General features: G+C 53.3%; 65 protein-coding genes (3 of these 65 cut by a window edge). 27 read left to right on the forward strand and 38 right to left on the reverse strand.

Annotated elements, in window-relative coordinates; all coding sequences use genetic code 11:
* Positions 1–4: the 5' portion of an SUMF1/EgtB/PvdO family nonheme iron enzyme gene (locus RHI63_RS03995; protein WP_310821881.1), read on the reverse strand. The gene continues 1130 nt to the left of window position 1, outside the view; 4 of the gene's 1134 nt are visible here — the first part of the coding sequence; it begins with the start codon at positions 2–4; its stop codon lies off the left edge, out of view.
* On the reverse strand, positions 1–761 hold the 5' portion of the coding sequence (gene egtC / locus RHI63_RS04000; protein WP_310438484.1) for an ergothioneine biosynthesis protein EgtC. It extends 22 nt beyond the left edge of the window; the window shows 761 of its 783 coding nt (coding positions 1–761); the start codon lies at positions 759–761; the stop codon falls past the left edge of the window. Before egtC ends, RHI63_RS03995 begins: the two co-directional genes overlap by 26 nt.
* Positions 762–901: 140 nt before the next feature.
* On the opposite strand from egtC, the gene RHI63_RS04005 reads away from it, so the two are divergent.
* A complete protein-coding gene (locus RHI63_RS04005; protein WP_310453307.1) occupies positions 902–1612 on the forward strand; it encodes a DUF2232 domain-containing protein in 711 nt (236 codons plus the stop codon).
* On the opposite strand, the gene fni is transcribed toward RHI63_RS04005, so the two are convergent.
* From fni to RHI63_RS04050, 9 genes are all read right to left on the reverse strand, one after another.
* Positions 1609–2637, reverse strand: coding sequence for a type 2 isopentenyl-diphosphate Delta-isomerase (gene fni / locus RHI63_RS04010; protein WP_310821883.1), 1029 nt, complete (start codon positions 2635–2637; stop codon positions 1609–1611). The two genes, RHI63_RS04005 and fni, sit on opposite strands and share 4 nt — an antisense overlap.
* A 69-nt stretch (positions 2638–2706) precedes the next feature.
* On the reverse strand, positions 2707–3843 hold the full coding sequence (locus tag RHI63_RS04015; protein ID WP_206201606.1) for a geranylgeranyl reductase family protein: 1137 nt from the start codon (positions 3841–3843) through the stop codon (positions 2707–2709).
* Positions 3844–3899: 56 nt separating this feature from the next.
* Complete coding sequence (locus RHI63_RS04020) at positions 3900–4790, reverse strand: cation diffusion facilitator family transporter (protein WP_310801518.1); 891 nt, start codon at positions 4788–4790, stop codon at positions 3900–3902.
* Between the two features lie 23 nt (positions 4791–4813).
* The gene (gene ctpC, locus RHI63_RS04025) at positions 4814–6115 is read right to left on the reverse strand and encodes a carboxyl-terminal processing protease CtpC (protein WP_302676731.1); all 1302 of its coding nucleotides are present in this window, start codon (positions 6113–6115) and stop codon (positions 4814–4816) included.
* A gap of 117 nt (positions 6116–6232) precedes the next feature.
* Positions 6233–6523: a hypothetical protein gene (locus RHI63_RS04030; protein WP_310453305.1), complete on the reverse strand. Its 291-nt coding sequence runs from the start codon at positions 6521–6523 to the stop codon at positions 6233–6235.
* 116 nt (positions 6524–6639) lie between these two features.
* Complete coding sequence (gene argB / locus RHI63_RS04035; RefSeq protein ID WP_310821884.1) at positions 6640–7527, reverse strand: acetylglutamate kinase; 888 nt, start codon at positions 7525–7527, stop codon at positions 6640–6642.
* Between the two features lie 19 nt (positions 7528–7546).
* Positions 7547–8017 (reverse strand): SRPBCC family protein, encoded by a 471-nt coding sequence (locus RHI63_RS04040; protein ID WP_315862992.1) that lies wholly within the window; start codon positions 8015–8017, stop codon positions 7547–7549.
* Positions 8018–8196: 179 nt separating this feature from the next.
* Entirely contained in the window at positions 8197–8442 is a 246-nt protein-coding gene (locus RHI63_RS04045) for a chlororespiratory reduction protein 7 (protein WP_302678923.1), read from the reverse strand.
* Positions 8443–8505: 63 nt separating this feature from the next.
* Positions 8506–9105: a CAP domain-containing protein gene (locus RHI63_RS04050; RefSeq protein ID WP_206201181.1), complete on the reverse strand. Its 600-nt coding sequence runs from the start codon at positions 9103–9105 to the stop codon at positions 8506–8508.
* Between the two features lie 184 nt (positions 9106–9289).
* Between RHI63_RS04050 and groL the strand changes: the two genes are divergently transcribed.
* Positions 9290–10921, forward strand: coding sequence for a chaperonin GroEL (groL, locus tag RHI63_RS04055; RefSeq protein WP_310453303.1), 1632 nt, complete (start codon positions 9290–9292; stop codon positions 10919–10921).
* A gap of 67 nt (positions 10922–10988) precedes the next feature.
* Here groL and bchD read toward each other — a convergent pair whose 3' ends face one another.
* A complete protein-coding gene (bchD, locus tag RHI63_RS04060; RefSeq protein WP_310744859.1) occupies positions 10989–13001 on the reverse strand; it encodes a magnesium chelatase ATPase subunit D in 2013 nt (670 codons plus the stop codon).
* Between the two features lie 104 nt (positions 13002–13105).
* On the opposite strand from bchD, the gene RHI63_RS04065 reads away from it, so the two are divergent.
* Both RHI63_RS04065 and petM read left to right on the forward strand, forming a co-directional pair.
* Positions 13106–13474 (forward strand): hypothetical protein, encoded by a 369-nt coding sequence (locus RHI63_RS04065; protein WP_206201184.1) that lies wholly within the window; start codon positions 13106–13108, stop codon positions 13472–13474.
* A 51-nt stretch (positions 13475–13525) separates the two neighbouring features.
* On the forward strand, positions 13526–13627 hold the full coding sequence (petM, locus tag RHI63_RS04070; protein ID WP_011057256.1) for a cytochrome b6-f complex subunit PetM: 102 nt from the start codon (positions 13526–13528) through the stop codon (positions 13625–13627).
* Between the two features lie 13 nt (positions 13628–13640).
* Here the strand turns inward: petM and RHI63_RS04075 are convergent, their stop codons facing one another.
* Genes RHI63_RS04075 through RHI63_RS04090 form a run of 4 tightly spaced genes read right to left on the reverse strand, consistent with a single transcriptional unit; the run spans position 13641 to position 16462 of the window.
* A complete protein-coding gene (locus RHI63_RS04075; protein WP_310821888.1) occupies positions 13641–14570 on the reverse strand; it encodes an AEC family transporter in 930 nt (309 codons plus the stop codon).
* Positions 14533–15264 (reverse strand): cobalt transporter CbiM, encoded by a 732-nt coding sequence (gene cbiM, locus RHI63_RS04080; RefSeq protein ID WP_310821889.1) that lies wholly within the window; start codon positions 15262–15264, stop codon positions 14533–14535. Before cbiM ends, RHI63_RS04075 begins: the two co-directional genes overlap by 38 nt.
* On the reverse strand, positions 15222–15704 hold the full coding sequence (locus RHI63_RS04085) for a carboxypeptidase regulatory-like domain-containing protein (protein ID WP_206201186.1): 483 nt from the start codon (positions 15702–15704) through the stop codon (positions 15222–15224). The genes cbiM and RHI63_RS04085 overlap by 43 nt, the downstream gene beginning before the upstream one ends.
* Positions 15701–16462 (reverse strand): DUF4382 domain-containing protein, encoded by a 762-nt coding sequence (locus tag RHI63_RS04090; RefSeq protein ID WP_310821891.1) that lies wholly within the window; start codon positions 16460–16462, stop codon positions 15701–15703. Before RHI63_RS04090 ends, RHI63_RS04085 begins: the two co-directional genes overlap by 4 nt.
* A gap of 178 nt (positions 16463–16640) precedes the next feature.
* Between RHI63_RS04090 and RHI63_RS04095 the strand changes: the two genes are divergently transcribed.
* The 7 genes from RHI63_RS04095 to RHI63_RS04125 all read left to right on the forward strand — a co-directional run bounded on the left by RHI63_RS04095 (position 16641) and on the right by RHI63_RS04125 (position 21207).
* Positions 16641–17225 carry a thylakoid membrane photosystem I accumulation factor gene (locus RHI63_RS04095; RefSeq protein WP_286649554.1) on the forward strand — a complete coding sequence of 195 codons (585 nt, stop codon included), beginning with the start codon at positions 16641–16643 and terminating at the stop codon, positions 17223–17225.
* Between the two features lie 41 nt (positions 17226–17266).
* Complete coding sequence (locus tag RHI63_RS04100) at positions 17267–17452, forward strand: hypothetical protein (protein ID WP_310801525.1); 186 nt, start codon at positions 17267–17269, stop codon at positions 17450–17452.
* Positions 17453–17462: 10 nt separating this feature from the next.
* Positions 17463–18230: a dienelactone hydrolase family protein gene (locus RHI63_RS04105; RefSeq protein WP_310821893.1), complete on the forward strand. Its 768-nt coding sequence runs from the start codon at positions 17463–17465 to the stop codon at positions 18228–18230.
* Positions 18231–18402: 172 nt separating this feature from the next.
* Complete coding sequence (locus RHI63_RS04110; protein ID WP_310821895.1) at positions 18403–19077, forward strand: hypothetical protein; 675 nt, start codon at positions 18403–18405, stop codon at positions 19075–19077.
* A gap of 11 nt (positions 19078–19088) precedes the next feature.
* Positions 19089–19457 carry an Npun_F0494 family protein gene (locus RHI63_RS04115; protein WP_302678931.1) on the forward strand — a complete coding sequence of 123 codons (369 nt, stop codon included), beginning with the start codon at positions 19089–19091 and terminating at the stop codon, positions 19455–19457.
* A gap of 86 nt (positions 19458–19543) precedes the next feature.
* The gene (gene acsF, locus RHI63_RS04120) at positions 19544–20686 is read left to right on the forward strand and encodes a magnesium-protoporphyrin IX monomethyl ester (oxidative) cyclase (RefSeq protein ID WP_149820092.1); all 1143 of its coding nucleotides are present in this window, start codon (positions 19544–19546) and stop codon (positions 20684–20686) included.
* A 272-nt stretch (positions 20687–20958) separates the two neighbouring features.
* Complete coding sequence (locus RHI63_RS04125; protein WP_190278043.1) at positions 20959–21207, forward strand: hypothetical protein; 249 nt, start codon at positions 20959–20961, stop codon at positions 21205–21207.
* On the opposite strand, the gene RHI63_RS04130 is transcribed toward RHI63_RS04125, so the two are convergent.
* Positions 21149–22138 carry a carbohydrate kinase gene (locus RHI63_RS04130; RefSeq protein ID WP_310821898.1) on the reverse strand — a complete coding sequence of 330 codons (990 nt, stop codon included), beginning with the start codon at positions 22136–22138 and terminating at the stop codon, positions 21149–21151. The two genes, RHI63_RS04125 and RHI63_RS04130, sit on opposite strands and share 59 nt — an antisense overlap.
* A gap of 114 nt (positions 22139–22252) precedes the next feature.
* Between RHI63_RS04130 and ndhC the strand changes: the two genes are divergently transcribed.
* Genes ndhC through RHI63_RS04150 form a run of 4 tightly spaced genes read left to right on the forward strand, consistent with a single transcriptional unit; the run spans position 22253 to position 24601 of the window.
* Entirely contained in the window at positions 22253–22615 is a 363-nt protein-coding gene (ndhC, locus tag RHI63_RS04135; protein WP_149820086.1) for a photosynthetic/respiratory NAD(P)H-quinone oxidoreductase subunit C, read from the forward strand.
* Positions 22616–22649: 34 nt separating this feature from the next.
* Entirely contained in the window at positions 22650–23156 is a 507-nt protein-coding gene (locus RHI63_RS04140) for an NAD(P)H-quinone oxidoreductase subunit J (RefSeq protein ID WP_206201193.1), read from the forward strand.
* Positions 23157–23162: 6 nt separating this feature from the next.
* Positions 23163–24287 carry a DNA-processing protein DprA gene (dprA, locus tag RHI63_RS04145; protein ID WP_310744864.1) on the forward strand — a complete coding sequence of 375 codons (1125 nt, stop codon included), beginning with the start codon at positions 23163–23165 and terminating at the stop codon, positions 24285–24287.
* A 29-nt stretch (positions 24288–24316) separates the two neighbouring features.
* Entirely contained in the window at positions 24317–24601 is a 285-nt protein-coding gene (locus RHI63_RS04150) for a DUF3288 family protein (RefSeq protein ID WP_206201194.1), read from the forward strand.
* On the opposite strand, the gene RHI63_RS04155 is transcribed toward RHI63_RS04150, so the two are convergent.
* Entirely contained in the window at positions 24598–25164 is a 567-nt protein-coding gene (locus RHI63_RS04155) for a J domain-containing protein (RefSeq protein ID WP_225901650.1), read from the reverse strand. The two genes, RHI63_RS04150 and RHI63_RS04155, sit on opposite strands and share 4 nt — an antisense overlap.
* Before the next feature lie 108 nt (positions 25165–25272).
* On the opposite strand from RHI63_RS04155, the gene RHI63_RS04160 reads away from it, so the two are divergent.
* Positions 25273–26046 (forward strand): WecB/TagA/CpsF family glycosyltransferase, encoded by a 774-nt coding sequence (locus tag RHI63_RS04160; RefSeq protein ID WP_310821899.1) that lies wholly within the window; start codon positions 25273–25275, stop codon positions 26044–26046.
* Here RHI63_RS04160 and RHI63_RS04165 read toward each other — a convergent pair.
* Positions 26014–27261 (reverse strand): YcjF family protein, encoded by a 1248-nt coding sequence (locus tag RHI63_RS04165; RefSeq protein ID WP_310821901.1) that lies wholly within the window; start codon positions 27259–27261, stop codon positions 26014–26016. The genes RHI63_RS04160 and RHI63_RS04165 overlap by 33 nt on opposite strands.
* 360 nt (positions 27262–27621) lie before the next feature.
* On the opposite strand from RHI63_RS04165, the gene hisA reads away from it, so the two are divergent.
* Both hisA and RHI63_RS04175 read left to right on the forward strand, forming a co-directional pair.
* On the forward strand, positions 27622–28395 hold the full coding sequence (gene hisA, locus RHI63_RS04170) for a 1-(5-phosphoribosyl)-5-[(5-phosphoribosylamino)methylideneamino]imidazole-4-carboxamide isomerase (RefSeq protein WP_310821904.1): 774 nt from the start codon (positions 27622–27624) through the stop codon (positions 28393–28395).
* A 38-nt stretch (positions 28396–28433) separates the two neighbouring features.
* On the forward strand, positions 28434–30248 hold the full coding sequence (locus RHI63_RS04175; protein ID WP_310821905.1) for an ABC transporter ATP-binding protein: 1815 nt from the start codon (positions 28434–28436) through the stop codon (positions 30246–30248).
* Here RHI63_RS04175 and ppk1 read toward each other — a convergent pair.
* Entirely contained in the window at positions 30245–32443 is a 2199-nt protein-coding gene (ppk1, locus tag RHI63_RS04180) for a polyphosphate kinase 1 (RefSeq protein ID WP_310822014.1), read from the reverse strand. The genes RHI63_RS04175 and ppk1 overlap by 4 nt on opposite strands.
* 132 nt (positions 32444–32575) lie before the next feature.
* On the opposite strand from ppk1, the gene lysS reads away from it, so the two are divergent.
* From lysS to RHI63_RS04195, 3 genes are all read left to right on the forward strand, one after another.
* Positions 32576–34096, forward strand: coding sequence for a lysine--tRNA ligase (gene lysS / locus RHI63_RS04185; protein ID WP_310801533.1), 1521 nt, complete (start codon positions 32576–32578; stop codon positions 34094–34096).
* A 76-nt stretch (positions 34097–34172) separates the two neighbouring features.
* The gene (gene clpS, locus RHI63_RS04190; RefSeq protein WP_024123996.1) at positions 34173–34454 is read left to right on the forward strand and encodes an ATP-dependent Clp protease adapter ClpS; all 282 of its coding nucleotides are present in this window, start codon (positions 34173–34175) and stop codon (positions 34452–34454) included.
* Positions 34455–34482: 28 nt separating this feature from the next.
* Positions 34483–35289 (forward strand): CPBP family intramembrane glutamic endopeptidase, encoded by an 807-nt coding sequence (locus tag RHI63_RS04195; RefSeq protein WP_206201202.1) that lies wholly within the window; start codon positions 34483–34485, stop codon positions 35287–35289.
* Here RHI63_RS04195 and RHI63_RS04200 read toward each other — a convergent pair.
* The 5 genes from RHI63_RS04200 to RHI63_RS04220 all read right to left on the reverse strand — a co-directional run bounded on the left by RHI63_RS04200 (position 35261) and on the right by RHI63_RS04220 (position 39066).
* Positions 35261–36589, reverse strand: coding sequence for a 16S rRNA (cytosine(967)-C(5))-methyltransferase (locus tag RHI63_RS04200; protein ID WP_310743431.1), 1329 nt, complete (start codon positions 36587–36589; stop codon positions 35261–35263). The two genes, RHI63_RS04195 and RHI63_RS04200, sit on opposite strands and share 29 nt — an antisense overlap.
* Entirely contained in the window at positions 36580–37038 is a 459-nt protein-coding gene (locus RHI63_RS04205; RefSeq protein ID WP_149820062.1) for a DUF3531 family protein, read from the reverse strand. The genes RHI63_RS04200 and RHI63_RS04205 overlap by 10 nt, the downstream gene beginning before the upstream one ends.
* A complete protein-coding gene (locus RHI63_RS04210) occupies positions 37035–37595 on the reverse strand; it encodes a glutathione S-transferase family protein (RefSeq protein WP_310744866.1) in 561 nt (186 codons plus the stop codon). Before RHI63_RS04210 ends, RHI63_RS04205 begins: the two co-directional genes overlap by 4 nt.
* A gap of 93 nt (positions 37596–37688) precedes the next feature.
* Positions 37689–38348, reverse strand: a complete 660-nt coding sequence (gene bioD, locus RHI63_RS04215; RefSeq protein WP_310800493.1) for a dethiobiotin synthase — start codon at positions 38346–38348, stop codon at positions 37689–37691.
* Positions 38349–38424: 76 nt separating this feature from the next.
* Positions 38425–39066: an L-threonylcarbamoyladenylate synthase gene (locus RHI63_RS04220; protein ID WP_302678944.1), complete on the reverse strand. Its 642-nt coding sequence runs from the start codon at positions 39064–39066 to the stop codon at positions 38425–38427.
* Positions 39067–39249: 183 nt separating this feature from the next.
* On the opposite strand from RHI63_RS04220, the gene RHI63_RS04225 reads away from it, so the two are divergent.
* Genes RHI63_RS04225 through RHI63_RS04250 form a run of 6 tightly spaced genes read left to right on the forward strand, consistent with a single transcriptional unit; the run spans position 39250 to position 44889 of the window.
* The gene (locus tag RHI63_RS04225) at positions 39250–40233 is read left to right on the forward strand and encodes an alpha-ketoacid dehydrogenase subunit beta (RefSeq protein ID WP_206201610.1); all 984 of its coding nucleotides are present in this window, start codon (positions 39250–39252) and stop codon (positions 40231–40233) included.
* 2 nt (positions 40234–40235) lie between these two features.
* Positions 40236–41666, forward strand: coding sequence for a protein translocase subunit SecD (gene secD, locus RHI63_RS04230; protein WP_206201206.1), 1431 nt, complete (start codon positions 40236–40238; stop codon positions 41664–41666).
* A complete protein-coding gene (secF, locus tag RHI63_RS04235) occupies positions 41663–42616 on the forward strand; it encodes a protein translocase subunit SecF (protein ID WP_206201207.1) in 954 nt (317 codons plus the stop codon). Before secD ends, secF begins: the two co-directional genes overlap by 4 nt.
* A 6-nt stretch (positions 42617–42622) precedes the next feature.
* On the forward strand, positions 42623–43309 hold the full coding sequence (locus tag RHI63_RS04240) for a phosphate ABC transporter permease (protein ID WP_310821906.1): 687 nt from the start codon (positions 42623–42625) through the stop codon (positions 43307–43309).
* Positions 43310–43354: 45 nt separating this feature from the next.
* Positions 43355–44077: a DUF3120 domain-containing protein gene (locus RHI63_RS04245; RefSeq protein ID WP_310821907.1), complete on the forward strand. Its 723-nt coding sequence runs from the start codon at positions 43355–43357 to the stop codon at positions 44075–44077.
* Between the two features lie 44 nt (positions 44078–44121).
* Positions 44122–44889: an E3 ubiquitin ligase family protein gene (locus tag RHI63_RS04250; protein ID WP_206201209.1), complete on the forward strand. Its 768-nt coding sequence runs from the start codon at positions 44122–44124 to the stop codon at positions 44887–44889.
* A 7-nt stretch (positions 44890–44896) separates the two neighbouring features.
* Here RHI63_RS04250 and RHI63_RS04255 read toward each other — a convergent pair whose 3' ends face one another.
* The 13 genes from RHI63_RS04255 to RHI63_RS04310 form a co-directional block, all read right to left on the reverse strand.
* Complete coding sequence (locus tag RHI63_RS04255) at positions 44897–45223, reverse strand: hypothetical protein (RefSeq protein WP_149820046.1); 327 nt, start codon at positions 45221–45223, stop codon at positions 44897–44899.
* A 144-nt stretch (positions 45224–45367) separates the two neighbouring features.
* Positions 45368–45463, reverse strand: a complete 96-nt coding sequence (psaM, locus tag RHI63_RS04260; protein WP_011056052.1) for a photosystem I reaction center subunit XII — start codon at positions 45461–45463, stop codon at positions 45368–45370.
* A 105-nt stretch (positions 45464–45568) separates the two neighbouring features.
* On the reverse strand, positions 45569–46159 hold the full coding sequence (locus tag RHI63_RS04265) for a PepSY domain-containing protein (RefSeq protein WP_206201210.1): 591 nt from the start codon (positions 46157–46159) through the stop codon (positions 45569–45571).
* Positions 46156–47313, reverse strand: a complete 1158-nt coding sequence (locus RHI63_RS04270; protein WP_206201211.1) for a HAMP domain-containing sensor histidine kinase — start codon at positions 47311–47313, stop codon at positions 46156–46158. Before RHI63_RS04270 ends, RHI63_RS04265 begins: the two co-directional genes overlap by 4 nt.
* Positions 47314–47763 carry a hypothetical protein gene (locus RHI63_RS04275; RefSeq protein ID WP_206201212.1) on the reverse strand — a complete coding sequence of 150 codons (450 nt, stop codon included), beginning with the start codon at positions 47761–47763 and terminating at the stop codon, positions 47314–47316.
* A 209-nt stretch (positions 47764–47972) separates the two neighbouring features.
* Positions 47973–48188 (reverse strand): hypothetical protein, encoded by a 216-nt coding sequence (locus RHI63_RS04280; RefSeq protein WP_206201213.1) that lies wholly within the window; start codon positions 48186–48188, stop codon positions 47973–47975.
* A gap of 972 nt (positions 48189–49160) precedes the next feature.
* Positions 49161–49487 carry a glycosyltransferase family 2 protein gene (locus tag RHI63_RS13060; RefSeq protein ID WP_206201612.1) on the reverse strand — a complete coding sequence of 109 codons (327 nt, stop codon included), beginning with the start codon at positions 49485–49487 and terminating at the stop codon, positions 49161–49163.
* A gap of 166 nt (positions 49488–49653) precedes the next feature.
* Positions 49654–50538 carry a PD-(D/E)XK nuclease family protein gene (locus RHI63_RS04285; protein ID WP_206201214.1) on the reverse strand — a complete coding sequence of 295 codons (885 nt, stop codon included), beginning with the start codon at positions 50536–50538 and terminating at the stop codon, positions 49654–49656.
* A 187-nt stretch (positions 50539–50725) separates the two neighbouring features.
* Complete coding sequence (locus RHI63_RS04290; RefSeq protein WP_310821908.1) at positions 50726–51364, reverse strand: Sua5/YciO/YrdC/YwlC family protein; 639 nt, start codon at positions 51362–51364, stop codon at positions 50726–50728.
* Between the two features lie 181 nt (positions 51365–51545).
* Positions 51546–53903 carry a GH116 family glycosyl hydrolase gene (locus RHI63_RS04295; protein WP_310821909.1) on the reverse strand — a complete coding sequence of 786 codons (2358 nt, stop codon included), beginning with the start codon at positions 53901–53903 and terminating at the stop codon, positions 51546–51548.
* Between the two features lie 37 nt (positions 53904–53940).
* Positions 53941–54333: a Fur family transcriptional regulator gene (locus tag RHI63_RS04300; protein WP_206201216.1), complete on the reverse strand. Its 393-nt coding sequence runs from the start codon at positions 54331–54333 to the stop codon at positions 53941–53943.
* A gap of 175 nt (positions 54334–54508) precedes the next feature.
* Positions 54509–54607, reverse strand: a complete 99-nt coding sequence (locus RHI63_RS04305; protein WP_225901654.1) for a hypothetical protein — start codon at positions 54605–54607, stop codon at positions 54509–54511.
* 141 nt (positions 54608–54748) lie between these two features.
* On the reverse strand, positions 54749–55249 hold the final stretch of the coding sequence (locus RHI63_RS04310) for a folylpolyglutamate synthase/dihydrofolate synthase family protein (RefSeq protein ID WP_315863473.1). Its footprint extends 810 nt past the window's final position; the window shows 501 of its 1311 coding nt (coding positions 811–1311); its start codon lies beyond the right edge, outside the window — the gene reads right to left on this strand; it ends in the stop codon at positions 54749–54751.

The raw sequence follows: 55249 nt of genomic DNA on the forward strand, positions 1-55249 counted from the left end.
TCACTCTGCAAACTCATCAACAGCAGTTTATTTTCGGGTAAAGGATACCACTCCGTTTGCTGATCTACCGGCTCTGAGGTGAGTTGAATTTTCTCGGCATCCTGACTCCAGTACAGGGTGGGGGGTGGTGTGCCCCGCGCACAGCGGGTGGCAAGAATATAGACGCCATCAGTCAGAATCATGGCGGCACTGACACTAGTACGCGCTGCCTGCGCTAGGGAAAAAACAATTTGCAGTGTTTGCCGCAGTACCATCAACGGTGACAGTTGCGGATTCAACACCAATTCATTGCAAAACAGGGCAAAGAGGTGCTCAGAGTCTGTAGAGCCTTCAACAATGTTGTAACAAATATCCGACAGGCGATCGCGCATAGGGCGGTAGAGGGTTTGGCGAAAGTTCTCGATAAAGCCATTGTGCACCCCCAGCCAGCGTCCCCAGCGAAAGGGCTGCGTATTCGTCATCTGCACGGGTTGACCCGGTGTGGCACTGCGGACATTGGCCAAAAAACAGGTAGATTGAATGTAGCGGCTTAAATGCTCAGTAAAGTTAATATCATGCCACATGGGCAGCGTTTGCCGATAAAGAAAGGGGGGCACATCTTGGCGGGCAGCATACCAGCCCACCCCAAAGCCATCGGCATTTAAGCGTCCCGCCGTCATTTCGCGGGGTTGATAACTTTGCACCAACAGGGAATGGGGAGCATCCACCAAGGCATGGGCAAGGGACGTTTTGCGCCCCATATAGGCATAAAGACGGCACATAAATTAACATGTAAGTTTGATAGGAATACCTTACCCCCGATTCTAACTTTCAGCAAAGGATTTTTCAGGGCGCTATATCCAGTTTGAGAGCTGGCAGTAAAGCTTGCTAGAGTGTAGAGAAAAAAGGTTATCTGCAATCAATGAACCCAACGGATTCCCTAGAGGATGATTTTCCCGACGTCGAAGCCATTGTGCCCCCTGAGCAGTCCCAAGCCTTGGGGCGATCGCAAATTCAGCGCACCTTGGTGATCACAGAAACAGCCTTCCTTGCCAGTACCGCTGCCCTGCTGTGGGTGATTAACTTTTATTTGCCCATTGGTCCAGTCTTGCGCCTATTTTTTCCAATTCCCATTGCCTTGGTGTATTTACGCTGGAACCGCCGAGCGGCTTGGATGGCGGCGATTGTCAGTGCCTTGCTCCTTTCTGTGTTGATGGGGCCACCCCGCAGTCTGCAATTTCTCTTGCCCCACGGCATGATGGGGGTGATTTTTGGCGGCTGTTGGGCAAAAAAAGAGAGCTGGGAACGCTCGATTCTCAGTGGCGCTGTGATTGGCACCGCAGGATTTTTCTTTCAGATTAGTCTTGTGTCCATTCTGCTCGGGGAAAACCTCTGGATTTACTTCAATCAGCAGGTCACGAATTTCATTGATTGGGTGCTGGTCAACCTCAACCTGCTGCTGGAGCCAACGGTGACCCTGATCCAAGTCGTGGCACTGCTACTTGTCTTTTTCCAGTCCACGGTGTATGCCTTAGTGGTGCATATTTTGGCATGGACGCTGTTGGAGCGATTGGGCAATCCGATTCCGGATCCGCCCCCGTGGCTGCGCACGATCCTTGAAGACCCCCGCTAGATCCTTTCGAGACAGCGACGCTGATAGAGGGCTTGGGGAGTGGCACTGCCGGTACAAAACAGCACGGTTTTCAATTCCTCAAGGATAAAATCAATGCGTTGCGCAAGTGTCTCCTCTGATTGATGGGCGGCCTGCAAAAAGGGGCGCGCTAAACCGGCAAGACTAGCACCGAGGGCAAGGGCCTTGGCCACATCAATGCCATTTTGAAGTCCGCCGGAGGCAATTAGGGGCGTATCTGGTAGGGCAGGATGAATTTGCTCCAGACACTGCGCCGCAGGCATGCCCCATTCGGCAAAGGCCTCTCCGAGGTACTGCTGACGCCCATCCTGAGCACGCGCTGCTTCCACCTTAGCCCAAGAGGTTCCCCCTGCCCCCGCCACGTCAATAGCGGCTACTCCCACCTCCACGAGTTGCTTGGCCACATCGGCACTGATACCATTGCCCACTTCCTTCACAATCACCGGCACCGGTAGGGCACGGCAGAGAACACCAATTTTCGTCAACAGTCCCTTGAAGTTGCGATCGCCCCCCGTTTGGACGGCCTCTTGTAAGGGATTGAGGTGCAAAATCAAGGCATTCGCCTCTAGGAGATCAATAATCTTTTGGCATTCATTGACGCCACAGCCATAGTTCAACTGCACCGCGCCAAGATTGGCTAAGAGGGGGATAGTGGGTGCCTCTTGACGAATGGCAAACGTGGTCGCCACCTCTGGATGCTCCAGCAGCACTCGCTGGGAACCGACCCCCATGGCAATTCCCTTTTGTTGCGCCACCCGTGCCAAGCGGCGATTGATGTCTCCCGCTTCAGGCGTTCCACCAGTCATGGAGGAAATCAGCAGCGGAGCTGCAAGCCGCCAGCCCAAAAACTCGACGCTCAGATCAATCTCGGCAAAGTCCAGTTCGGGCAGGGCACAATGGCGAAAGCGATACTTCTCGAAACCGGTGGTGATTTCTTGATGACTGACATCACCTTGAATACAAAGCTCGAGGTGCTCGGCCTTGCGCTGCTCAATGGGACTGCTCACCACTCGTGTTCCTAAAGTTAGGCTGCACCAACATTATAGAAGGCAGCTCAGGGAGCATCCCTATCGGCATTAACGGAAAACCGTCGGCACTCTCAACCCCGCTGCCAACAATTTCAGGCCATTGGCTGCTGCATCGCGGTAACGCAACTGACCGCAGAGAATTTGCCCCATCCGTTGCAGGGCGCTGGGACGTTTGATGGCCACTTCATAGGCCATGTGGGGCATCCGATAAAAAAGAGTCGCTAGACGTTTTGCCCAGACCATATCCGCTCCCCACGCCTGTTGGACTTGACGGGAATAGTCTGCGAGAGCCTCTGGATCACCATTGAGGGCGCGATCGATGGCTTGGGCGGCCAACATGCCAGTCAACAGCGAGGGACGAATGCCTTCGGCAGTAAACGGATCAACGATACAGGCCGCTTCCCCGGCAAGGAGGGCATTTTGGGTGTGCAGGCGCTGGTGCCGCTGCCAACAGTAGAGGGGGTGGCCATAGACCTTGACTTGACTGAAATCAACGCCAAAGGTTTCAGCATATGCTGCCCCGATCGCCCTCAGATTTTGCTTGCGTTTTAGGGAAAACGTGCCCACACCAATCGAGTAGCCCTCCCGTTTAGGAAAGTTCCAAATGTAGCCATTGTGAACGCGACCAAAGTCAAAGTGGGCTGCCCTCAGGGAATGATTGGGCATGGCTGCTTCAACCTCAATGGCTGCTCCTATACGCTGCTGACGATGTTGGAAGCCCAACCACTTGGCCATTGAACCTTTGGCACCATCACAGCCAATCAAATACTGCGCTGTGAAATCCCCCTTGGACGTATGCACCTGCCAGCGATCGCCCCCCCACGTTAGACCTGTAACGGGAGTTTGAGCCGCTACCTGCGCCCCCTGTTGCTGCGCCTGTTGAATCAGAAAATGATCAAACACATCGCGGCGCACCATCCACACCGCTTGCTCTGGGGGCAGTTCCAGCACTTGCGCTTCCCCACCCTGCCACGTACAGACCATTTGCGTCAGCTTCAGCGAGATAGCAGGAGTAAAGTCAAAGTCAAACCAAGCTTGCACTTGGGGCGACACACCTCCCCCACAGGGCTTGTAGCGGGGCAGAGCTTCCTTTTCCAGAACCAACACCCGCCAGCCTTGCCTAGCCAAGTGATAGGCAGCCGCACCGCCCGCAGGGCCTGAACCAACAACAATGCAGTCGTACACCACAGGGTCACTCCTCAGTTGCTTTGCGCAGATGCTCAAAAAATAGCAAAAATCACTTAAGAGAAGCTGATCTGACTGGATTCGTAGTCGGGGGGTTCGACGTGGATGACAATGCGAGCCGGCCCATAGCGGTCTTGCAGCAGGGCTTCAATTTGCTCAGTAATGTCATGGGCCGTGGGAATATCTTCCGCCTCGACAATTAAGTGCATCTCAATAAACACTTGCCGTCCCACCATTCCCCGCGAGCTAATGTCATGGCAATTAACCACACCGGGCACGGTCATCACTAGCTCATGGATGGCTTCGGGGGCGATCGCCATCTCATCCACCAGCCAAGGAATGTTGCTTTTGAGAACTTCCCACGCACTCCAAAACACAAGGGCCGCGACGGGAAATGCCAACACCACATCCAGCCAATCCCAATTGAACGTCCACACCCCAATCAACCCCAAAAGGACAATAATCGTTGTCCAGACATCGCTCAGGGTATGCTTGGCATCAGCAATGAGCACGGAATTATTCAGCTTGCGCCCCATGTGGTGTTCATAGAGAGTAAGGCCGATATTCATGCCAAGGACAAGGATCACAATCCACAGTTCTGCCCCTGTGATCGTCACGGCACTGCTTTTATGCAGCAGGCGCTCAACCGCACTTTGTAAAATCTCAAAGCACACCATGCCCAGAAAGGCGGCAATCCCCAATGCACCGAGGGCTTCAAACTTTTGGTGACCGTAGGGATGGTCGCGATCGGGATGGGGGTTAGCCCACTGCATGGCCACTAAGCCCAGTATGCTACTCCCGGCATCGGTCAAGCTATGCAGGGCATCGGCCTGTAAACTCAATGAGTGACTGAGAACACCAACAATGGCTTTAATGGCCGTCAGGGCAACATTGACCCCTAGCGCCAAGAACAATACCCGCTGGGCTTGTCGGCGGTGGTCGGCCACGGTGCTCACCTAACTGAGTGAACTTAAGGATTGGCTGTCTGGGGAGGACGCGCTGATTGGGTATTGCGTCGCTCCGCTAGGATACGTTCATTGAGAACCGCAAGGGCCCGTGTAAATTGAGGATCACGATCAGTGGCAATGTCATCGCGCGTCAGTTGTTCCCGCTGCTGCTCCGTGAGTGTGACTTCAATATCGGGTTCAATGCCTTTCTTGTTAATATCACGACCACTGGGGGTAAAGTATTTGGCGATCGTTACCGCAATCCCTGCCCCTTCCCCCACGGGCTGGACGGACTGCACCAAGCCTTTCCCAAAGGTGCGCGTTCCCACCAACACGGCACGGCCATTATCCTGTAGGGCACCTGCGAGGATTTCGCTGGCACTGGCCGAGCCGCCATCAATGAGCACCACAAGGGGCTTATTGGTCAAGAAGCCGCGACCGGCACGTAAGCGTTCTGCTTCCCCTTGGCGATTGACCGTAGAGACAATATCGCCCTGCGGTAGAAACATGCGGGCAATTTCAGCACTAGCAAAGAGTAGGCCGCCCGGATTGGAGCGTAAATCCAAAACATAGCCTTCAACGCCTTGCTTTTCTAACTCACGGATGGCGGCGCGCATTTCTGCTGCTGCATTGGAGCTAAAGGTGACAAGGCGAATATAGCCGACAGGGCCTTGGGGAGTTTGGCGTAGGCTGTGGCGAACGGGATGAATTTCAATGCGGGCACGGGTGATCTCATAGTTCAAGATTTGATCGCCCCGCTGGATCGTCAGGCGCACTTTTGTATTCACCGGGCCACGGATCATGCTGACAGCTTGGTTGAGATCCATGCCCTTGGTGGATTTGCCATCAATTTTCAGGATCACATCCTTGGCCATTAAACCCATCTCAGCGGCGGGACTCCCTTCAATGGGGGAAACCACGGTGATTTCTTTGGTCTTTTCGTCCTGGGTAATGGTGATACCTACCCCTGTGAGTTCACCAGAGGTTTCAATTTGCATGGAGCGAAACTGCTCCGGATCCATAAAGCGGGTGTAGGGATCATTGAGCTTCTCGAGCATTTCCCGTGCCGCTTTGTAAGCATCCTCGGGTTTGGTGTAGTTCCGAGAGAGAAATTCCCGCCGCACGGCACGCCAGTCATTGCCATTGAAGGTGGCATCAACGTATTCACGGTCAATGACCTGCCATACTTCATCCACGAGTTCCTTAGGACTTTGGCGAAAACCTGCTAGGCTACGGGACCAGTGCAGACCCGCACCCGTGACAGCAACCAATGCCGTCATGACCACTGTCGTACTGACAACGAGCGTGCGGTGTGTGATTCCCATATGATTCGTCCTAAATTTTCGATCCTTTAGCCTACGCCCAATCTAGCACAAAGACTTGCCTTGGCCGTTGGCGATCGCCAGCTAAGTTTTCCGACGCGCAGCAGGGTCAAAAAGTGCCTAGACCCCCAGTTGTTGGCGAATGCAGTAGTTCACACTTTCATCGAGAACCCGCTGTGCCCGCTGTTGGCCAGGAGATTGCGGTTGACTGCCATTGGGATCAAGGGTTTGAAAATCAGTGTAGCTCAATCGCTCTTGAATGTAGTTGATGGAGCACTGACAAATGTTATTCATCACTGAACGGGGCACAATGGGCGCTGATCGCCGGCCACGCTCGATGCAGGTATTCATAAAACTATTCACCGCCACTGGGGGGTAGGGTTGGGGAATGGCGCGTGCTGGCAGTTTCAAGCTAGTGGCTAAGCTGCTACTAATTAAGATTAAAGAGAAGAATTTCATAGGTAATAGACCCTGACGCTAAGACATCCTCGTCATACCCTAGGACGCCCTTCTTCATGCAAAAAGTTTCAATCAGTGAAGGCGCGATCGTAGGCTGCATTGGAACCCACGAGCATTGAGCCGATCCCCGAATCGGTAAAAATTTCTAGCAACAGGGCGTGGGGCACCCGGCCATCAATAATGTGCGCTGATTTCACCCCTTGAGCGAGCGATCGCACGCAACAGGTGACTTTAGGAATCATCCCGCCAGAGACAACCCCCTCTTTAATGAGTTGCCGCGCTTCGGCAATATCAAGGCGATAAATGAGAGTACTCGGATCACGATAATCCCGTAAAATGCCTGCGGTATCCGTCAGTAAAATCAGCTTCTCAGCCCCCAAAGCCGCCGCAATCTCGCCAGCAACAGTATCAGCATTGATGTTGTAGGCTTGCCCAGTATCATCGGCAGCCACACTGGAGATGACGGGAATATACCCCTTCTCCACTAGTGCCGTAATCACGCGGGTATCCACGCCTTGGACTTCACCCACAAAGCCGATGCTCTCTTCTCCTTGGGCACGGGCACGAATCAGGTTGCCATCTTTGCCGCACAGCCCCACCGCTTTACCGCCCGCCTGATTGATCAGGGTGACAATTTCCTTGTTGACCCGACCCACCAAGACCATCTCCACCACATCCATCGTTGCGGCATCGGTGACGCGCAGCCCATTTTTAAATTGGGGTTCAATGTTGAGTTTGCCAAGCCAAGTATTGATTTCTGGGCCACCGCCATGAACCACCACAGGGCGAATCCCCACATAGGAGAGAAAGACAATATCGCGAATCACGGAATCTTTGAGCTGCTCTTCCTTCATGGCGGCACCGCCGTATTTGACCACAAAGGTGCGCCCGGCAAAGGCTTGGAGATAGGGCAGGGCTTCACTGAGAACACGAACGCGATCGCTATCGCTGAGCATAGAGTTTTCTTTTGTCCGTCTAAAAACCTAAGCAGGGATCAATGGGGGGCTGAGCAGAGGGGGGATCTTCCTCAGCCGCAACTGCTAAGCGGGCAGCCAACCCTGCCGCAGAATCGCGAATCAGTGACCAAATCAGCGGCGCCAGCCACCCCCGCAACATCACTGAGCAGGAAATCTGACTCCCACAGACCGTTGATTCTAAACGATAGGTTACCCGTTCCTCTACCCCCGGCAAGACCAAAATGCGAATACTCAACAGTTTTCCCGGTGATACCCGTTCGACAAAAATCTGAATCGGCCACGGAATCCAACGGGTCATGGCTTGGAAAATAAACCCCGGCTTGGGTACGAGTCCGTAGGGCACATTCGTGCGCAAAATCAAGGGATGCCACGACACATCGGCCAAATTCACCACTTTGCGCCAGATCAAATCCACCGATGCCGAGCTGAGGGCTTGATAGGTGCCTGCCAACGGCCAGCTGTAGGTCATTTGCTGTTTTTTCTTTTGTTGACGACGGCGATCGGCCACAGTCTCGTTACCCTACTATTCCTGACGATTTGGACACCACGAAAGAATAAATAATCGCCTGAACCCTTGATTGATCCAAGAGCCTTATCTATATTAGAACGGAATTTTCCGAGCAGGAGTTTCGTAACTCTGTGTAACGATTATTTTTCTAAACGCACGGCATACCACTGAAGGTAGCCACCATTGGGTAATTGCAGTTCACAACCCGTTGTCATGAGGTAGTGGGCACGACTTTCCACATCGGGCAAAGCAAGTAGATCCGGCGTTAGGGAAACATCGGTTCCTGTTAAATACTCCACCAGCTTGGCCTGTAGCTCCATCGGCGTGAGAAAGGTCTCATCGCTGACAGTAGATTCAAGGACAACATACATCTCTTCAGTGAACATAGCGAATGCGGTTAAGTTGACATTGATTACATTGGAAATTATCCGCGCAGCAACGCTCTGCCTTTACTGGGCTGGCAGTGCAAACATCTGTACAGCATAGACTTCTCCGTGAGCTGAATTCAAAGCAATGCCAAAGCCAAAGCGGGTAAATTCAGGCCGCAGGATATTTTGGCGGTGCCCCTCACTATACATCCAGCCTTTTTGGAACCGCTCAATCAGCTTATAGTTGAGCACCAATCCGGGGGTGCCCTTCTGCTCCATGATATTTTCACCGACGCCACCGCGTCCCCCCAAGGCGATAAAGCGATCCATTGGGGATTGCCCATCGGGATTGGTATGGCTAAAGTATTGGCGTTTGAGCATATCTTCGGCGTGGCGTTGTGCGGCCTCTGTGAGTAATTCATCGGCAACAAGGGGCGGCAGTCCATTGAGCTGGCGATCGCGATTCACCAATTGCAGGGCAAAGGCTCGTATTTCCGCAAGGGAGCGTTTTGGCTGAGCAGCAATGACATCCACCTGTGGAGCACCAATTTGCCAATCTTGCCCCCCTTGGCCATTGTTCAAGTAAAAATACTCCTTGGCCGCTGCAAGGGCAATGCCGAGCATTAAGGTGACGTACAAGAAGACCTGTAGGCGTTGTTGATTGAGGTGGCGGCCAGCCATGGCTGCGAAGCTTGTTAATCTATTGTCAGTCTATTGTCAGTGTACGCGAGCAAGTGCGGAATCCCCTACATTTTCTGCCATTGCCCTCAACTGGTTTTCCACAGTACTGTAAACAATGGCTTGAAGCCTGCTAAGTTTGCAGTCCCTCAATCATGACCTCCAAGTTACTAAAGGATAGCCACCCATGGCAAAATTAGTCGCATTTCATGAAGAGTCCCGGCGATCGCTCGAACGCGGAATTAATGCCCTTGCCGATGCCGTGAAAATTACCCTTGGCCCCAAAGGGCGCAACGTGGTGCTTGAGAAAAAGTATGGCGCACCGCAAATTGTTAACGATGGCGTGACGATCGCCAAGGAAATCGAACTGGAAGATGCCTACGAAAATACTGGTGCCCAACTGATTCGGGAAGTGGCCGCCAAAACCAATGATGTCGTCGGCGATGGCACAACCACTGCCACCCTCCTTGCCCAAGCCCTGATCCGTGAAGGCCTGAAAAACGTGGCTGCCGGTGCTAACCCCATTGCCCTCAAGCGCGGTATGGAAAAAGCGATCAAAACCATTGTCGAGGGCATTGCCGAAGTGGCCAAACCCGTTGAAGGGGATATGATTGCCCAAGTGGCCACCGTCTCTGCCGGTAATGATCCCGAAGTGGGAGCCATGATTGGTGAAGCCATGGCCAAAGTCGGCAAAGATGGCGTGATCACCATTGAAGAATCGAAATCCCTGAATACAGAAATGGAAATTGTTGAGGGGATGCAGTTTGATCGCGGCTACATTTCCCCCTACTTTGTCACCGATCCAGAGCGGATGATTGTTCAACTCAACAATGCCTATCTGCTGTTGACGGACAAAAAAATTACCAGTATCCAAGATCTGATTCCCACCCTAGAAAGAGTGGCTCGCAGTGGTCGTCCCCTCGTGATCATTGCTGAAGATGTAGAAGGCGAAGCCCTCGCCACATTGGTGGTGAATAAACTGCGGGGTGTCCTCAATGTGGTTGCCGTGAAAGCCCCAGCCTTTGGCGAACGGCGTAAAGCAATGCTCCAAGACATTGCCATTCTCACGGGCGGTCAAGTCATTTCTGAGGAAGTGGGACTGACCCTAGATGATGTGGAAATCACCATGCTGGGAGAAGCCGCCTCCGTCACCGTGACCAAAGACACCACCACCCTTGTGTCCGAGAAAGGCAATAAAGCCGATATTCAAAAGCGGGTCGAACAGCTCAAGAAGCAGTTGGCCGAGACCGACTCCGAATACGACAAAGAAAAGCTGCAAGAGCGCATTGCCAAGCTCGTGGGCGGCGTAGCGGTGATCAAAGTGGGGGCTGCCACCGAAACGGAATTGAAGGATCGCAAACTCCGCCTCGAAGATGCCCTCAATGCCACCAAAGCGGCAGTGGCTGAAGGGATCGTGCCCGGCGGTGGTGTGACCTTGCTTCACTTGGCCAGTCGCATTGATGCCCTGCTGCCTAGCCTCAGTCCCGAGGAACAAACGGGGGCACGCATTGTTGCCAGTGCCTTGGCAGCCCCGGTGGCTCAAATTGCTGACAATGCTGGTGTTGAAGGAGCCGTAGTCGTCGAGAATGTCCGTGCCGGTGACTTTAACTATGGCTTTAATGCTGCAACGGGCACCTATGACGATCTCGTTAGTGCCGGTATTATTGACCCTGCCAAAGTCGTACGCTCTGCCCTGCAAAATGCTGGTTCGATCGCCGGCATGGTACTGACGACAGAAGCCCTTGTGGTCGAAAAACCGGAACCGAAACCGGCAGCTCCTGCGGATGGCGGTATGGGGGGCATGGGCGGCATGATGTAGGCTTACTGCCCCAATAGTTTGCTAGGTTCTCTCCTCTCTAACTGGGGGGAGGGTTTTTTATTGGTGGCTAAAATTGCAGGGCATTCTGCGTCACTTGGGCGATCGCCTGATCGGTGGCCTTGGGCAGATGGTAATACTTACCCCCTGCTTGCCGTGCCAATTCCTTGCCCATCCCCGTGGAGACAAACTTATTCTCGGTATCAATCACCAAGAGCTTCAGACCCAAGGCTTGAATTTTAGCGGCAATTTCCAGTACTTCCGCTTTGACATCGGGCTTGGTCTCCGGCGGAATAGTTTCGCCAAGGGAACGGCTCAGGGGGATATTGCCCCGACCATCGGTAATGGCCACAATCATCACTTGACCAATCTCACCGCTTTGCTTGGCATTCAAACCCACTCGCACCGCTTGGGTCAGGCCGTGGGCAAGGGGAGAGCCACCCCCACAGGGCAGGGTTTCAAGGCGTCGCCGCGCCGCTTCAATGGATCGGGTGGGGGGTAGGAGCACCTCTGCTTGCTCGCCACGAAAGGGAATCAGCGCCACCATATCGCGGTTTTGATAGGCTTGGGTCAATAGGCGTAAAACAGCGCCCTTGGCAGAATTCATGCGGTTCAGTGCCATGGAGCCAGAGGCATCCACGACAAAAATAATCAAGGCACCCGCTTTGCGTACCAAACGTTTAATTCGCAGATCACTGTTTTCAACAATGACGCGGCGTTGGGGTTGGCGTAGGCGACGGGATTTTTGGTAGGGAGCGGCGCTGCGCAGGGTGGCATCCACAGCAATTCGACCCCCTCGGCCACGGGGCAAAATGGGGCGGATATAGCGACCGCGATCTTGGGAGTAAATCAGGCTGCGACTCCCCGATTTCCCTTGGCGTTGGGTCAGTTGGGCAAAGTAGAGCACTGACTCATCCAAGACCGTGCCATCGGCCTCAAAGACAAATTCCTCAGGAATGGGTGGCGTTTCCTGCTGCTCTTCCGGTGGCGTCTCTGGCTCATCGGGTTCTTCTTCGGGGTTAGACTGCTGATTCTCCGGCGGGGGCGGTGGTGGAGGTGGGGGCGGTGGTTGCTCCGGCGGCGGTTCCAGTTGCGTGGCTCGCGGCACAATCACTAGTTCAACAGCGCGGCGTAGATCTTCGGCATTCACTTCACTGCGGCCATTCAGGGCAGCATGGGCTTTGGCCACCCGCACCGCAAAGAGTTCTGCTCGATGGCCTTGAACACCGCCCCGTAGGGCTTCGGTGACCAGATAGGCAATTTGCTGCCGTTGAATTTTTACCTCCTTGAGCCATTCCCGCGCCAGAATAATTTGGGTGCGCAGATCCTCTAGCTCAGCATCGTACTGCTGCAAAAAGGCTTGGGGCGAATCAGCAAATTGGGTGGCATGATCCACCGCTGCAACCCGCTCATCTAAGCCCAGAACCGTATCCGCCGATAGGGCGATCGCAAACCGGTCCAGCAGATGGGGCGGCACTTCTCCCTCATCGGGATTAAAGGTGGCAATCAACAGGGGACGACAGGGGTGATCCAGACTAATCCCCTCCCGTTCAATTGGGTTGCGCCCAGCACTCAGCACGGCCATCAGCACATTGGCCAATTGTTCATCCAAGAGATTGATTTCATCCACATAGAGCACGCCGCGGTGGGCTGCCGCCAAGAGGCCGGGCTGAAAGACCGCTTCACCCCGCTGCACCGATTGACTCACATCCACGGCTCCCAAGAGGCGATCTTCGGTGACCCCTAGGGGAATTTGCACAAAGGGGGCTGGAATCACTTTGGTGGTCAAAGGGACATCGGGATGACTTTGGCGCCAAGCCTGCAAGCGGCTATCCCAGTCTTGGGGACGTTCGGGATCGGGGTTGGCAATGATCGGTACTGGGATCTCCCCTTGATCAATGACTTCAATGGGGGGCAATAGGGCATGAATACCCCGCGCAAGAACAGATTTGGCAGTCCCCCGCCGCCCGGCAATGATCACCCCCCCCAAACCGGGATCAACGGCGGCCAACAGCAGGGCAAGCTTAATGGCTTCTTGACCAACAATGGCGGTAATCGGAAAGGGGGCGATCGCGAGCGTCATTGCATCCCTGTTGAAGGTAAACAGCAGTCGTCATCATCTATCTTACCGAGGGTGAAACCCTTTCCCGCCTCTTTGGCTAGACTGGAGTGAGAAATTGCTGCGAGATGACCATGAGGTTTGTTGGCTCCACCCTAGCGGCTGTTGCCCTATTGACGATGACACCACTGGCGGCACTGGCACGCCCCCTTTCCTGTCGCTCCTATGAAAGTACCTTTGTGGCCACGGAGACTCGTAGCTATTGGGTGAATATCTGTGGGGGCGATCGCCCCGCCTACTATATGGCACGACACAAGCAGGATCCGCGCCTATCAATTCGGCTGCCCCTGCGGGATTGGAGTCCTCAAGGGTACTATTTTGAAGCCGTCAATGGTGAGTACACGTATCTATTGACCAAAACACCCCGCGGGATCTTCTTGACCGTGAATCGTGGTACCCATGAGCTACTGCGGGAACCTGTTTTGGAGCCGTGGTAAGCAAAGGAGCCAAATTGGTTACAATGAGTTCTTGTTAGCTGAGGCCGCCCTATGGCAGAAGAGATTTTCAATACTGCGGTAATTACGTTTACCCTGGTTCTGGTTGGTTTAGGCGCAGGCTACCTGCTGTTGCGCTTGACTCCCGACGATTAGCCACCAAATGCCCCTACCCGGCAAAGAGCACCAGCCACAGGGGCAATAGAAGAATTAAGGCAAAGAGGCTGGTTAAAATCACACTGGCAGCGAAAGCCCGGTCCAAGTGATATACATCCGCCAGAATTAGGGTCATAAAGGCGGGGGGCATGCCAGCTTGGAGTACCATCCCTAGACGGGGCCGGCCGCTGATGCCTACGAGGGTTAATCCGAGACCCAACAGGAGCGGTACCAGTAGCATCTTAATCGTCAGACAGGGAATGATGCGTTCCCAGCGGAGCTTGAGGGGAGCCTCACCGAGGCAGATGCCCATATAGATCAATCCAGCAATCACCATTAACCACCCCAAGGTTAAAAGTCCCTGTTGGGCGATCGCGGGTAGGGGATGTTGTCGTAGCAGCAGTCCGATGCCGACACACCAAAGGGTTGGATTCCGGCCAATGTGCCACAGCAGTTTTGCGATGGAAATGGCGCGATCGCCAAAACTCGCCGCCACGCCAATGCCAGCACTATAGGAAATGAGGAGCGTCCCCATCAGATCAAAAAACAACGCCCAACTGAAGTGCTCTTGCCCCAGCAGTCGCCAAGTAATTGGAAAGCCAATAAAACCCGTGTTGCCCACCATGGTCGCCAAGAGAAAACTGCCCTGCTCCTGCCGCGTGTGAGCGGGATATTGCTGCAACCACAGCCACGCCAAGCTGACGCCGATCCCCATTCCTAGCCACGCCAATAGCGGAGCCAACGTACTGTGACCCGTAATCGGGGTGGTGACAATAAAACTAAATGCCGTTAGGGGCGTCCCCACCCAGAACAACCCTTGCGCCAGCCAAGCCCCCGTCGTTGATGGCAAAAAACGGCTACTGCCATAGCCAATGCCCATGCACAGAAAGATTAATCCGTAGAGTTCAGCGAGGGTCGGCAGTAGGGTAAGGAAAATTTTCACGGGAAAAGCATACGCCTTGGGACAGGAATTCTGGCTTGACTTTGGCCAAAAAGACCAGCAGTGAAGCCGTGACCACTCCCTCCAACATAGCAAGGGGCAAATGGCCAATCCCAATCGCAGCGATCGCTAGCCATTCCCGCTGTTGATCCAAGGGTGCTGGCAGGCTCAGGAGAATCACTGCGCCAAATAAGAGAACAGCCAACAGCACAGCCCCCGCCCCAAGGATAAACCCGAGGAGCGATCGCCCCCTTGGCGGACAGCGATGCCACAGCCCCCGAAAAACAGCAGCGGCAAGGAGCGCTGGAATCCCCATGATCAGCGCATTGAGGCCCAAAGTCGTCAGACCGCCATGACCAAACATCACCGCCTGTAGAAATAATCCCATCACCACGGCTATCATTGCCCCTTCCCCCAAAAGAATCCCCAGACTGCCAAGGAACATGAGGTGCACACTGGCGGGAGGCAGCGGGATATAAACCGCAGAGGCGGTAAAAAAGGCAGCGGTTAATAGAGCTAATCGCGGCACGATCGCCAGCGGATCCACCGTTGCCCGCTGCAAACGGCGGCAAGACCACCACAGGAGACCACCGCTACCGGCATAACCCAGTCCACACCACAGGGGCGGCACTAAACCATCGGGGATGTGCATGACTACGACTCCACTGGCAGCCGCCGCCGCGACCAAGCAAAGCAAGCTGTGCCAATGGCACCCCAGAGCACTGCCAAGACCATGACCGTGATTTGTGCGGGAGTGTATTGACTCAGGGAAACCGTCCTTGGCGGTTCTGGGACGGCGGTAAGAGCAACCTCAGCCGTTGCTTGGGCATCGGTTGCTATCGGAATCGTGAGTAGGCCGCCATGTCCCCCTTGACGTACCTGCACCTGCCACTGACCGCGGCGATCGGGCACAAATTGAAACTCCCCTTGGGTATTGGTGGTTCCTGTTATTGCTGCTTCTTGGGGGCGATCGGGGGCAAAGACCTGTACCCTAGCATTTGCCATCGGTTCGCCACTGTCATAGCGCGCTGTAATGTGAATCACCTGTTGCGGTTTGTAGCGCAACTCAACCCCATGGGCAAGGGCTTGGGGAACTATCAGTCCTAAGGTAGCCACACTCGCTAAAACTGTTTTCATGAGGAAACCTCCCGACAGTGACCTTCGCCGACATGCCCCAGACCGCTAAGGGCTTTGCGCAGTGTTTCAAAATCTTTGGGGCTGAGTTTTTGCTGTAATCCTGTCCAGTCAACCGTGACTCCCTCAGGAGTGCCTAGGGCAGCAAAGGGGTCAAAGCCTACCGCGTCGCGATTGATCTCCGCCGTTGCTGGTTCAGCGCCATCACCAAAAAGATGATCAAAGTGGAGCGTAATCTCTAGCTCAGCGGAACTGTTCGCTGTGACCATTCCCTTGCGTTCATCGCCAATGTAGTCGCCACAAACAAAGGCCAAGGGCTGATCCAACGTAATGTCAAAGGGGAGAGTGACATTGCCCCGCTGCGCTGTTCCCACCAGTTGTAAACTGGGTGCGAGGGTCTGCCACTGCAGGGCATTGAAGTGACCCACCGCCGCCGCAGCACTGCCTACAAGGGGACGCTCATCACTCACCAAATCCACCGTCATAGGATCGCTAAACACAACCGTCACTTCACTGTCGGGGCGATCGCCCGCCTCAGGATCAAAAGGGGGATGGGTTTGGTAGGCAGTCACCGTACCCAACGTCAAATAGACATGGTCAAGCTCGAGCTTCCAGCCATCTTTGCTTGTCCATCCCGTTTGCAAGCGCTCTTCACCATTGGCATAGAGCTGGAGAGTGCCCTTTTGCGAGGCGGGCGCACAACTGGCCAGTAGCACTGTACTGAAAATCGTGACTATCCCTAAACGTTGGTATAGATTCATTCCTTTGATCACGCCTGATCACGCCGAAAAAAGCCACAGAAAGAGCACCCCTGTAGCTATTGGCAAAAGCAATAAAGACACTCTTCCTACCTTAGAAGGGGTGGCATTGGTTCTACAATGCACGGGAGGGGGATGGCGTGGCGGTATAGTGTCTTTACAGAGCGTGATGGAGCGAAAAATGAAACGGGTTTGGGGCTGGTTAGGACTTGTCCTCCTGCTGTGGGGACTGTGGACAGCGCCGAGTTGGGCGGGGTTACAAGACGATCGCTACGATGGGAATATCTTTGCTCTTTACGCCGGCAATGGCTCCTTAGTGCCACCAAAGGTCACCCTAGAGAAATCGCGTCAGAGCGATCGCGCCACATTGCTGCTGTTTTATGTGAACGATAGCCGCGACTGCAAGCAGTTTGCCTCCACCATTTCCCAGTTGCAGGGGTACTATGGTCGCGTCACCGATTTCATCGCTATTGATGTCGATGCCTTACCCTTTGGGGCGCAGTTCTCCGCCAATGAAGCGGGCTACTACTACAAAGGCCGGGTGCCGCAAACCCTGATTTTCGATCGCCAAGGCCAATTGCGGCAGGAATTTATCGGTGTGGTGCCCTTTGAAACCCTCGATGACACGTTTCGGGAAGTGTTTGATTTGCTGCCGAGATCGCAATCTCTGGAACTGCGGCCGCGCCCTGTGAATGAAATCAATGTGGAACTGGTGCCCCCGACACCTGTCAAAGGGAAGAAGCTGGCCAACGAAACGGTAGAGTAATAGTGAGCTTTGCAGTGAGGTACAAGATAGCGAGGTACAAGATGGAGTTACCCACCCTACAGGAACGTCTAGCAGTTGTTTTGGCGAAACGGGAGAGCCTCAAAAAGCTCTTGGAACTCCCCGGTCATGGCACCCTCACCATTGACATTGAATCCGCCCTCGCCGAACTCGATGAATTGATTAGCGACTTCAAGCGCACGTTTCCAGACCTCGACATTTCTGCCTAGGAGGTTCACGATGGTGGAGATTACCAGTCGTTGGGTCAAGGTAGTCAATGGCGATCTGCTGATTGATGCCTACTTAGCCGAGCCTGTTGCCCCCGGCCGCTATCCGGCAGTGATTGTCTTTCACTATCCGGCAGTGATTGTCTTTCAGGAAATTTTTGGCGTCAATGCCCATATCCGCGATGTGACCGAACGTATTGCCCGCGAAGGCTATGTGGCGATCGCCCCCGCCATTTACCAACGCTTTGCCCCCGGCTTTGAAACGGGCTACACCGCCGCTGATATTGATTTGGGGCGGCAGTACAAAAACCAAACCAAAGCCGCGGAACTCCTTAGTGACACCCAAGCGACCATTGCCTATCTGCGCGGCCTTGAAAATGTGGATGGGGATGCCATTGGTACGATTGGCTTTTGCTTTGGCGGTCATGTGGCCTATCTGGTGGCTCAGTTACCGGACATTAAAGCCACGGCCTCATTCTATGGCGCCGGGATGACAACCATGACCCCCGGTGGTGGCCTACCCACCATTGAAATCACACCGAAAATTCGCGGCACGCTCTATGCCTTCTTTGGCGATCGCGACCAAAGTATTCCCATGGAACAGGTGAAGCAAATTGAAACGGCGCTGCGCCACCACGGCATTCGCCACCACATCTTCATCTATCCAGCGGATCATGGCTTCTTCTGCGATCAACGGGATAGCTACGATGCAGCAGCGGCACGGGATGCGTGGGAACAAGTCAAAGAACTCTTCAACACCGTCCTACGGCAGCAACAGTAACCCTATCTTTACAGAACCTTTACTTTGACGCAGTTGCAGCGGAATGGGTTCAATACAAAGGGCTATAGTAAAAGTAGATTGCGTGTTCACCATCGCCTAAACAACGCCAGAGGCAGTTGCCAAGCTTTAATATTCTTTTAAGTCATGTTCTTTATCCCCGCTGTTGCTGTCTATGACTACTCCTACCCACAAAGTCCTGCTAAAGCAGGGATCCCTTGTTCTCAAGCAGTGCAAAAAAGCCCTTCTTGAACGAGATATGGCTGTCCTTCAGCAGCAGGCACGCATTTTACAAGTTGCAGCAGTGGCATCCCGGCAAACGCTGATTGAGGCAGAAGCGCGGCTCTTGGAGCAGGCAGCCCAGCAAAATCAACCCCGGCGAGCAGCGGAAATTCTGATGAAAATCAAAGAATGCTTGGTTGCCCTAGCGGGGGATCAGCGTGACTTTGACAGCCTGCCAGGCGTGGCAGCAGAGACTGAGGCACCTGCGAAAAAGCCCCCCTTTATCCAGCGTTCCCATGATGACAGCTACACGAAACGCTTGGGGAACTATCTGGTTGAAGCAGAATTGGTGACACCCGCACAAATTGAAGTTGCCTTAGCCGATCAGCGAGCCACAGGGGCAAGACTCGGCGATATTTTGGTAGCACGGGGATGGCTGCGCAAGGGCACGATTGAGTTCATTATGGAGCGCGTGGTCTTACCCGATCGCCGTCGTCAGGAGGCAGAAACTCCCTCTTCGCCATCAACCTCTCCCGCAGCTCAATCGCCCCGCACACCCCCCGCCCCTGGTACGTCAGTGAATGACCGGGCAACCTTCATTGATACCAGCCACTTAAATTCTCTGTAGGTTTGGTGGCAGTGGCGATCGCGTATTCTCCGAAGGTTTTGGAACGGGGCGATCGCGCCCTGCGCTGTAGTCCCTTTTTGCCCCTCTTGTTTCAGACAATGCAGCAGCGGAGTGTGGCACTCCTAGAAATTGTGGGCGAAGCGGGTCTTCAATCGGGATTCACGCGATCGCCCTTGCCTGTGCTCCTAGCAGAAGCAGAGTTGGACTGGTTGATCCGCGTCGGTTTACTGCGCCGCGAAGTGGATGGCCAAGGCCTCACCGATCGCTATCGCCTCACTCCCTTGGGGCAACAGTTGATTCAACGTTATCGCCAACCCACATGGGCGGCCTCTTGGGGCGATCGCTGGCGCAATCAACTCAGCCGCTGGTGGGGAATGTAACGGTTCTGTAATGACCTGTAATGCATTGGGGATTTTCGCTACCATGCTTTATGAGTGCCGTTAGCAAGAGCGAGACGCAGCTTTTTATGGTTAATACCGTCGCCAAACCAGAGTTTGAAGAACTGCGGCCGGGCATTAAAGCCCCCGCCAAGGAAACCATCCTCACGCCCCGCTTCTATACCACTGACTTTGAAGCGATGGCCAATATGGACATTACTGAAAACAAAGCAGAACTTCAGGCCATCCTTGAGGAATTCCGCTGCGACTACAACCGCCACCACTTTGTGCGGGATGCAGAATTTGAACAGTCTTGGGATCACATTGATGGCGAAACCCGCCAGTTATTTATTGAATTTTTGGAGCGCTCCTGCACAGCGGAATTTTCTGGCTTTCTCCTCTACAAAGAACTCAGCCGCAAGCTCAAGGATCGCAACCCCCTATTGGCGGAATGCTTTGCCCTGATGTCTCGCGATGAAGCCCGCCACGCTGGCTTCTTGAATAAAGCGATGGCCGACTTTAACCTATCGCTGGATCTGGGCTTTTTGACGCAGCACCGCAGTTACACCTACTTTGAACCGGAATTCATCTTCTACGCCACCTACCTCTCCGAGAAAATTGGTTACTGGCGCTACATTACGATCTATCGCCATCTGGAGAAGCACCCCGAACATCGCATCTACCCCATCTTCCGCTTCTTTGAGAACTGGTGCCAAGACGAAAACCGCCACGGTGACTTCTTTGACGCCGTGATGCGTGCCCAGCCGCAAATGCTGGATCGGCCGCGCACCTTCTGGCAAAAGATTAAGGAAATTCCCCTGTCCCTCTCTGGTAAGAAATGGGCACGCTACTTCATGGTCTGCTGGCTGCCACCAAAACTGTGGTGCCGCTTCTTCCTGCTCTCGGTCTTTGCCACAATGTACCTCAACGATTTGCAACGGGCGAAGTTCTATGCTGCGATTGGCTTGGATGCCCGCGAGTATGATCGTGAGGTGATTGCCAAAACCAATGAAACCGCAGGCCGTGTTTTTCCGGTGATTCTCGATGTCGATCATCCAGAATTTTATCAGCGATTAGAGCGGTGTGTCGAAAACAATGCCAAGCTGACAGAAATTAGTAAGCAAAATGGCGGTTTTCTGAAGAAACTTCCCCTCTATCTCTCGAATGTGTGGCAAATGATCAAGTTGTTCTTGATCCCCGCCAAGGCACCCACGACGGCGGCAGTGCGTTAATTTCCTCTGCGGCTTAAAAATATACTGATCTCCATGGGTTGCGTCTGCGGGCGTAACCTTTTTTTCACTTTTCCTACAATTGATGTCCGTATTATTACGGAGTGTTGCGGGAGTATGAAAAGAATCTAAAAGCACTTTTGACCACTGGGGATCGCTAAAACCTGCTTCCTAGGCCTCTTTGACCCTGTGATCACTGCAAAAGTCGCTGAGGACAATTTCATAGGATGGAAGGTAGAGAGCCTAAAGATTTTACTTCGGAGTTGATCCCCGCGATGGACAGCCCAATTCTCACTCCCACAACTTGCCGCTTTTGCCGCTTCTATTATTCCGAAGGGCGGCGTGGTGGTACCTGTGAAAAACTGAATGTGCCGGTGCGGGGGTTTTGGCGGGCCTGTCCCTTGGCGGCAGCCATCCCTAGCCGTGAACATCAGCCAGCGATCGCGACAAGCCCATCAACCACTGCTAGGGCGGTGAGTGCGTCCGTATTTTTCTTTGAGGATGATCCCGAAGCCATTGAGTGACCTCAGCAAGGGTGGGTTGACCAGCGATCGCCCCCCGTTTTGTCGTCACGAGCGCCCCCACCACTGTGGCAAATTCTAAACAAGCAGCCTGCCATTGGGGGTCACGGTAGGTTTCCGGGCTGCCCTGTAATAATTGGGCAATCCAACCCGCAACAAAGCCATCGCCGGCACCAGTGGTATCCACAACGGGCATGGCGGGTGGTTGTAATTCCCCTTGATTTTCGTGCCAGCAGTAGTGAATAGTTTGATCCCCGTCAGTAATAACCACGGCATGGTCAGGTGCCGTCCCCCAAAGGGCACGATAGACAACTTGGGGATCACTGTCAGAGAAAAATAATTCCGCCTCTTCCTTGGCCAGTTTCAGGAAATGCGCCTGTGCTAAAAAAGGACGAATGCGTTCAGGAGCAGCACTCGCATCCCGCCAGAAGATTGGTCGCCAGTTGGCATCAATGAGAATAAAGGCACCGTTTTGCCGCAGTTGCTGGACTAGATGTTCAATGGTGGTGGCGGTGGCTTCACTGGCTAGTCCGAGCGTGCCGGTGACGAAAAATTGTGCCCCAGCTAGGAACGATGGCGAGACTTGCTGGCCAGAGAACTGCATATCGGCAAAGACAGAAGTTCCCGCTGGCGCAAATCCCACAAACTGGCGATCGCCCCCCACCAATTGAACGCGCACTTGCCGCGTCGGCACCCCAGCGACCCGCTCGACTGCTTCGATATTGACGCCCAAAGCGGCTAATTCGGCACAGGCTTGCTCCCCTAAGGCATCGTCCCCCACAGCCCCCAAAAAGGCCGCACTCACCCTCAACTTCACCAAACCACAGGCCACATTGGCCGGGGCACCCCCCAGAAAACACTGCGGGGGATCAGGGGGCACTTCTAAACAGTCAAAGAGGACTTCGCCAGCACAGAGGACAGTGGGTTGGGACATCGCTAATGATTCGCTATAGGGCAATTTAGTTTTTTCTATTGATCCCTAGCCTAGCGATCGCTAGGGGAGTGTGTCAAAATGGTAGCAATTCCAAGATCGAGGGACACTGCAACCGTGTTTGTTCTCAGTGGTTACGAGTATTTTCTTGGCTTTTTGATTATCTGTGGTCTGGTACCCGTACTGGCTTTAGCTGCCTCTGCGCTATTGCGTCCCAAATCCGGGCGGATGATCCGCTTGACGACCTACGAATCGGGGATGGAACCCATTGGTGGCGCGTGGATTCAGTTTAATGTGCGCTACTACATGTTTGCCCTCGTCTTTGTCATTTTTGATGTGGAGACGGTCTTTTTATATCCTTGGGCGGTGGCCTTCCATCAGTTGGGCTTACTGGCCTTTATTGAAGCCTTGATTTTCATTGCCATTCTGGTCGTGGCTCTAGTTTATGCGTGGCGCAAACGTGCCCTCGAATGGTCTTGAGTGAGTTGATTGCCTTTAGGTTGGAGCAGCGAACATGAGTGACACCCCCGAAGCCCCCATTGTTGAAGCTGGCCCTGTATGCCGCCTTCTCCAGTCTCAAAACCTGAGTGTGGAATCCCTCGGTACCGATGCCTCTGGCGTAGAAATCATCAAAGTGGATCGCGATCGCCTGCTGGCGGTGTGCCAAGCCCTCTATGCCGACGGCTTTAACTATTTGCAGTGCCAAGCCGCCTATGATTCGGGTCCCGGCCAAGACTTGGTGAGCACATACCACCTGATCAAGCTCAGTGATAATGCCGATCGCCCCCCAGAGGTGCGGATTAAAGTCTTTGTCCCTCGGGATGATGCCCGTGTGCCTTCCGTCTATTGGATTTGGAAAACCGCCGACTGGCAAGAGCGGGAATCCTACGATATGTTTGGCATTGTCTATGAGGGGCACCCAAATTTGAAGCGCATCCTTATGCCCGAGGATTGGGTGGGCTGGCCGCTGCGCAAAGATTACATCACCCCTGACTTCTACGAGTTGCAGGAAGCCTACTAAGCTCCCTTGGTTCCCGCTGATGCTGCCTATTGGTACAGTTGGTCACAGGTACCCGGCCTTGGCTCGGTGTTACTCAAACGCCTCTGGCAGCACTTTGGCGATTTGCAAAAGGCTTGGGAAGCCCCCCTAGCTGCCTTGGCAGAGGTGGAAGGAATTGGCCCAAAGCTCCAAGGGGCGATCGCCCACTATCGTCAGCAGTGCCAACCCCTAGCTCTCTACGAGCACCACTGCCAGCAAAATCCCCACCATTGGGTGCTGAGTGACCCTCGCTATCCACCACTGCTGCGCGAAATTCCCGATCCGCCGCCCTTGCTCTACTATGGCGGGACTCGCATTTTAGAAATTCTCAGTCAATCCACACCAACTGTTGCCATTGTCGGCACCCGTGATCCTTCAGAATATGCGCAGCGTTGGGCGCACAAGCTGGGGTATGCCCTTGCCCAAGCTGGGTTTATTGTTGTTTCCGGCATGGCCGCAGGCATTGATGGCGCGGCGCATCGTGGCTCTTTAGAAGCTGGAGGTGCCACACTGGCCGTCTTAGCCACGGGTGTGGATATGATCTACCCACCAGAAAATCGTTCGCTTTATTACCAGATTCGTGAACGCGGGGGATTCTTGAGTGAGTATCCTAGGGGCGTGGGTGCCGATCGCCCCCAATTTCCCCGTCGCAACCGCATCATTGCTGGTCTGTGCCGTGCGGTGATTATTGCAGAGGCTCCCTACAAATCCGGTGCCCTGATCACTGCTCGCTATGCTGCCGAGTATGGTCGTGATGTCTATGTGCTGCCGGGGCATCTCGATAACCACCGTGCCAAGGGTGCCCTGAGTCTGGTGAATCAAGGGGCACAGATTATCTTGGGAGAAGAAGCTCTCCTCGAACAATTGGGGCATACACCCCCCCTCGATCCAACACCCTTCTCAGCCCCACCGCCAACGCTATCGCCCCCTCAGCAACAGATTCTCGAGGCGATTCAACAACTGAGCCAAGGCAGCAATAGTGTTGCCTTTGATGACATTGTGCAGCGCGTACCCTTGGAAACAGGGGTGGTGATGGCAGAACTAATGCACTTGGAGCTAACGGGTTGGGTCGAGCAGCAGCCGGGGAATCGCTATCGCAAAACTAGCCGTTAAAGTTTCATCAATAAATCTTGGAGGGTAAAATGACAAACTCCCAGAACCTACAACATCCCCGTGAAGCCCAAGATCGGTTAGTCCTCGAGCGCTTGGGACAAGAGGGCATCAGTGATTACAACTTGGCGGAATTGGGGCGATTGCTGATTCGCTATGATGGCTTCCCCGGTGCCGAAACCAATAAGAAGTTAATGGCAGAGCTGCTAGAAAAATGGCAACTCACGGAGGAAGAACTGTTTGAGCGTACCCGTGCCATTCACGCTCGCGGCGGTGTTTACAAGCTGGGCAGCAATAAACGGGAGGATTGGACTTAGATTTCTTTGCCGTAGAGGCGATCAAGGGTACGAAAGTCCTTTTCTGCTTCTTGCCAAAGGAGTCGGTTATCCGGATCGGCTTTCAGCGCGCGATGCAGGTATTCCCGTGCCGCTTGGGGTTGGCGATCGCGAATGAGTTGCCTCGCCCAGCACTGATAGGTGACGGCTTGCCACTGGCGTACTTCGGCATCTTGAGGCAGCCGACTGGCCAACCCTTCCACAAGGGATATGGCACGTTGATAGCAGCGATATTTGAGAAATTCCTGAAGTTGGCGATAGCTAGCGTGCTTCAGTTCAATCTCAAAGGCAGAGAGAGGCGGCGGTGGCTGCGGTGGGCGAGATTGGGGTTCTGATTTAACAGGGGTAGGCCGAAAGGTGGGCAGTCCTCGTACTAATTTTTCATAGGCCTGTTGGAGGAGAATAAACTTCTCATGGGCAGTGCGATCGCCGGGGTTGACATCGGGATGATAGCGTCGTGCTAGCCGTCGGTAGGCGGATTTCACTTGAGCTAAGGACGCCCCTTGTGGCAACTCCAGAATGCGATAGCACTCTTCTAAATTCATTCCGCAGGGCACAACATGACATCTGCTTTGCATTGTCGGATGTTCACTTCGGTTCTGCAACCAATGTCCTACGCTGGAATCAAGTGAAACATGCGGAGTAGCCCCAGCGTGGAGTCGGCGCACATTTTAGGGACACGGATTGATGTCACCACCTACAACCAAGCCTGTGATCTAATCGCTGAGTGGATTGCTCAAGGCAAGGGGGGCTATGTGGTTGCCGCGAATGTTCATGTGGTGATGACGGGGGTGTGGCGATCGCCCTTTCAACGGGTGGTGAATGGTGCCCAACTGGTGACCTCTGACGGCATGCCCTTGGTGTGGGGCTTACGGCTTTTGGGCTTTCCGCAAGCAGAGCGGGTCTATGGTCCGGATTTGATGCTGGCGTTGTGCGATCGCGCCCAAGAGGAAGGCTGGCGTATTTTCCTCTATGGCAGTGAACCCCTCGTGTTAGAGCGGCTGCAACGAAATCTGCGAGAGCGCTTTCCCAAGATGCAGTTTGTGGGTGCCTACGCGCCTCCCTTTCGTCCTTTGACCCCTGAGGAGGAGGCCAGCGATCGCCAGCGCATTCTTGATAGCGGTGCTGATCTGGTTCTTGTCAGCCTTGGCTGTCCCAAGCAGGAGGAGTGGATGGCTCGCCAAAGCCCTTTTCTGCCCATTGTCTTGGTGGGTGTGGGAGCGGCCTTTAATTTTCACAGTGGCGTTGTGGCGCAAGCGCCTCGCTGGATGATGGCGATCGGTCTGGAGTGGCTCTTTCGACTCCTGCAAGAACCCCGCCGCCTCTGGCAACGCTATCTGCTGAACAATCCCGCATTTGTTATGCTTTTTGCCGCTCAATTCCTGCGTCACTGGCTAGGCCGACGGCAAGGCAAGAGACTGTCCTAGGGTTTGCAAGGGAGAGCGTCCCACCTGTTGCTGTGCCCACCGCAGGCTTTGCTGCAATCGAGTCACCAAGGGCAGAGATTTTGCTTGGGGAGCGGTCTCAAAGTAATGGATCAAACTCAAGCCACTCAAGCGCAATACATAGGCTGCCGTTGCCCCCTGTAAACAGCTCCCTGCCAAATAGGTGAGGGAATTGCCCTTGAGCCACTGTCCTAGGGATTGGGTGCCCAGTTCCACAGCCCCCAACTGCACCATTAGCCGCAATAGCTCCTTGGCAAGGGGTTCAGCATCCGCCAAGCGAAAGGAGCGTTGGTAGATTTGACCGAGATCCCACGTGAGGCGCACCAATAGCCCCCCGGCCATGACGAGATCCAGAAGCGGAAGAGGATTCACTGCCGTTGCCGCTGCTGCCAGCCATTGGTAGCGTTCAATGATCGGGGTGGCTCGTTCTTGGCGATACTGGTTGAGGGCGGATTGCGCCTGTTGATGGAGTTGTTGGGCACGGCGATAGGTGCCGGCTAAGACCAGATTCGCTCGCTCTTGGGTGAGACAGTGCAGCACTGCGGAGGTGAGTTCTTGGGGATTGTGGGGTGTAAAGGGAATGAGTTGATCTTGTCCAATCTGGAGTTGTTGCAGTTGCTGCTGTAAATGCACTGCCACGCGATTGCAAAGCGCGCCCTTCGGGCGATCGCGCTCCTGCACCATTTCTGGATACCACACCACAAGAACGTGATAATGGCTTGCTTGCAATACCCGCAGCATCTCAAACTCACTGGCGGTAAGGGCACCCGTTACGGTCAAAAGCACTAAGTCTGCCTGGGGCACCGTTGCCAATGTTTGCTGCTGAAACGTACAGCTATCGAGGGGTAGGGTAGCGACGGCATCGTACACCCGATTGAGAGCATAGGCCGATTGCCCGAGAACACACACCTCAACCGTTGGGCTATCTAACCGCTGTTGGAGTTGGCTGTGGGCTGATTGTAGGGAGGCTTGGCGCTCTATGGGAAGTTCCTGCAAAAGGCTCCGCGTGTCTGCCAGTTGCTTTTCCAGTAATTGAGGATGCAGAGAAGGTTGAGGGGGAGCCGGGTTTGGCGCAGCGGGCGATCGCCGCCAGTACCAATAGCCCAACCCTAGACCAAGAATCAGCAGCCATCCCCACGGATGGTCATTCACCCAGCCACTCAACAACAAGAGAATAATGGCGGCAGCAACAGCCATGTCCTTGTACCCCAAGCAAATCCTTTGTTTGTTAGCTTACCGTGACTGGTGAGCAGCACTCAAATTCCCAAGGCTCGAGGAAATGCAGCCTGAATTTTCTGTCCGCCTATGAAGGTTTCCCCACCTGCTGCGCGAGGATCTGGGGGACATGTTCAAACGGAATCCCATTAAATCTGTTGCATAATCACGCGATCGCCACAGGAATTTAGACAGGGCGCGGCCTTCAATGGGTGGCTCTTGTCAATTCAGGAACGAAGGGGACTATGTTAGCAATCCTCCGATGCGCTTCACCCCTTGTGACTGCTAGGATGGGAGTTACGCTCAAATTTTCAATTTTTCAATTAAGGATTTCTGACGCCAATGGATGTTATCCCCGCCATTGATTTACTTGACGGCAAATGTGTGCGCCTAGTGCAAGGGGACTATGGTAAGGTCAAGGTTTTTCATGATGATCCTCTAAAAGTTGCCCTCTACTGGCAGCGGTTGGGTGCTCCCCGCTTGCATGTCGTTGACCTAGATGCAGCCAAAACGGGCGAACCGCGAAATTATGATCTGATTGCCAAGATCGTCGCCTCCCTTGAAATTCCTGTGCAGGTGGGGGGTGGCTTGCGATCGCGCCAAGCAGTGGCTGATCTCTTTCTCCAAGGCGTCAATCGTGCCATTTTGGGTACCGTGGCTCTTGAGGATCCAGAGCTAGTGGCCAGTTTGGCCGCAGAATACCCCGGACGCATTTGGGTAGGGCTGGATGCTCGCGATGGCTATGTGGCAACGCGGGGTTGGCTAGAAACCTCAACAATTTTGGCAACAGATCTCGCCCAAAAAATGGCAACAATGGGGGTAGCAGGGTTGGTTTACACCGATATTCAGCGGGATGGCACTCTCCAAGGGCCGAATATTCCAGCACTGCGGCAGTTATTGGCGGCAACCGATCGCCCGGTCATTGCATCGGGTGGCGTGGGTTCCCTCACAGATATTCTCAGTCTCTTTGCCCTCAGTCCCCAAGGGTTATCGGGGGTGATCGTCGGTAAGGCACTTTATACCAAAGCAGTGGATTTGCGGGAAGCGGTTCGGGCTGTCGGTCAAGGTCGCTGGCAAGATATTCCGCCAGATTTGGGAAGCACGACTTGGGCATAAGTAGCCTAAGATCAAGGCGTTGTTACCCCTAAAACGGAATGTTAAAGCACCCTGCACTGCGCTCCCTTGGCAAAATTTGGCGACTACTGGATCGGGGCGATCGCTGGCAACTGGCAGGCATTGGTGTCTTGATGCTCATTGGCAGTATTTGGGAAGCCTTGGGGGTAGGCTTGGTGCTACCCTTTATTGCCGTTATTGAAAAGCCCAGTCGCCTCAATGATCTTCTGTTTTGGCGTCACAGTGCAGCCCCCTTAACCCCACAGGAAGAGTATCAATGGCTGCTCATTCTCAGCATTAGCTTCACTATCCTCTTTATTTGTAAAAACCTATTTATTGCAGGGAGCAACTATCTTCAGTTTAAGTTTTTGAATGAAAAGCAGCGCAAATTTTCAGTGATGCTCTTGCGCAGCTATCTCTTTAAGCCCTATACTTTTCACTTGCAAAATAATACAGCAAAACTCATTCAAAATGCCAACAATGAAACCACTAATATTTTTAATGGCTACTTACTACCTTTGCTAATTATTATTTCAGAATCTTTGATTGTTTTTGCTATTTTTACAGTAATTATATTGAGTAATCCATTTATTTCCTTAGTTGTCATTGCAATTCTAGCGATTCTATCTTATCTCTTCTTTAGGTTCTTCCGTAAAAAACTGAAAAAAATCGGTGCTCAACGGGTTCACTACGCCCAAAAAGTGGTGCAAAGTATTAATCAAGGCTTAGGGGGTATTAAGGAAGTCAAGGTTTTGGGTCGTGAGCAGATCTTTCTCGATGTCTATGAAGAAAATCTGATTGAGGATCGCAAGGCCAACTTCTTCTTGAATTTTATTAACCAACTGCCCCGCTCCTATTTTGAAACCCTTGCGGTCACAGTCATTATTCTGATTATCATTCTGATACTGATTCAGCAGGGGTCAATGGCTCAGGTCTTACCTTTGATTTCTCTATTTGCGGCTGCTGCGTTTCGACTTTTGCCCTCGGCCAGCCGATTGATGGTGAGTTTGAATAGTGTCATTTTTTACTCTGCTTCTGTAGATATTATTTACGATGACATTTTAGAGGCACGATCGCTAGAAATTCATCAGCCAGAACCTGTTACGATCAAGCCTTTTTGCGATCGCCTCGAACTAATTGATCTGCACTACACCTATCCCAATGCCCCTCGGCCAGCCCTCTGTGGGGTTTCTCTCACAATTAAACAGGGGGAAATGATTGGCTTTGTCGGATCTTCAGGGGCAGGGAAAACCACGATTGTCGATCTAATTTTGGGACTCCTAGAACCTTCTCAAGGGGATATTCGTGTGGATGGTGAGAGTATTTACCACAACCTTGCCCAATGGCAACGGCAGATTGGCTATATTCCCCAAACCATTTATCTTTCCGATGACACGCTGCGCCACAACATTGCCTTTGGCTTACCGGCAGAGGCCATTGATGAAACGGCTTTGTGGGCGGCGGTAGAAGCGGCTCAGTTATCCACGTTTGTCCGTACTCTGCCTGAGGGACTAGATACCGTTGTGGGTGAACGGGGGGTGCGCCTTTCGGGAGGACAGCGCCAGCGAATTGGCATTGCCCGCGCCCTTTACCACAACCCCTCAGTGCTCATTATGGATGAAGCAACAGCAGCTCTCGATAACCAAACGGAAGCGGGAGTGATGGATGCGATTCAAGCCCTTAGTGGTGCAAAAACCATTATTATGATTGCCCACCGCCTCAGCACTGTCATGGCGTGCGATCGCCTGTACCTAATGGCCAATGGCCAAGTGGCGGCTGTCGGGAGCTACCAAGAACTCCTGCAAACGAGTCCAGACTTCCGAGCCATGGCGCAAGGGTATGCAGGCGCTAACTAGCGGCTCCCTTCTACTTCCTTGAGGGTACGTGCCATTAAAACACGGTGGGTACCGCGTTCGGGTTCGCCGGAGGCTGGCTGTCGTTGCTGGTAGGTGCCATCGGGTTGCAGCTCCCACGCTTGGCGATTGTCTGCCAACATAATTTCCAGCAGCTCTTTGAGTTCCAGTTGAATGGTTGGATCTTGAATGGGGGTAATGGCTTCTACGCGGCGGTCTAAGTTGCGCGATCGCCAGTCGGCACTGCCAATGTAGTACTCTGGCTCGCCATTGTTGCCAAAGTAGAAAATCCGTGAGTGCTCCAAAAAGCGGCCAATGATACTAATCACCCGAATGCGATCGCTCACCCCCGGTACCCCCGGCCGCAGACAGCACATGCCACGAATAATTAGATCAATTTCCACTCCTGCTTGGGACGCCTCATAGAGGGCACGAATCACCTGCGTATCTGTGATCGCATTCATCTTGGCAATAATCCGCCCCGGTTGACCATTGCGGGCGTGTTCAATCTCACGGTAAATCAATTGCAGCGTGCGATCGCGCATTGTGACCGGGGCAACGAGAAGCTGGCGATAATCCCGTTGGCGGGAATAGCCCGTGAGCACATTAAAGAGTTCCGAGAGATCGGCCCCCAATTCCTCACGGCAGGAAAACAGCCCCAAGTCCTCATAGAGGCCAGCAGTTTTGGGATTGTAATTGCCCGTGCCAATGTGGACATAGCGACGAATTTGCCCCGCCTCTTGGCGCACAACCAAAACCGTTTTCGTGTGGGTCTTTAGACCCGGTACGCCATAGACCACGTGGACGCCCACTTTTTCCAGCTTCCGTGCCCAGAGGATATTGTTCTCCTCGTCAAAGCGCGCCTTCAGTTCCACCAAGACCGCCACCTGTTTGCCATTCTCTGCCGCCTTAATTAGCGCACTGACAATCGGCGAGTCCCCTGAGGTGCGATAGAGGGTCATTTTAATCGCCAGCACCTGGGGATCGTGGGCCGCCAAGGTAATAAAGCGCTGCACCGTTGCCGCAAAGGAATGGTAGGGGTGGTGCACCAGAATATCTCCCTCCCGAATCAGGCTAAATAGTTCATTGGCCACGGCTTCCCAGTAGTCGGTGCCCAAAGTTGTAATCTCACTGGTGGTGTCAAACATTGACTCCCGCTCTTCCACCCGCTGAAAACGGGGAGGCACTTGGGGGTGCCATTCCGAATCCTTCAAGTGGGGCAGGGGCAAGCTCATAAAGGCAAACAAATCATTGAGGCACAACAGACCATCCAGTTCATAGACATCAATCTCCTCAAGATCCATCTCTTCCATCAGGGTTTGCCTCAGAAGCGGTGGAATGCCCCGCTGCACCTCTAGACGCACCACAGAGCCGAAGCGCCGTTTACGAATTTCCTGTTCAATCGCAATCAGTAAATCATCCGCCTTGTCCGTTTCCAGTTCAAGATCAGCACTACGGGTAATGCGAAAGGCAAAGTAGGCCTGAATCTCCATCCCCGGAAAGAGAGCCCCAAGGTTGTGGGCAATCATTTCTTCGAGGGGAACGCCTAGCCAATGGGCACCTTGAGGCGAGTGCAAATGTTGGGGCAGGGCAACAAAGCGCGGAAACCGATTCGGTACCTTCACCCGTGCCAGTCGCTCTTGGCCAAATTCGGGATCACGGATCAGAACCGCAAGGTTGAGGCTGAGGCTAGAGATATAGGGAAAGGGGTGCGCCGGATCGACTGCTAAGGGGGTGAGCACCGGAAAAACTTGCGCTTGGAAGTAGTCGTTGAGGTAGGCCTGCTGCTCAGGGGTCAACTCATTAAAGCGGGTGAGAAAAATGGCTTCCTTGGCCAAGAGAGCACGCAATTCTTGGTCGAAATAGCGGTGTTGCTCAGTAACGATTGGTAGCAGATATTGCCGCACTGCTTGTAATTGCTCCGCTGGGGGCATGCCATCGGCTCCCCCTTGAACAATGCCACTTTCCACTTGCTGCTTCAAACCCGCCACCCGCACCATGAAAAATTCATCTAAGTTGGAACTGAAAATGGCCATAAATTTCAGCCGCTCTAGGAGCGGTGTGCGGGGGTCATAGGCCTCGTGGAGTACCCGCTTATTAAATTCCAGCCAACTCAGGGAGCGGTTGAAGTAGTACTGCGGATTCTGGAGGTCAATGGGGTTAGACACTTTACGGCGAGGGGACTTCGCAGGGGTCATAGCCGTTTGTTCTACGTTGTCGGTTGCACTAGCATCCACTGTACTCGATTCCCCTTTAGCAGCGTTGGTACCGATTCCAGAGCGTACAATGAGAAGGTTAAGGTTTGCTAATCGTGGAGAGTTTCTACCAATATGGCCGACGTGGGGGCAACGGGAGCCGAAATTCGGGCAACACGGATTGAGAAAGCCAAAACACTGCAAGCACAGGGCATGAACCCCTATGCCTATCGTTGGGAGCGCACCCATACTGCAGCAGTTCTGCAAGAAAAATATGCTCACTTGGCCGCTGGTGAAGCGGTGGACGATCGCGTCAGTGTCGCCGGTCGGATTATGGCGCGGCGCGTCTTTGGCAAGCTGGCCTTTTTTACACTTCAGGACGACAGCGGCACAATTCAGCTTTACCTCGATAAGCAAACCATTAGCCAAGGCATGGGGGAAGCCGCCTTTGCCGATTTGAAACACCTGACGGATGTCGGCGATATCCTTGGCGCTGTGGGCACCCTCAAGCGCACAGAAAAGGGTGAACTCTCGGTTGTGGTGGAATCCTACAGCATGCTCACGAAGTCATTGCTGCCTCTGCCGGACAAGTGGCACGGCCTCACGGATGTGGAAAAACGCTATCGTCAGCGCTATGTGGATCTCATTGTCAACCCCCACGTACGCGATACGTTCCGCAAGCGAGCACTGATCACCGCCGCCATTCGCCGCTACCTCAATGAACAAGGCTTTATTGAAATTGAAACGCCGGTGCTACAGGCGGAAGCCGGGGGAGCCGAGGCTCGTCCTTTCATTACCTATCACAACACGCTGGAGATGCAGCTTTATTTGCGCATTGCCACAGAACTGCACCTGAAGCGCCTGATTGTCGGTGGTTTTGAGAAGGTCTATGAACTGGGGCGCATCTTTCGCAATGAGGGCATCTCAACCAAGCACAACCCTGAATTTACGTCCATTGAGGTCTATCAGGCCTACGCCGACTACAACGATATGATGACGCTGACGGAGGCAATCATCACCACAGCAGCGATGGAGGTGTTGGGCACGCTCAAGATGACTTATCAAGGGGAAACGATTGATCTGACGCCGCCATGGCGACGGGTGACCATGCACGATGCAGTGTTGCAAGCCACTGGGATTGATTTTCGCCAATTGTGCGATCTAGCAGCGGCGAAGAAAGCAGCCCAAAAAGCAGGGGTAAAAGACTTAGACGCCTGTGACACGATTGGCCGAGTGCTTAACGAAGTGTTTGAGCAGACTGTTGAACCGACATTGATTCAACCCACCTTTGTTCTTGACTATCCTGTGGAGATTTCCCCCTTGGCCAAGCCCCACCGCAGCCAACCGGGACTGGTGGAGCGATTTGAATTATTTATCGTTGGTCGCGAACACGCCAATAGTTTTTCGGAGTTAACGGATCCATTGGATCAACGGCAACGCTTGGAGGAACAGGCACGGCGCAAAGCGGCTGGGGATTTGGAAGCCCACAGTGTTGATGAAGATTTCCTCACAGCTCTAGAGCATGGAATGCCACCCACAGGAGGCCTAGGGATTGGTATTGACCGCTTGGTGATGTTGCTGACGGATTCCCCCAGTATTCGCGATGTGATTGCTTTCCCACTGTTGCGTCCGGAATCGGCAAGTGGTCAAGTTTGATCCGTTTGCTAAAATCTTAAGCATATTTGCTGAATTCCTGATACTGAATGTCCACTGAATGGAGGCATGGCCAACAATGTCAGTGCAAACCATTGAAAAACCAGCAACCGTTCGCAAGTTGGCGCCCCGCTATCGTGTGCTCCTTCACAATGACAATGTCAATTCCATGGAGTATGTGGTGGAGGTATTGCTGAAGACGGTGCCGAGCCTCACCCAACCGCAAGCCGTGGATATCATGATGGAGGCGCACCTGACGGGGGTGGCCTTGGTGATCACCTGTGCCCTTGAGCATGCTGAATTTTATTGTGAAGGCCTGAAAATGGCAGGGCTGACGAGTACCATTGAACCGACTGAATAGGCCAATTTTCGCTCAATTTTGGCGGCAAATGATCCGCCGTCCCTTCTGGATTCGCATCGTTAGTTTTGCCCTAACGCTGGTGCTGCTGTGGCTGCCCATCGGTTTGAGCATCTATTTTCTCTGGGGAGAGGGCGGTGCTGCCAGCTTTGTCAATATGGGGCTGTTGTACCTCATCTTTATTCTCTTGCTGCGAGTCTGGGGACGGCGGGTACACCAACAGCGATCGCCCCTAGTGTTTTATGGCCTTAAGGGGGGGTGGAACTTTGGGCGGGATACCCTGCTGGGCTGGCTGGCGGGGATGTTTTTGGTTGCCCTGCTATTTCTCATCGAAGGACTCTTGGGCTGGATAACGTGGCAGGGGCTACCGGATCGCTTTGGGCTACTGCTGTTGGATGGCGTCCTCACCGGTGTTGCTGTGGGCTTTGCTGAGGAATTGCTGTTTCGCGGCTGGCTGTTGCAGGAGCTAGAGCTAGAGTACCAACCATGGTTTGCCTTGGTGCTCAATGGCCTGATCTTTGCCGCGTTGCACTATCTGCATCCCTTGGAGGTCATTTTGGCCACATGGCCGCAGTTTTTCGGCTTGGCACTGTTGGGCTGGATTCTTGGTTTGAGCAAATGGATCTTTGGCGGACGATTGGGCTTTCCCATGGGACTCCACGGTGGCTTGGTCTGGGCTTATTTTGGTGTCAACGTGGGCAAATTGGTGAGCTATACGGGGGTAGCGCCAGAGTGGCTAACCGGCATCAATGGCAACCCGATCGCTGGCCTGATGGGGGTAGGTCTTTTAATTTTGGTGGCTTTGGGGCTTAGCTACCGCGTCGCAACCGCACCATAAAAAAGCCATCCATATCGTGCCGTTGCGGCCACACGGTGATCCAGCCTTCGGGGGTAGCTTTGAGGGGAAAGGTTGGGGGTGGCGGCTCAATGTGCCACTGGGGATGGTGAGCTAAAAAGTGTTGAATCTGGGCTTCATTTTCGGCAGGTTCTAGGCTACAGGTGGCATAGACAAGCAAACCTTGGGGTTTCACCCACTGGCAAACATTGGCTAAGAGTTGAGCTTGCAGGGGCACTAGTTCAGCCAAGCGTGTTCTCAGGGGTTGCCAGCGGCTATCGGCATGGCGGTGGAGGGTACCTGTACCGGAGCAGGGCACATCTAAAAGAACGCGATCGCCCATCGCTGCAAAATCCCCTGCTGTTGAACTATCAAGGGTGTGAATTTCAATACTCTTCAGGCCGAGGCGATCGCGATTTTGCGCCAACTTCCGCAGGCGACTGGGGGTGCGATCGCAGGCAATGACGCGGCCTTGGTCAGCCATCAACTCAGCAATATGCGTGGTTTTACCCCCCGGGGCTGCACAGGCATCAATCACGACTTCACCGGGCTGCGGAGCCAGCAAATGACTGACCCACTGCGCTGCCCGATCCTGAACTGACCAGTGGCCTGCGGCATAACTAGGGAGTGACTGCATGGGTTGGCCACAGTGGGGCAGGACGAGTCCTTGGGGCAAGTCGGGAATCGGTTTCAGGCTATAACCTGCTGCCTCAAAGTCAGCCATCAGTTGGTTAGTCGTTGTCCGCAATGGATTGAGGCGCAGATCAAGGCGGGGGGGATGATTAAACCACTGACAGAGGGCAATACACTCCTGTTGTCCTAAACGCTCCAACCAAGATGCAATCAGCTCATCGGGAAAGCTATAGCGACATCCCAGTTGGGAGACCAAGGGCAGGGGAGCAATGAGAGCCTCAAGGGGATCGGTGGTGGAGCGGCTGTAACGGCGCAAGACCCCATTCACCAGTTTGGCAAAGCCGCCTAAACCCATCTCTTTGACCAGTTCAACACTGGTGTCCACGGCAGCATGGGGGGGAACGCGATCCAGATAGCGCAGTTGGTAGAGGCCAAGGCGCAACACTAACTGTACCTTCAAGGGCGGCAGTTGCTGACAAAACCCCTGAACAAGGGTATCTAGGGTGCGCTGTTGGCGGATAGTCCCATAGACCAGTTCAGTGATCAGGGCGCGATCGCCTTCCTTGAGAGACCGCTGCTGCAACACCTGATGAAGTGCCACATCGGCATAGGCTCCCTTGGCCACCCGTTCTAGGGCATCGAGGGCAAGACGCCGCGCACTTAGTTCCACGCCGATTGTTCAATCATTTCCCGCTGTTCACTGGTGGCGATCGGCCATTCGGGGTTGTCACCGCCAATGACAAGCGTTTTTAAGGGTACATAGTCCTCACTGAATTGATTGAGGGCATTAATCAGGACATCCAAGGCTAAAGCGTCACTGGTGCCCAAGTCAAACCAGCAGCGTGCCCAGCGATCGTTGTATTCAAACTCGCCCATATTGTGCATCACGGCCATCATCGAACTGTCGGCTTGGGCGCGATCGTACTCTAGGTAACTGAGGTCTAACCCCGTTTCCTGGACTTGGAGATTCTCAGCATTGAATCCCCCCAGCTTCCCGAGGAAAAACCACGAGTTAAACACTTCCTCAAGGTACTGCTGCTCAACGGATGAAGGCGGTGCGGCAAATTCCACCCAAATCCATAAATCAAAGGGATCGACCTCACGAAAGATCACATTCATACCCCAGCCCCCAGTAAGCCTTTCTGGAATGCAGGCCGTTGTTGCAAGCGAGCCACGTAGTCCGCCACTGCAGGATAGGGACTCAAATCCACCTGAAAGAGCATCTGTAGATAGGCCAGCACTGACCCGAGGGCGACATCGGCAACGGAAAAGTCATTGCCGAGAATGTAGGATTGCCCTGTAAGGGTTGTTTCAATGCCCTTAAGCAAAGGGGGAAGCTGGCGATCGCGCGTTTCAGGCGGAAACATTGCCTGTGTCAAGGTGGAATTGGCAAACAGCACCCACTGATAAACTTGGGCAGCGGCAGCCGCATCCTTAGGTAATTCACCGTGAACTTGGGCAAGATAAAGCAAAATCGCCCCCGATTCCCAGAGCACGACATCCCCATCAACAATCACAGGCACTTTACCCATGGGGTTGAGTTTGAGAAAGTCGGGCTGATGTTGCTCCCCGGCTTGTAGATCCATCAGCACAAATTCATAGGGAATTCCCAATTCTTCTAAATACCAGCGAACAATACTGGCGCGGGATTTAGCACCACCATAGAGCTTTAGCATAGGTCAGTTCAGCGATCTGTTGTGTCAATTAATCTAAGTCACTTTTATTATGCGCTTTGATCGGCCGCAAAATAATTTCTTGCCTCGCCGTCCTCAACGCCAAAGCAGATGCAGCGGCCATTCGGCGACCATTTCCGCCAACTCCTCATTGGAGTGTTGACCACAGGGCAGCACCCCCAGCACGGGCACTTGGGTAAAACGGCTGAGAAATTCTGGTGGTGTCCACTGCGCAATATCCGTGTCGCTACAGGGGGTGACACAGTTGAGAATCAGACCGCGAATGTCCAGCTTGTACTGCCGTGCAAGGGCAATATTGGCCACAATTTGGGCGATCGCCCCCAAGCGCACCGTTGCCACCAAGACAATCGGCAACTTCCAAGCGGCTGCCAAGTCCGCCACCGTCCACTCCCAAGTCATGGGCGACCCTAGACCGCCAATCCCTTCAACTAAAAGGTAATCAAATCGCTGCTGAAGCTGCTGGTAGGTGTGCCACACAGGGGCTAAATCAATCGTGCGCTGTTCCAACTCGGCGGCAATGGGAGGCGCAAGGGGTGCTGCAAAACTGAGGGGACACACTTCACTGGCGGTTTGTTGCAGGGGCAGAGTTTGGCAGTAGTAGTCACCGTCTCCGATTTCGACCGCAGTACCGCTCTGCATTGGTTTGAGAATGCCCCAGCGTTCTTGGGGACGATAGCGATGGGCGTAAGACCACAGTGCCCGCGTGATCATCGTTTTGCCCACACCGGTATCCACACCCGTAATCAGTAGGGACTGGCAATGCTGAGAAATAGTGACGCCCCCCTAACGCGAAAATGCTCAATCATTATATCTATTTCATTAAATGTGACGGCAAAATAATGTTGGGCAATATTGGTCGCAAGTCATCCACAGACACAGGGCCAAAGTTCATAATGGTTGGGTATTCAAGGGTGAAGTCCACGAGGGTTCCCCGCCGTCCATAGGCACAGCGCCCCCCATCCACAATCAGCGGCACTTGCTCGCCATAGTATTTTTGGGCGTCCTCAAAGCTGACAATGAGTTCCGTCCCCACTTTCACCGTTGCTGCCACCAAAAAGAAGGGCAAGGCACCCACGAGATCGTAGATAAAGCGATCGGGACAAGCGAGATAGACACAATCAAAACCCTGCGTAATTTGTGGGTCTAGGTGGGGCTTGCCCTTGACAATCATAGTGACGGGGTAGGGAAAGTGAGCCAGCAGGGTTTTTGCCTCTTGGGAGAGGTCTGCCACTTCAGCCGCGCGATCGCCCCGGGTGAGAATGGCTAAGGGCTGTTCCGTACTAAAGTGCTTGAGACGACGCAGCTTCGCGATCGCCCTTGGACTCGTGCCGTTGACGACAAAGCTATAGACCGTGGCCATGGGCAGAATAATGACATGATCCTGCTGCAAGTGGGTTTGAATGGTTTGAAAGCTGCGAGTATCAGCGGGGAGCGATCGCGCCAAGGTGGTCATGTTTGGTACTCCGAAAATCATTAGGCAGTAAATGCGCCCTTGATCTCTAGTCTATGCTCAATAGGTTTTAGGGGGAGTTGAGAATAGATTGCGTTTAATGATGAGTCTGATAAGCATGATCGCAAGCGGTGCAGTTTCAACTACCCTAGGAAATAGTCCTTAATGAGTGTATGCCGCGCAACCATGGCCGAGACCTTAATGTTTAATGCCCTTCGTGCTGCCATTGATGAAGAAATGGAGCGTGACCCCACAGTGTTTGTGCTGGGGGAAGATGTGGGACATTATGGCGGCTCCTACAAAGTCACCAAAGACCTCTACAAAAAGTATGGTGAACTGCGTCTATTGGATACCCCCATTGCTGAAAATAGCTTTACCGGCATGGCGATCGGGGCAGCAATGACCGGCTTGCGTCCCATTGTCGAGGGCATGAACATGGGCTTTTTGCTCTTGGCCTTCAATCAAATCGCCAACAATGCTGGCATGCTGCGCTACACCTCTGGCGGCAACTTTAAAATTCCGATTGTGATTCGCGGTCCCGGCGGTGTTGGCCGGCAATTGGGGGCAGAGCACTCGCAGCGTCTTGAAGCCTACTTTCAAGCAGTCCCCGGATTAAAAATTGTTGCCTGCTCAACCCCCTACAACGCCAAGGGCTTGCTCAAATCGGCGATTCGTGATCCCAACCCAGTGCTGTTCTTTGAGCATGTACTCCTGTACAACCTCAAGGAAGACCTTCCCGAAGAGGAATACCTGCTGCCCCTCAATAAAGCTGAGATTGTCCGCAGTGGCGAAGATGTTACCATTTTGACCTACTCGCGGATGCGCCACCATGTGCTGCAAGCGGTGAAAACCCTTGAAAAAGAGGGCTACGACCCCGAAGTGATTGACCTAATTTCCCTAAAGCCTTTGGACTTTGAGACAATTGGTGCCTCGGTTCGTAAAACGCATCGGGTGGTGATTGTCGAAGAGTGCATGAAAACCGGTGGCATTGGGGCTGAGCTTTCGGCCTCGATTATGGAACGCTACTTTGACGAACTGGATGCGCCTGTGGTCCGCCTTTCCTCCCAAGATATTCCCACCCCCTACAACGGTACCCTAGAGAATCTCACAATTGTGCAACCGCCCCAAATTGTAGCGGCCGTGCAGCAGCTGGTGCAGGGACAGGTCTAACCATGGGTAAATATCGCGGCTGGCTGATTGTCATTTTGGTCTTGCTGATGGCCGCCACGTGGGTCATTGTGCGCACACCGGCTCGACTGGGCTTAGATCTGCGGGGGGGTGCCCAACTGACGTTGCAGGTGCAAACAACGGATAAGGTGCCCCAAATTACGCCCCAAGTGCTGGCGGCAGTGCAAGGGGTGGTGCAACGGCGGATTGATGGCTTGGGTGTTGCCGAAGCTGTGGTGCAAACTGCTGGGGATGACAAGCTCTTGGTGCAATTGCCGGGGGTCACCGATCCTCAGCAGGCGGAACGGATTCTCAAGGGGACGGCACAACTGCTCTTTGCCGCCCAGAAGCCGGGCACAGAGACCCAATTGCAAATTGAGCGGCAACTTCAGTCGCAACTGCTCTTGGAACAGGCGCAACTCTTGGCGGAGCAGGCTCAAAATGCCAATCATCCTGATGCCCTGAAGGAGATTGAGGCAAAGCTGGCCAAAAACCGTGAATCCCTTGAAAAAAGCCAGCAGGCGATCGCCCGCCTCTTCACGCCCTCGGATTTGACAGGCGCAATGCTCAGGGAAGCCTTTGCCAGTCCCGTCGCCCCGGGATCCCCGAACTGGAGTGTGATTGTCCGTTTTGACAGCCAAGGGGCTGAACTTTTTGCCCAACTGACCAAGGAGATTGCTGGCACGGGGCGCAGCCTGGGGATTTTTCTTGACGATCGCCTGATTAGTGCGCCAACGGTAGCGGTGGAATATGCAGAAACAGGGATTGTTGGCGGCAGTGCAGAGATTTCCGGTGGCTTCACTGCCCAAACTGCCAATGATTTAGCCATTCAGTTACAAGGGGGGGCGCTGCCCGTTCCCCTCGAGGTGGTGGAAAACCGCACGGTGGGGGCTTCGCTGGGTCAAGATAGCATTCGCGATAGCCTCTATGCCGGTTTGGCGGGCTTGGTGCTGGTGCTGATCTTTATGGTGGCCTACTACCGCCTGCCGGGATTGATTGCCGATATTGCCCTGATTCTCTACGCCATCTTTACCTACGCGGCGTTTCTGCTGTTTGGGGTGACGCTGACACTGCCGGGGATTGCGGGCTTTATTCTCAGTATTGGTATGGCGGTGGATGCCAATGTGCTGATTTTTGAGCGCACCCGCGAGGAATTACGGGCAGGCAAAACCCTCTACCGTTCCGTTGAATCGGGGTTCGATCGCGCCTTTGCCAGTATTCTCGATAGCAATGTCACCACCTTGATTGCCTGTGCTGCCCTCTTTGCCTTGGGGACAGGGTTTGTGCGCGGTTTTGCCGTGACCCTTGCCATCGGGATCGGCATTAGTATGTTTACGGCGCTGACCTGTAGTCGCACGTTCTTGTTTTACGCCATTAGCATTCCCAGTCTGCGTCAGCCCAATTGGTTCTGTCCAAAACTGGAGAGCTTTCGATGAGCTTTAGTGTCAATCGCCAGCGATCGCTCTGGTGGGGGTTATCCTTAGTAGTCATTCTCAGTGGCCTTGTGGCAATGGCCATCTCTTGGGTGTCCCTAGGGAGTCCCCTGCGCTTGGGCTTGGATTTTATCGGTGGCACACGGCTGCAATTTGAACTGGCCTGTAGCGCTACGCAGACCTGTTCTCAGCCGATTGATATTGATGCGGTGCGTCAAGTGCTTAATCAGCAAGGCCTAGGCAACAGCAGCCTGCAAATTATTGATCAGTACGGGGTGAGTATTCGAACGGTACCCCTCGATGTGGATCAGCGCACTCGCCTCAGTGCTGCCCTCACGCAGAAAATTGGTGACTTTGACCCCCAGAAAACGCAGATTGAGACCGTTGGCCCTACCCTTGGCGAAGAAATCCTGCGATCGGGGTTGCTGGCGCTCTTGGTGTCGTTTATTGGCATTACGATCTATCTCACGCTGCGTTTTCAGTTTGACTATGCCTGTTTTGCCCTTGTCGCCCTTGTCCACGATGTGTTGGTGACCACGGGGGTGTTTGCCATTTTGGGACTCGTGGCAGGGGTGGAAATTGATAGCCTCTTTATTGTGGCGCTGCTCACGATCATTGGTTTTTCTGTGAACGATACGGTGGTGATCTACGATCGCGTGCGGGAAACCCTGAAGCTCAACCCTGACCTCGGCATTAAAGAGGTGGTGGATCAGGCGGTTGTGCAAACCCTTGGCCGCTCGATTAATACCACCCTAACGACCCTACTGCCCCTGATTACGATCTTCATCTTTGGCGGTGACACGCTGCGCTACTTTGCCCTAGCGCTGATCATTGGTTTCACGACGGGGGCTTATTCCAGTATTTTTATTGCCAGTACCCTCCTTGCTTGGTGGCGCGATCGCCAGCCGCCTCGTCCCGCCACGAATACACTGGAGACAACGCCTACGCCCTAACTGGTTGTGCTCATTCCCCTCACCCAAGAAAAAGTCCGTCAATTGGTGCCACTGGTGGCCACGGGTTCCCAGTATCGCTATGTTTGGGGCAAACTTCAGGACTTTCTACGACGCTTAACCTTCTCTGTGGTGGCGGTGGCCATTGTTGCTTTTGGTTTGAATTTTTTAGGGGATAGCACCCAACTGGTTTTGGGTCTGATTGCAGGTCTCTATTGGCTCTGGGCACCGGCAGTGTTGGCCTCATTTCGCAATCGTCGCCATCGGCGGTTTCCCTATGGGGGTTTTTGGCGCGGGCGCGTCTTGGATGTCTATGTCACCGAAGAATTGGTGGGCAAAGAGGAGACGGTGAACGACAAGGGGCAACTGGTGATTATCGAGAACCGTGAACGCTGCTTGAATCTGGAGATTGGTGATAAAACCGGCTTTGAAACCAGAGTGCAGGCCAAGTTACTGCGTCAACATCGAGGGATTCGCCCCGGCGATGCAGCGGAAATGCTGGTTCTCTCCCGTCGTCCTGATCTGGCAGAGATTGAACTGATTTCTGAAGTTTTCCTGCCCCGCCATCGCCTCTGGATTGGCACCTACCCCATTTTGCAGCGGGATGTCTTTATTGATCTATCAGAAACACTGCGGCGCAAAGCGCGTTCAAAAGCCCCTCGGCGATCGCCCCAACCACGACGTTCCAGCCTGTGATACCTTAAAGGAAAGAAATAAAAGTTAACAATTCCTGATATTCCCTTGACTGCTCTTACCTCCCCCTCGGTTTTTCCTGCGCTGCGCCTTGGCTCGCGGCTAGCTTGGTCGCTCTTTAGCTTTGCTGCCTTCTTGGTGTCGGTTCCCGTGTTTATTGAAGCGCCCCTCGTGCGGACACAGCCTTGGCTGAGTTTGGCTCTGACGCCGCTGCTTCTAGGTCTTAGTTTCTATCTCCAACGCCAACCCCACTGCCGCTATTGGGGGGAGATGCTCTATGGATTTAGCTGGTGCTGGGGGGCAGGGTCGCTCTACTGGGGATGGTTGCGCTGGGAACCCCTGTGGCACTTGCCCATTGAGGCGCTCCCCATTCCGCTCATGCTCTGGCACCTACGGCAGCGGCAGCAACTGGTGGGGGTGTTCTTTTTTTTGGGTTCTTTTCTGGGCACCGCCATCACCGATGCCTACTTTTACCTGATTGATGTGATCCCCCATTGGCGAGCCATCATGTACCTTGAAGGGGATGTGATTTCCGTTCAGGAGATGCTGGCACAGGCGATCGCCCAAGCCCAGACCTTTAGTGGCCAAGTGTGGGGGGTTCTCTTGAGCCTGAGTTTGCTCCTCATTGGTTTGCTGCCCCTCTTTGAATCCCAGATTCGTCGTGGCTATCCTGCTGTTTTGCCTGTGTGGGGATTTATGGGCGCTGTCTTGAGTACGCTCGTTGTTGATGGTCTCTTTGGCCTCACCATTGGTTTATTATCCTTGAGTTAAGACAGTTCTCTCTAAAACCATCAGAGAGGGATTGAGCGCCAGTCATGGGGGTTATTGCTCACCTTTGCTTAACGGGGTCGGCCTTTCTCTTTGCCCTTGAGGGCTATTATCGGCTGAAGTTAAAGGCAATGAAGGTGGCCAACCCTAGCTCTATTCGTGAGTTACAGCAATGCCAGCAACAGGTGGCTCAAGAAATCGGTAGCGGCAGTTGGCGCGAGTACGTGCAGGTGGTTGGCCAAGTCACCACGTCTCAACCCTTGCTCTCGGAAGTGAAGCGTATTCCCTGTGTTTATTACAAAACAATCATCAGCCGCGAGTATGAAAAAGAGGGGAGCGATCGCCACAATCGTCGAGAACGCCAGTCGGAAATTATTGGCCGCCATGAGCAGTCAACCCTATTTTTTCTGCGAGATCATCAGGGGGAAATTGAGGTAAACCCCCTCGGTGCCGAGATTGAAGCAATGCAGGTCTTAGACGAACTGCGGCCTGCGGATAAACCCCATTCCTTTGCCTTTTCTTTGGGGTTCTTGTCATTGAATTGGCGCTTTGGTAGCACGACGACGCTGGGTTATCGCTATCAGGAGTGGGTGCTGCCCTTGGGGCAACCTGTTTCAGTGGTGGGCATGGCCTCGGATCAGGGGGGGGTACTCCGCCTGCAAAAGCCACAAAAGCGGGGACAAAAATTCATCATTTCCCTGAGTGTTGAGGATCAACTTAGCCAGCAGTACAAGCGGCAAAAACGGAAAATGACCTATGCGTCCCTCAGTGCTGCCCTCTGTGGTGTCTGTGGTTTAGTCTTGGCCTTGTTGTAGGCTGGGCTTAGTCCGGTTCTTGCTTGGGGTTTTTAGGTTGTACCCAGATGATCCGCCGCTGATTGGCAGCAATTAAATTGGCCTCCTCTTGGGCAATGCGCTGCCGTGCTTGGGGTTGGCGATCGCGCTCCTGTTCCAATTGCAACTCCTTAACTCGTGCCTCCAGCTGCGCCACTTCTGCTTCGAGGGCATGGAGCTTTTGCAGTTGACTGAGTTGATAGGGCACCAGCTTGGCGATCGCCCCTAGGGCAAAGGCGAGCAGGATCAGATTCACTGCAATTTTGGCACCCGCTTCCCAAGCGATCGCAGGAATTTTTCGAGGAGAGTGAACCATGACTAAACCATGAACGGCGAGTTGTCTATCAGTATAAAAAGAAAAAAGCAGCCCCTTTGTCTTACCAACAACATCGGGAACCGCCTGATAAATTTTAGTTTGGAGAAATGACGTTATGCAGCCAGTTAGCGATAACAGGTGCAACTACTTGTACAACTCAGTGGACAGCCGAAATGCCAACACCGCAGGCAGCAGCGCAATCACAAGGGCAACGTAAACTTGGGTATCGGTCAGCGCCATGAACAACTCCTTTGTGGAATAACAGTCGCGATCAAGTGCTGTATTTATTACTCCATAGGCGCTTACCTTTGGCAACGCTTGCTCATAGTTTGTAACATTTCGCAGCTAGGTTTCCGGGGTCACCCTAGGACGCCAGTGGGGCAGCCGTCGCAGGAGAGTCAGCATCGAGAGTCCCGTGGCCAGAAGTGTCAACAAACTCAGACCCACCAAAAGAACATAGAAGGGACGCCCCACCTCGCCCCAATAGGTTCCCTGATGTAGGCTCAGGAAAATCGCCGCTTGTTCTTTGGAGAGGCCAAACCAGTTGCGGCCAAGGCGATAGGCCATTCCTGTCGTGGCACTCACAAGCAAGGGCAATGCTGCAATGGCAGCCAAAAGATGATGCAGCCGCCGTGCTGACCACTGCGCCGGGAGCGATCGCCCCCACAGGAGAGCCAAACCCGTGGCAATGATTCCCAGCAACCCCAGACCAATGACCAACACATAGAGCGGCACGCCCCATTCCCCCAGATAGCGGCCTTCATGAAGGGTCATCATTGCTCGCCCAAAGTCTTTAGATAGCCCAAACCAACTGCGCCCAAGACGATGGGCGATTCCCGTTGTGGCTGAAATTAATAGGGGTAGGGCAAAGATCACCACAAGGAATTGATGCCCCTGACTGCTGATCTTGGCAAGACGCTGTTTCAGAGCACTCATCGTTCCACCTTCATTGGCAAGGGAATCGTCAGTGTAAAGGCCGTACCGCGATCGCCCTCGTAGGGACTCGTGACCCGCAGACTGAGGCCATAGGGACGCAGCAAATCCTGAGCGATCGCCAACCCCAGGCCACTGCCCTCAATCCCACTGTCGGCTTGAATCCCGCGGTAGCCCCGTTCAAAGAGCCGTGACTGCACCTCCAAAGGAATCCCACAGCCGGTATCCCAAACGGTTAATTCTAAGACTGCGGGCGTGAGGGTCAAGCGCAAACCAATGGTGCCGCCTTTGGGGGTGTACTTAAAGGCATTATCCAGCAGATTGCCCACAACCTCCTGAAGCACCCGTTCCTCTAGCCAGATGGGCGGCAGTTGGGGCGGTCTCTCCACGACAAAGGTTTTGCCCTCCATTTCCGCACGGGCTTGGGCGGCGGTGATCAGCGGTGAGAGGGTTTCAGCTAGATCGAGGGGTTTACCCGCAAGGGGTAGGGGCTGGCTGCCCGTGAGGGCGGGAATCTCGTTGCGCTGTTGGCGATAGTCCTCCAACAATGCCATGAGCCGCTCTGTTTCCTTGGCAATGCCTTCGGCGAGAGGGCGCCCCTGGTGATCAGGTTCCAACCGTTTGAGCAGAAGCTTGACAAAGGTGCGAATGGCGGCCACGGGATTGCGCAGTTGATGGAGCAGGTCATCAAAGCGCTGTTGCTGTTGATCCAGTGGGTTGGCAGGGGAGTGGCTGAGCCATTGTTGCCGTTGATCCAAGACGCAGGCGATCGCCAGTGTTTGCGCCACCTGTTGCAATTGTGCCTGCTCTGCCGCCAGCCAAGGACGGTGTTGCCGCTGCGCCACCAGTACCCCCAAGACCCAATTTTGGTACATCAGGGGCAGGATCAGTTGATTGGCCAAGGACGAAACGACCTGTTGAGGGCGATAGCTTAACGGGGTCTCTGCTGCTTGGGTTGGCGGTGGCAGTGTTGGGGGAATTGGTAAGCTCAGGGCTGCTGCTGCCTCTGGATAGACAGCAACGGGAGACCACGAGGGGGAGTCGTTGAGCGTTTCACTCAGATAGACCGCCAGCGAAGAGGCACCCAAGCTATTGACAACAAGTTCTAATTGGGCACGACAGAGGGCAGCAAATTCTTCACTGGCTGGCCAGAGCATCTAGGTAGTCCCCCCGGAGTGACTCAACGCTTGCGGGAGCAGCGCTTGAAAGTCACCACTCCCCCTTGTATATTCTTCCAGCAATTGCTTTTCAAGGGGAAGGAGGTTGGGGTCGGGGTCAGCGTCCTGTTCTTTGAGGGTTTCTTCAATGAGTCCCATCTGCTCCTCTGCTTCAGCAAGGGCACTGAACAGTTCTTCATTGATGGGGGCATTGCCATTTTGACTCACGAGCAACTGGTAGCGATCGCGCAAATCATTAAGTTCCCGCTGCATCGCCTCTTTTTCAGCCGTGAGCTGCTCTGTCATTTGTTTGTAATATTTGAACGCCATCAAAAAGGGGACGAGCTTCTCCCGCAGCGTCATGTGGTCAATATCAAGTTTGGTATAGCGTTCTGCCAGTTGGCTATAGGCTTGGCACAGACGTAGGTAACGTTGGCTGAGATTATCCATAGGTTATCTAAAGAAGTGGCTGTTGACGCGCTATCCCCTATCATAAACGGGCAGCCCATTGGTCACCATTGTCGCAGCTTCACAAATTGAAACAATGTAAAATAGGTTACAAAATTTCGAGTCTCAACTTACTAGTGATATAATTTCTTAGTTATTTCACATAAGAGTACTACGCAGAAGTGTTGAATTCTGCAACAAAACTTGACATTCTAAGTGACCAGTAGCTCTGGCGGCCAATCAAGGCTCCAATGCCCTATCGAGCAGCGACGACTGAGTTCCAGTTGCAAATATTGCAACTCGTCCAATAGCTTCTTCCCAAAGTATTCAGGATCACTCAGATGCTTTAGATTTGTCGCTATACGAAACACCGCTTGATTCTCGTCAAAAAATTGAACCACGCGATATTTCTCATGATTGAGCTTCATTCTCATGTTATTCTTGATACGTACAATCAATGAACACTTCCTCTCACTCAAAAGAGTTTACTGGTCAGGGTAATGATGGTTCAATCGATAGGAAACAGCGTCAGACTTGAAGCACAATTTCTCTTTTGAGCTTGAGACATCAGTTGAGTGTAAATCCCCTCAAATAAGCGGGTTGTCCGACTTTTATTGGCTTTGGAAAAAGTGAACATGTCCACCGTAATCCCATGAATGATTCAAGCGATAAAATAAGGCGCTCATGCTAGTTAACCCTTGGTCGAGAATGTCGGTCAACCAGATTTTGAAAAATAATTGAGAGTGCAGGACGGGGTAGTCACAAGGGCTGAGCCGATTGAGAATGTACTTGATAAGAGTTGCAAAAGATGACCTAGTAAGTTGATTATTTTTTCTTATTTTCAGGGGAGAATACGACATTTCTTCTTTTTTTCTTGCCTCTCAAACTATCTTTCAACACTTCTGCATCAGGTGCTGAGATCGCGGGATTCATTTTGCGAAAAATCGGCGATTATTCCTGATCTTCTCGCGTATGATGTATGTCAAATTCAACTTCTCACCTATAATGTATATCAAACTCAACGGGAACAAAGTAATTAGAATAGCTCGTTCAAAACCTGTGCTTAACGAGCTGTAATTTCTTAGTTCTTGAATTTTGAACCCCTCAGAGGATTGGCAAAAGAGCTCCCAAATTTTTGAGGCGAAGTTTTTATTCGTGGTAAGTGTCTGAACACCACTACTCGCGCAGTCTGAATGAATGCGCTTATACAATACTACCCCGTTGTTTCCCCTAATTTCAGCCCGTGCGAGCAACGCATAGATTAAACGCATGTCCGCTGCTGTTTTGGTTGATACAAGAATGTTAAATACATCTACTGAGAATAAAAGATGCCTCGGATGTATGCCGTAAATAGGGTTGGCCTTACCCAAGAAAGCCGGTTCCAGATAGTATTTCAATCTTCAACTGAGTATTGATCCTGTATAGCTGAAATTTCGTCTATTGGCAGGATGTGGCATTGGATTACTACTGCTATCGATGGTTTGTAATGTGCCAAAGGCAATACATTGAGTGCGAGCAGAGACAGGCAAAAGAATCTCTATCCATCTTGGATCCCACTTATCATCTGCCGCTGTCCCCATAAAATATTCTCCCCTTGCCTCATCCAGCACATACTTGAAATTCGCTGCCGCGCCCAAATTCTGGGCTTGTCGCACGTAGCGAATCCGTTTATCCTTAGCGGCATATTCCCGACAGATGGCTTCCGTTTCATCGGTTGAAGCATTGATTGTAGGTACCTAGAGAGCAACAGCCACTCAACTGACCCGAACTGCAAAAACTGATAAAGACGTGCTGCAGCCAAGTCGTGCTGTAGGGCTCGTAAATACAGGTGCGGGATTCCAATGCTCCAAGCTTGGCCTAGTGGTGGGGCATTTTCACCCGCATTATCGTTTATTACAAGCCCTCCACTGAGTCGGCATAACTATAGAGTTCAATCCCTAGCGCCTCAGCCACAGGTCGTGCACGCGGATCAACCATTGGCGAAATCACAATTTTGCGGTCAATTTGGCGCTGGTGATGCCGTGCATAGAAATTTACCTTACGGTCAAAAATATACATCCCTGCCTTATCAATAGAAGATTTGATTTCACAGGCAATGGTTAAGCCATTTTTGATAATCAATTCTAGCTCCACTTGATCAGGGCGGCCAAAGACTTCACCCTCATGGTCGTAGAGGGTTAAGTTCAAAACTTCAACCCCAAAGGATTCCGTCAAAATGCCAGCGAGGGCGTTGCGAAAGCTGGTTTCTGAAGCAATTCCCCAGCGAGCACCAAGGGCACCAATTGTACTGTCAAACCGCTTGTCAAGACGCCGAATCTCTGCAAGTTGCTCATGCCACTTGCGATCCTGTTCTTCCCAACGCTTGGCCTGCTCTTGCCAGCGGCGATCCTGTTCTTCCCAACGCCGAACCTGTTCTTGCCACTTGCGGTCTTGCTCTTCCCAACGCTTGGCCTGCTCTTGCCAGCGGCGATCCTGTTCTTCCCAACGTCGAACCTGTTCTTGCCACTTGCGGTCTTGCTCTTCCCAACGCTTGGCCTGTTCTTGCCAGCGGCGATCCTGTTCTTGCCACTTGCGGTTCTGTTCTTCCCAACGCTTGGCCTGTTCCTCGCGATCGCGCTGTAGTTCCGTGAGGATACGGTCAAACTTGATATCTGCCTCACGGCGAGGCAAAGAAACGTCCAAGACCGTGCGCAGGATGAAATCTCTCAAGCTGGGGTCTTGAGCCACAAGCTGCGGTAGCTCACGCTGAATGAGCGCAATAATTTCTTCTCGCTCCATTAAAATTGGCTATTATGAGACGACTTGTAACCCCATTCTAAAGATTTCCGCTTCAAAAGGACGACTACACCCTCCCTGCTATCTTTAAGTCTATTTCGGCTGATCTTGCATCATAGCTCCCGCTTCAGGTTCTGGTCGGTCGTACATAGTGGGGAGTCAAAGGGGCTGCTTCTCAAATGAACTATATCTACTTCATTAAATGGGAGGGCAAAATAATATGGGGCAAGATGGGTCGTAAGTCATCCACCGATACAGGACCAAAGTTCATGATTGTTGGGTATGCCAGCGTAAAGTCCACGAGTGTGCCCCGCCGCCCATAGCGACAGCGGCCGCCATCCACAATCAGCGGTTGCTCGCCGTAGTATTTTTGGGCATCCTCAAAGTTGACAATCAGTTCCGTTCCCACCTTGACCGTTGCTGCCACTAAAAAGAAGGGCAAAGCCCCCACTAGATCGTAAATGAACTGGTCGGGACAGGCCAGATAAACACAGTTAAACCCCTGCATAATTTGTGGATCGAGGTGGGGTTTACCCTTGACAATCATGGTCACAGGATAGGGAAAGTGATCCACCATGGTTTTAGCATCTCGAGAGAGTTCTGCCACTTCAGCAGCGCGATCGCTCCGCGTGAGAATAGCCAGAGGTTGCTCTGTACTAAAGTGTTTGAGACGGCGTAGGTTCGCTATTGCCCTTGGGCTGGTGCCATTCACCACAAAGCTATAGACGGTAGCCATGGGCAAAATAATCACTTCTTCTTGCTGTAAATAGCGCTCAATAGTGGCAAAGCTAGTGGGATGGGCAGCTAGCGATCGCGCTAAGGGGGTCATGGTGCGTACTCCAGAACCAGTGAAAAGCTATTGTTTCTTGATCTTGAGCCTACACCCTATGGCCTTTAGAGGGAATTGAGGAAAGATAAGATGTGATGATGAGACGGATAAGGCGATCGCAGGGAGTGCAGTTTCAATTACCCTAGAAAACTGAAACAATGTAAAATAGGTTACAAAACTTTTAGGTGGCTCGTGATCCCCGGCTGACGAGAGCCAGTGCCCAAATGGCCATGGGTCGCAGATACATACAGGCACGGAACGTCCGATTGGCCGTAATCGCCTCCGGTGTACGAAATTGCAGACCATTCTCGTAGATTTGCCGTACCACCACCTCGGCTAAGCGCCATGCTTCGTGGGTCATACCCCGCAGCCACAAAAAGGCGGCCAAGCCAAAGTTAATCCCTGTCCAGACTTCAAGGGGATGGGTAGCGTGGGGGTTTTCGGGTTGACCATTGGGCAAAAGACCATTGGCGGCACCCAACTGGCCATTGTGAAATTCGAGAAAACAGGTGTCGTAAATTTTCCGCAGGGCGCGATCGCAACAGTCTGGGGGCACAATATCCGCCAAACCCAAGAGTTGGGCATAGAACTGACCACAGAGCTGATCCGCCATGATCACATCGGAACCACTGCCGGTATCAAGACGGTAGTACTCCCCATTCCACAGCAGTTGATGGTAGCGGGGGCGAGCTTGCTTGAGCCACTGGCGGTAGGTCTCCACCTGCGGTTGTTGGAGAATCGTGCCGAGGGCGATCGCTGCCTCGAGGGCTGCCAACCACAAGCCACCACAGTAGGCACTGACCCCCTGTAGCTTCCAGTCATCGTAGGTTTGATCCGGGGCACCGCCATTTTCTGGCAGGCCATCGCCATCGCGATCAAATTGTTTCAAATAGGCCAAGGCCGCCACCACTGCCGGCCAGCACTCGCGCGCAAACTCGAGATCCGTCTGCCCAGTAAACAAAAAGTCGCGATAGACCAAAAGGACAAAGTCAGAAGCTAAATCTTTCCAAAGATTGCAGTCCTGATAAGCAGTGTAGTTCGTCCTTTGCCAAGGATGCTCATTGGGCGCACCGAGATCGTGGGGTACAGCATTGGCCAGTTTGCGAGGGGCTTTGTAGGCGGTTTCGGGGTCACCGCGATAGAAGTAGCCAATGATTCTCCAGGTGGGATCAGCGGTGGGAATCGCCCGCGCAAAGGCACGCATTACGGATTTTTCCAGTTCTGGCCACAGTTGCAGCAGGGCAAAGGAGCCATAGAGCCGCACATCCAGACTTTCATACCAGCGGTAGTCAAGGCATTCTAGAACGGCGAACTGCCCCACGGGGTCGCGATCGCTGGCGGTACTCCAAAGCGTTCCACCACTACTGAGGACGTATAGCTCATTACACAGTGCCATCTTGAACCAGTCGGGCCAATCGGGGTGGGTGAGAATTGGCTCTTGCCAAGTGCGAATCTGCTGTTGCCATTCCTTGTAATGCTCTAGGCCACGGGCGGCAAGGGTGATAGCATTGGTGCCACTGCGATCGCAAAAATCCGTGTAGCGACGGTAATAGATCACGCCCTTACCAAACTCAGTCACAGGAAAGTCCCACGCCAAGACCACGGGAATTTGTTTTGTTTCCCTAGGTGCCAAGGCAAAGCGCAGAGCAAAGGCGGCGGCCACCTGTTCTCCCGCTGCCGCTGGGGTTGGATCATTGACAATTGGTAGGGAACCATCCCCCGAAAATGATTGCCACAGTTGTGCCCCATCCCCCTCTGGCTGCCAGCGACTACAGCCAAAAAACTCACCAAGGCCTGTGGGAACCAATGCTGCCCATTCACCATCGCCTTCTTGGGGTGGGTTCGGGTGGGGCGTACGGCGCAGTCGCCAACCTTGGTAGGACTCCGTTTGAATCAGTTCATTAAAATTGCCGTCACTTTGACCCCAAGGGGGCGTGTAGGTATAGACGGGGCTGCCATCATCGCGGATTTCAATGGCAGAGGAAGGGGTGGTATTGCGAAACCAACCGACGGTATTTTGCCACGAGAACATCAAGCTGAGGGTGAGGGGCTGATCCGTGGGATTGCTAAACGTCCACAGAAACACTGCCACGGGGTAACTGGTTTCTTGGTAGTTGTGGGGCAGAATCGGTGAAAACTGTTCGCAGGTGATCTCAGCCTTAAAGACCCCCTCATAGACAAACCAACTGCGGGGATAGCGGGCAGCGTAGATACCTTTGCCAGCCGGATACCATTGCCAAGTGCTGAGGCGGCCATCGTTGGGGGGAGTTCCTAGGGCATAGGCCTGTGTCTGCTCTCCCTGCTCAAAAAGACTAAATTGACAGGCCGCTAGGGTGCCAAAAATGTGCTCTCCGCCGTCAATATGCCAGAAATTAAAATCCCCAGCAGAAGAACGGCCAATGCAGCCTGCGCCAAACCCCCCCAGCGGCATGCCATGCCAAGGGCCATCGTCTAAATTGCTGGCATAGCGAACGCGGTAGGGATTTTCCCAGCCTTGGGCGATCGCCCGTCTCCAAGTACAGTTGGCAAATTCAATCACACCCTTTCTGAAGACCTGTCTGATCCAGAATACCCTTTTAGCGCTGCACCGTCACTTGGCACTTGGCACAAAGACCGAAAAACTCAAGGGTATGGTAGAAAATCTCAAAATGGTAGGACTGTTGTAGCTCAGCTTCTAAGTGCTGGACTGGGCAGCAGTTAATCTGAATCGATGCCCCACAGTGCAAACAGGTGAGGTAGTGTTGATCCTGCTGCACGAGGCTATAGACCAATTCGCCACTGGGCAACGCCCGTGCTTGCACCTCACCATTGATGCGCAGACTATCGAGGGTGCGATAAACCGTTGCCAGTCCTAGGGGAGTTTGCCGCTGCCGTAGTTCCAAAAATAGTTCCTGTGCCGAGAGCGCTCGGCCACTGGCTCTAAGGGCATCGAGAATAATGACTTGGCTACGGGTGCGTCGCGGCGGCATAGCAATAGGACAACATTACCTTGATTTTACCGTTCCGCTCCGGTGGCAGATGGCAAAAAATAGCAATCATCCCATCCCACGCATTTTCACCAAGGTCAACATCCCGCAGATCGCAGTGATTAGGTAGTAATGGCGACTCCCCGTTCTTGAGCAAGGCGCTGGGCTTTCGCCAGTCCTAGGCATCCCCAGCCGTGACGGCATATCCCTGTTGGGCAAGATAGACGGCATTACGCCCTTCCCCTTCGGCGAGGGAGAGAATTTGCCCTTGGGGCACAAACTCATGGGCATGGGCTTTGAGGAAATCGTTTGGCTCGGTCCTGGAGAGGTTCTGGCGGGGATGACTTTCGGGTCATCTAGTCAAGACTCTGTGAACGGGGAATCTCCTGCTATACGCCTAGCGTTAGCGGGATGAGCGTCAAAGTCTAGTTGCTTGAGAACCTTTGCTTGCGATCGCCCCCAAAACGCCAGCAATTAAGTAAAGGGAGCCACAGACCACACAGCGATCGCCTGCCCTATCGAGTGCCTCAGTCACCTCCTTAAAAAGACGGCATTCCCCTAACTCAGGGCAACAGGTATAGGCAAGTGCCTTCAAGTCCTCTAAGTCAGCGCTAGCGTGATCCGGTACGGGTACCAACCACAGGCGATCGCCCCCTCGCAGGAGATGTTTGAGAATCCCCTCATGATCCTTATTGGCGAGCATCCCCACCACCCATGTCACCTCTGTCCAGCCCAGTTGATCCACGTATTGCCGTAGGTAGGCGGCGGCAGGAGCATTGTGGGCACCATCAATGAGCAGTTTGCGCCCTTGCCACTGTAACCATTGCAGTCGTCCCGGCCAGCGGGTTTGTGCCATTCCCTGTTGAATCGCTTCTCGGGAAATCTGCCAGCCTTGAGATTGTAACTGTTGTAGCGTGGC

The organism is Thermosynechococcus sp. GLH187 (assembly GCF_031583395.1).
Lineage (GTDB): Bacteria > Cyanobacteriota > Cyanobacteriia > Thermosynechococcales > Thermosynechococcaceae > Thermosynechococcus.

Excerpts from the sequence above, each read along its gene's own strand:
- RHI63_RS04005 (WP_310453307.1), top strand. The coding sequence starts at position 902 with ATGAACCCAACGGATTCCCTAGAGGATGATTTTCCCGACGTCGAAGCC.
- ctpC (WP_302676731.1), bottom strand. The coding sequence starts at position 6,115 with ATGGGAATCACACACCGCACGCTCGTTGTCAGTACGACAGTGGTCATG.
- argB (WP_310821884.1), bottom strand. The coding sequence starts at position 7,527 with ATGCTCAGCGATAGCGATCGCGTTCGTGTTCTCAGTGAAGCCCTGCCC.
- RHI63_RS04040 (WP_315862992.1), bottom strand. The coding sequence starts at position 8,017 with ATGACCTACAGCTGGCCGTTGGCAGGCACCTATCAAGCCCTCAGCTCG.
- RHI63_RS04045 (WP_302678923.1), bottom strand. The coding sequence starts at position 8,442 with ATGTTCACTGAAGAGATGTATGTTGTCCTTGAATCTACTGTCAGCGAT.
- RHI63_RS04050 (WP_206201181.1), bottom strand. The coding sequence starts at position 9,105 with ATGGCTGGCCGCCACCTCAATCAACAACGCCTACAGGTCTTCTTGTAC.
- groL (WP_310453303.1), top strand. The coding sequence starts at position 9,290 with ATGGCAAAATTAGTCGCATTTCATGAAGAGTCCCGGCGATCGCTCGAA.
- bchD (WP_310744859.1), bottom strand. The coding sequence starts at position 13,001 with ATGACGCTCGCGATCGCCCCCTTTCCGATTACCGCCATTGTTGGTCAA.
- RHI63_RS04065 (WP_206201184.1), top strand. The coding sequence starts at position 13,106 with ATGACCATGAGGTTTGTTGGCTCCACCCTAGCGGCTGTTGCCCTATTG.
- petM (WP_011057256.1), top strand. The coding sequence starts at position 13,526 with ATGGCAGAAGAGATTTTCAATACTGCGGTAATTACGTTTACCCTGGTT.
- RHI63_RS04085 (WP_206201186.1), bottom strand. The coding sequence starts at position 15,704 with ATGAAAACAGTTTTAGCGAGTGTGGCTACCTTAGGACTGATAGTTCCC.
- RHI63_RS04090 (WP_310821891.1), bottom strand. The coding sequence starts at position 16,462 with ATGAATCTATACCAACGTTTAGGGATAGTCACGATTTTCAGTACAGTG.
- RHI63_RS04095 (WP_286649554.1), top strand. The coding sequence starts at position 16,641 with ATGAAACGGGTTTGGGGCTGGTTAGGACTTGTCCTCCTGCTGTGGGGA.
- RHI63_RS04100 (WP_310801525.1), top strand. The coding sequence starts at position 17,267 with ATGGAGTTACCCACCCTACAGGAACGTCTAGCAGTTGTTTTGGCGAAA.
- RHI63_RS04105 (WP_310821893.1), top strand. The coding sequence starts at position 17,463 with ATGGTGGAGATTACCAGTCGTTGGGTCAAGGTAGTCAATGGCGATCTG.
- RHI63_RS04110 (WP_310821895.1), top strand. The coding sequence starts at position 18,403 with ATGACTACTCCTACCCACAAAGTCCTGCTAAAGCAGGGATCCCTTGTT.
- acsF (WP_149820092.1), top strand. The coding sequence starts at position 19,544 with ATGGTTAATACCGTCGCCAAACCAGAGTTTGAAGAACTGCGGCCGGGC.
- RHI63_RS04125 (WP_190278043.1), top strand. The coding sequence starts at position 20,959 with ATGGACAGCCCAATTCTCACTCCCACAACTTGCCGCTTTTGCCGCTTC.
- RHI63_RS04130 (WP_310821898.1), bottom strand. The coding sequence starts at position 22,138 with ATGTCCCAACCCACTGTCCTCTGTGCTGGCGAAGTCCTCTTTGACTGT.
- RHI63_RS04140 (WP_206201193.1), top strand. The coding sequence starts at position 22,650 with ATGAGTGACACCCCCGAAGCCCCCATTGTTGAAGCTGGCCCTGTATGC.
- RHI63_RS04150 (WP_206201194.1), top strand. The coding sequence starts at position 24,317 with ATGACAAACTCCCAGAACCTACAACATCCCCGTGAAGCCCAAGATCGG.
- RHI63_RS04155 (WP_225901650.1), bottom strand. The coding sequence starts at position 25,164 with ATGAATTTAGAAGAGTGCTATCGCATTCTGGAGTTGCCACAAGGGGCG.
- RHI63_RS04165 (WP_310821901.1), bottom strand. The coding sequence starts at position 27,261 with ATGGCTGTTGCTGCCGCCATTATTCTCTTGTTGTTGAGTGGCTGGGTG.
- hisA (WP_310821904.1), top strand. The coding sequence starts at position 27,622 with ATGGATGTTATCCCCGCCATTGATTTACTTGACGGCAAATGTGTGCGC.
- RHI63_RS04175 (WP_310821905.1), top strand. The coding sequence starts at position 28,434 with ATGTTAAAGCACCCTGCACTGCGCTCCCTTGGCAAAATTTGGCGACTA.
- ppk1 (WP_310822014.1), bottom strand. The coding sequence starts at position 32,443 with ATGACCCCTGCGAAGTCCCCTCGCCGTAAAGTGTCTAACCCCATTGAC.
- lysS (WP_310801533.1), top strand. The coding sequence starts at position 32,576 with ATGGCCGACGTGGGGGCAACGGGAGCCGAAATTCGGGCAACACGGATT.
- clpS (WP_024123996.1), top strand. The coding sequence starts at position 34,173 with ATGTCAGTGCAAACCATTGAAAAACCAGCAACCGTTCGCAAGTTGGCG.
- RHI63_RS04195 (WP_206201202.1), top strand. The coding sequence starts at position 34,483 with ATGATCCGCCGTCCCTTCTGGATTCGCATCGTTAGTTTTGCCCTAACG.
- RHI63_RS04205 (WP_149820062.1), bottom strand. The coding sequence starts at position 37,038 with ATGAATGTGATCTTTCGTGAGGTCGATCCCTTTGATTTATGGATTTGG.
- RHI63_RS04210 (WP_310744866.1), bottom strand. The coding sequence starts at position 37,595 with ATGCTAAAGCTCTATGGTGGTGCTAAATCCCGCGCCAGTATTGTTCGC.
- RHI63_RS04220 (WP_302678944.1), bottom strand. The coding sequence starts at position 39,066 with ATGACCACCTTGGCGCGATCGCTCCCCGCTGATACTCGCAGCTTTCAA.
- RHI63_RS04225 (WP_206201610.1), top strand. The coding sequence starts at position 39,250 with ATGGCCGAGACCTTAATGTTTAATGCCCTTCGTGCTGCCATTGATGAA.
- secD (WP_206201206.1), top strand. The coding sequence starts at position 40,236 with ATGGGTAAATATCGCGGCTGGCTGATTGTCATTTTGGTCTTGCTGATG.
- secF (WP_206201207.1), top strand. The coding sequence starts at position 41,663 with ATGAGCTTTAGTGTCAATCGCCAGCGATCGCTCTGGTGGGGGTTATCC.
- RHI63_RS04250 (WP_206201209.1), top strand. The coding sequence starts at position 44,122 with ATGGGGGTTATTGCTCACCTTTGCTTAACGGGGTCGGCCTTTCTCTTT.
- RHI63_RS04255 (WP_149820046.1), bottom strand. The coding sequence starts at position 45,223 with ATGGTTCACTCTCCTCGAAAAATTCCTGCGATCGCTTGGGAAGCGGGT.
- psaM (WP_011056052.1), bottom strand. The coding sequence starts at position 45,463 with ATGGCGCTGACCGATACCCAAGTTTACGTTGCCCTTGTGATTGCGCTG.
- RHI63_RS04265 (WP_206201210.1), bottom strand. The coding sequence starts at position 46,159 with ATGAGTGCTCTGAAACAGCGTCTTGCCAAGATCAGCAGTCAGGGGCAT.
- RHI63_RS04270 (WP_206201211.1), bottom strand. The coding sequence starts at position 47,313 with ATGCTCTGGCCAGCCAGTGAAGAATTTGCTGCCCTCTGTCGTGCCCAA.
- RHI63_RS04275 (WP_206201212.1), bottom strand. The coding sequence starts at position 47,763 with ATGGATAATCTCAGCCAACGTTACCTACGTCTGTGCCAAGCCTATAGC.
- RHI63_RS04280 (WP_206201213.1), bottom strand. The coding sequence starts at position 48,188 with ATGAAGCTCAATCATGAGAAATATCGCGTGGTTCAATTTTTTGACGAG.
- RHI63_RS04285 (WP_206201214.1), bottom strand. The coding sequence starts at position 50,538 with ATGGAGCGAGAAGAAATTATTGCGCTCATTCAGCGTGAGCTACCGCAG.
- RHI63_RS04290 (WP_310821908.1), bottom strand. The coding sequence starts at position 51,364 with ATGACCCCCTTAGCGCGATCGCTAGCTGCCCATCCCACTAGCTTTGCC.
- RHI63_RS04300 (WP_206201216.1), bottom strand. The coding sequence starts at position 54,333 with ATGCCGCCGCGACGCACCCGTAGCCAAGTCATTATTCTCGATGCCCTT.